Source organism: Methanomassiliicoccales archaeon, from assembly GCA_036504055.1.
Lineage (GTDB): Archaea > Thermoplasmatota > Thermoplasmata > Methanomassiliicoccales > UBA472 > DASXVU01.
On record DASXVU010000020.1, the window covers coordinates 1 to 57,671 of the forward strand.

General features: G+C 54.0%; 58 protein-coding genes (1 of these 58 running past the window's edge). 25 read left to right on the top strand and 33 right to left on the bottom strand.

The window, feature by feature from the left end; translation table 11 throughout:
• The 3 genes from VGK23_04665 to VGK23_04675 form a co-directional block, all read right to left on the bottom strand.
• On the bottom strand, positions 1 to 629 hold a 629-nt coding region (locus tag VGK23_04665), incomplete at its 3' end, for a cobalamin-dependent protein (protein HEY3419826.1).
• A gap of 122 nt (positions 630 to 751) precedes the next feature.
• Entirely contained in the window at positions 752 to 1,303 is a 552-nt protein-coding gene (locus VGK23_04670; protein HEY3419827.1) for an SLATT domain-containing protein, read from the bottom strand.
• A gap of 474 nt (positions 1,304 to 1,777) precedes the next feature.
• The gene (locus tag VGK23_04675) at positions 1,778 to 2,485 is read right to left on the bottom strand and encodes a type II CAAX endopeptidase family protein (GenBank protein HEY3419828.1); all 708 of its coding nucleotides are present in this window, start codon (positions 2,483 to 2,485) and stop codon (positions 1,778 to 1,780) included.
• A gap of 194 nt (positions 2,486 to 2,679) precedes the next feature.
• On the opposite strand from VGK23_04675, the gene VGK23_04680 reads away from it, so the two are divergent.
• Both VGK23_04680 and VGK23_04685 read left to right on the top strand, forming a co-directional pair.
• Positions 2,680 to 3,147 (top strand): response regulator, encoded by a 468-nt coding sequence (locus VGK23_04680; GenBank protein ID HEY3419829.1) that lies wholly within the window; start codon positions 2,680 to 2,682, stop codon positions 3,145 to 3,147.
• 370 nt (positions 3,148 to 3,517) lie between these two features.
• Positions 3,518 to 4,234, top strand: a complete 717-nt coding sequence (locus VGK23_04685; protein HEY3419830.1) for an alpha/beta hydrolase — start codon at positions 3,518 to 3,520, stop codon at positions 4,232 to 4,234.
• Positions 4,235 to 4,361: 127 nt separating this feature from the next.
• Here VGK23_04685 and VGK23_04690 read toward each other — a convergent pair whose 3' ends face one another.
• On the bottom strand, positions 4,362 to 5,291 hold the full coding sequence (locus tag VGK23_04690) for an NAD(P)/FAD-dependent oxidoreductase (protein HEY3419831.1): 930 nt from the start codon (positions 5,289 to 5,291) through the stop codon (positions 4,362 to 4,364).
• Positions 5,292 to 5,639: 348 nt separating this feature from the next.
• On the opposite strand from VGK23_04690, the gene VGK23_04695 reads away from it, so the two are divergent.
• The 10 genes from VGK23_04695 (at position 5,640) to VGK23_04740 (ending at position 16,692) form a co-directional block, all read left to right on the top strand.
• A complete protein-coding gene (locus VGK23_04695; protein HEY3419832.1) occupies positions 5,640 to 6,851 on the top strand; it encodes a hydrogenase iron-sulfur subunit in 1,212 nt (403 codons plus the stop codon).
• A 2-nt stretch (positions 6,852 to 6,853) separates the two neighbouring features.
• Positions 6,854 to 7,696 (top strand): sulfide/dihydroorotate dehydrogenase-like FAD/NAD-binding protein, encoded by an 843-nt coding sequence (locus VGK23_04700; GenBank protein HEY3419833.1) that lies wholly within the window; start codon positions 6,854 to 6,856, stop codon positions 7,694 to 7,696.
• Positions 7,683 to 9,137 (top strand): NADPH-dependent glutamate synthase, encoded by a 1,455-nt coding sequence (gltA, locus tag VGK23_04705; GenBank protein HEY3419834.1) that lies wholly within the window; start codon positions 7,683 to 7,685, stop codon positions 9,135 to 9,137. The genes VGK23_04700 and gltA overlap by 14 nt, the downstream gene beginning before the upstream one ends.
• A gap of 2 nt (positions 9,138 to 9,139) precedes the next feature.
• Positions 9,140 to 10,084, top strand: coding sequence for an oxidoreductase (locus VGK23_04710; protein ID HEY3419835.1), 945 nt, complete (start codon positions 9,140 to 9,142; stop codon positions 10,082 to 10,084).
• The gene (locus VGK23_04715; GenBank protein ID HEY3419836.1) at positions 10,081 to 11,532 is read left to right on the top strand and encodes a Ni/Fe hydrogenase subunit alpha; all 1,452 of its coding nucleotides are present in this window, start codon (positions 10,081 to 10,083) and stop codon (positions 11,530 to 11,532) included. The genes VGK23_04710 and VGK23_04715 overlap by 4 nt, the downstream gene beginning before the upstream one ends.
• Positions 11,533 to 11,576: 44 nt before the next feature.
• Positions 11,577 to 12,071 carry a hydrogenase 3 maturation endopeptidase HyCI gene (locus VGK23_04720; protein ID HEY3419837.1) on the top strand — a complete coding sequence of 165 codons (495 nt, stop codon included), beginning with the start codon at positions 11,577 to 11,579 and terminating at the stop codon, positions 12,069 to 12,071.
• A 274-nt stretch (positions 12,072 to 12,345) separates the two neighbouring features.
• Positions 12,346 to 12,708: a helix-turn-helix domain-containing protein gene (locus VGK23_04725; protein HEY3419838.1), complete on the top strand. Its 363-nt coding sequence runs from the start codon at positions 12,346 to 12,348 to the stop codon at positions 12,706 to 12,708.
• 114 nt (positions 12,709 to 12,822) lie between these two features.
• On the top strand, positions 12,823 to 13,449 hold the full coding sequence (locus tag VGK23_04730) for a chemotaxis protein CheC (GenBank protein ID HEY3419839.1): 627 nt from the start codon (positions 12,823 to 12,825) through the stop codon (positions 13,447 to 13,449).
• A gap of 301 nt (positions 13,450 to 13,750) precedes the next feature.
• Complete coding sequence (locus VGK23_04735) at positions 13,751 to 14,074, top strand: hypothetical protein (protein ID HEY3419840.1); 324 nt, start codon at positions 13,751 to 13,753, stop codon at positions 14,072 to 14,074.
• A complete protein-coding gene (locus VGK23_04740; GenBank protein ID HEY3419841.1) occupies positions 14,056 to 16,692 on the top strand; it encodes an ATP-binding protein in 2,637 nt (878 codons plus the stop codon). The genes VGK23_04735 and VGK23_04740 overlap by 19 nt, the downstream gene beginning before the upstream one ends.
• 58 nt (positions 16,693 to 16,750) lie before the next feature.
• Here the strand turns inward: VGK23_04740 and VGK23_04745 are convergent, their stop codons facing one another.
• From VGK23_04745 to ftsZ, 3 genes are all read right to left on the bottom strand, one after another.
• Complete coding sequence (locus VGK23_04745; protein HEY3419842.1) at positions 16,751 to 17,191, bottom strand: response regulator; 441 nt, start codon at positions 17,189 to 17,191, stop codon at positions 16,751 to 16,753.
• A gap of 328 nt (positions 17,192 to 17,519) precedes the next feature.
• Complete coding sequence (locus VGK23_04750; GenBank protein HEY3419843.1) at positions 17,520 to 18,557, bottom strand: aldo/keto reductase; 1,038 nt, start codon at positions 18,555 to 18,557, stop codon at positions 17,520 to 17,522.
• Between the two features lie 353 nt (positions 18,558 to 18,910).
• Positions 18,911 to 20,158 carry a cell division protein FtsZ gene (gene ftsZ / locus VGK23_04755; protein HEY3419844.1) on the bottom strand — a complete coding sequence of 416 codons (1,248 nt, stop codon included), beginning with the start codon at positions 20,156 to 20,158 and terminating at the stop codon, positions 18,911 to 18,913.
• 552 nt (positions 20,159 to 20,710) lie between these two features.
• On the opposite strand from ftsZ, the gene VGK23_04760 reads away from it, so the two are divergent.
• Both VGK23_04760 and VGK23_04765 read left to right on the top strand, forming a co-directional pair.
• Positions 20,711 to 22,642 (top strand): PAS domain S-box protein, encoded by a 1,932-nt coding sequence (locus tag VGK23_04760; protein HEY3419845.1) that lies wholly within the window; start codon positions 20,711 to 20,713, stop codon positions 22,640 to 22,642.
• Between the two features lie 279 nt (positions 22,643 to 22,921).
• The gene (locus VGK23_04765) at positions 22,922 to 23,083 is read left to right on the top strand and encodes a hypothetical protein (GenBank protein HEY3419846.1); all 162 of its coding nucleotides are present in this window, start codon (positions 22,922 to 22,924) and stop codon (positions 23,081 to 23,083) included.
• A 48-nt stretch (positions 23,084 to 23,131) separates the two neighbouring features.
• Here the strand turns inward: VGK23_04765 and VGK23_04770 are convergent, their stop codons facing one another.
• Complete coding sequence (locus tag VGK23_04770; protein HEY3419847.1) at positions 23,132 to 23,518, bottom strand: carboxymuconolactone decarboxylase family protein; 387 nt, start codon at positions 23,516 to 23,518, stop codon at positions 23,132 to 23,134.
• A 217-nt stretch (positions 23,519 to 23,735) separates the two neighbouring features.
• Between VGK23_04770 and VGK23_04775 the strand changes: the two genes are divergently transcribed.
• Entirely contained in the window at positions 23,736 to 23,999 is a 264-nt protein-coding gene (locus VGK23_04775) for a DUF5678 domain-containing protein (GenBank protein HEY3419848.1), read from the top strand.
• Positions 24,000 to 24,207: 208 nt separating this feature from the next.
• Here the strand turns inward: VGK23_04775 and VGK23_04780 are convergent, their stop codons facing one another.
• Complete coding sequence (locus VGK23_04780) at positions 24,208 to 24,816, bottom strand: acetate uptake transporter (GenBank protein ID HEY3419849.1); 609 nt, start codon at positions 24,814 to 24,816, stop codon at positions 24,208 to 24,210.
• Positions 24,817 to 25,177: 361 nt separating this feature from the next.
• Between VGK23_04780 and VGK23_04785 the strand changes: the two genes are divergently transcribed.
• The 5 genes from VGK23_04785 to VGK23_04805 all read left to right on the top strand — a co-directional run bounded on the left by VGK23_04785 (position 25,178) and on the right by VGK23_04805 (position 30,644).
• On the top strand, positions 25,178 to 27,133 hold the full coding sequence (locus tag VGK23_04785; protein ID HEY3419850.1) for a hydantoinase/oxoprolinase family protein: 1,956 nt from the start codon (positions 25,178 to 25,180) through the stop codon (positions 27,131 to 27,133).
• Between the two features lie 211 nt (positions 27,134 to 27,344).
• Positions 27,345 to 29,114: a cation:proton antiporter gene (locus tag VGK23_04790; protein HEY3419851.1), complete on the top strand. Its 1,770-nt coding sequence runs from the start codon at positions 27,345 to 27,347 to the stop codon at positions 29,112 to 29,114.
• 89 nt (positions 29,115 to 29,203) lie between these two features.
• Positions 29,204 to 29,467 carry a thioredoxin family protein gene (locus tag VGK23_04795; protein HEY3419852.1) on the top strand — a complete coding sequence of 88 codons (264 nt, stop codon included), beginning with the start codon at positions 29,204 to 29,206 and terminating at the stop codon, positions 29,465 to 29,467.
• A 163-nt stretch (positions 29,468 to 29,630) separates the two neighbouring features.
• Entirely contained in the window at positions 29,631 to 30,080 is a 450-nt protein-coding gene (locus VGK23_04800; protein HEY3419853.1) for a hypothetical protein, read from the top strand.
• Positions 30,081 to 30,188: 108 nt separating this feature from the next.
• The gene (locus VGK23_04805) at positions 30,189 to 30,644 is read left to right on the top strand and encodes a YdeI/OmpD-associated family protein (protein HEY3419854.1); all 456 of its coding nucleotides are present in this window, start codon (positions 30,189 to 30,191) and stop codon (positions 30,642 to 30,644) included.
• A gap of 29 nt (positions 30,645 to 30,673) precedes the next feature.
• Here VGK23_04805 and VGK23_04810 read toward each other — a convergent pair whose 3' ends face one another.
• A complete protein-coding gene (locus tag VGK23_04810; protein ID HEY3419855.1) occupies positions 30,674 to 31,075 on the bottom strand; it encodes a hypothetical protein in 402 nt (133 codons plus the stop codon).
• 344 nt (positions 31,076 to 31,419) lie between these two features.
• Here VGK23_04810 and msrA point away from each other — a divergent pair, with 344 nt between their 5' ends.
• Positions 31,420 to 31,902, top strand: a complete 483-nt coding sequence (gene msrA / locus VGK23_04815) for a peptide-methionine (S)-S-oxide reductase MsrA (GenBank protein ID HEY3419856.1) — start codon at positions 31,420 to 31,422, stop codon at positions 31,900 to 31,902.
• A gap of 47 nt (positions 31,903 to 31,949) precedes the next feature.
• Here the strand turns inward: msrA and VGK23_04820 are convergent, their stop codons facing one another.
• Genes VGK23_04820 through VGK23_04830 form a run of 3 tightly spaced genes read right to left on the bottom strand, consistent with a single transcriptional unit; the run spans position 31,950 to position 34,061 of the window.
• Positions 31,950 to 32,225, bottom strand: coding sequence for a SemiSWEET transporter (locus VGK23_04820; GenBank protein HEY3419857.1), 276 nt, complete (start codon positions 32,223 to 32,225; stop codon positions 31,950 to 31,952).
• 50 nt (positions 32,226 to 32,275) lie between these two features.
• Positions 32,276 to 32,851 carry a GyrI-like domain-containing protein gene (locus VGK23_04825; GenBank protein HEY3419858.1) on the bottom strand — a complete coding sequence of 192 codons (576 nt, stop codon included), beginning with the start codon at positions 32,849 to 32,851 and terminating at the stop codon, positions 32,276 to 32,278.
• On the bottom strand, positions 32,817 to 34,061 hold the full coding sequence (locus VGK23_04830; GenBank protein ID HEY3419859.1) for an MFS transporter: 1,245 nt from the start codon (positions 34,059 to 34,061) through the stop codon (positions 32,817 to 32,819). The genes VGK23_04825 and VGK23_04830 overlap by 35 nt, the downstream gene beginning before the upstream one ends.
• 257 nt (positions 34,062 to 34,318) lie before the next feature.
• On the opposite strand from VGK23_04830, the gene VGK23_04835 reads away from it, so the two are divergent.
• Positions 34,319 to 34,582 (top strand): thioredoxin family protein, encoded by a 264-nt coding sequence (locus VGK23_04835; GenBank protein HEY3419860.1) that lies wholly within the window; start codon positions 34,319 to 34,321, stop codon positions 34,580 to 34,582.
• 129 nt (positions 34,583 to 34,711) lie between these two features.
• On the opposite strand, the gene VGK23_04840 is transcribed toward VGK23_04835, so the two are convergent.
• The 12 genes from VGK23_04840 to VGK23_04895 form a co-directional block, all read right to left on the bottom strand.
• Positions 34,712 to 35,365, bottom strand: a complete 654-nt coding sequence (locus tag VGK23_04840) for a zinc-ribbon domain-containing protein (protein HEY3419861.1) — start codon at positions 35,363 to 35,365, stop codon at positions 34,712 to 34,714.
• Positions 35,366 to 35,376: 11 nt separating this feature from the next.
• Positions 35,377 to 36,189 carry a DUF6159 family protein gene (locus tag VGK23_04845; protein ID HEY3419862.1) on the bottom strand — a complete coding sequence of 271 codons (813 nt, stop codon included), beginning with the start codon at positions 36,187 to 36,189 and terminating at the stop codon, positions 35,377 to 35,379.
• 122 nt (positions 36,190 to 36,311) lie between these two features.
• Complete coding sequence (locus VGK23_04850) at positions 36,312 to 37,049, bottom strand: hypothetical protein (GenBank protein HEY3419863.1); 738 nt, start codon at positions 37,047 to 37,049, stop codon at positions 36,312 to 36,314.
• Between the two features lie 116 nt (positions 37,050 to 37,165).
• On the bottom strand, positions 37,166 to 37,918 hold the full coding sequence (locus VGK23_04855) for a TPM domain-containing protein (GenBank protein ID HEY3419864.1): 753 nt from the start codon (positions 37,916 to 37,918) through the stop codon (positions 37,166 to 37,168).
• Positions 37,919 to 37,929: 11 nt separating this feature from the next.
• Complete coding sequence (locus VGK23_04860) at positions 37,930 to 38,517, bottom strand: LemA family protein (GenBank protein HEY3419865.1); 588 nt, start codon at positions 38,515 to 38,517, stop codon at positions 37,930 to 37,932.
• Between the two features lie 80 nt (positions 38,518 to 38,597).
• Positions 38,598 to 39,185 (bottom strand): hypothetical protein, encoded by a 588-nt coding sequence (locus tag VGK23_04865; protein HEY3419866.1) that lies wholly within the window; start codon positions 39,183 to 39,185, stop codon positions 38,598 to 38,600.
• Entirely contained in the window at positions 39,185 to 40,195 is a 1,011-nt protein-coding gene (locus VGK23_04870; GenBank protein ID HEY3419867.1) for a hypothetical protein, read from the bottom strand. Before VGK23_04870 ends, VGK23_04865 begins: the two co-directional genes overlap by 1 nt.
• Positions 40,196 to 40,197: 2 nt before the next feature.
• Positions 40,198 to 40,953, bottom strand: a complete 756-nt coding sequence (locus tag VGK23_04875; protein ID HEY3419868.1) for a zinc ribbon domain-containing protein — start codon at positions 40,951 to 40,953, stop codon at positions 40,198 to 40,200.
• Positions 40,954 to 40,963: 10 nt separating this feature from the next.
• Positions 40,964 to 42,085 carry an SPFH domain-containing protein gene (locus VGK23_04880; protein ID HEY3419869.1) on the bottom strand — a complete coding sequence of 374 codons (1,122 nt, stop codon included), beginning with the start codon at positions 42,083 to 42,085 and terminating at the stop codon, positions 40,964 to 40,966.
• A 6-nt stretch (positions 42,086 to 42,091) separates the two neighbouring features.
• Positions 42,092 to 42,625: a hypothetical protein gene (locus VGK23_04885; protein HEY3419870.1), complete on the bottom strand. Its 534-nt coding sequence runs from the start codon at positions 42,623 to 42,625 to the stop codon at positions 42,092 to 42,094.
• A 74-nt stretch (positions 42,626 to 42,699) separates the two neighbouring features.
• Positions 42,700 to 43,398: a hypothetical protein gene (locus VGK23_04890; protein HEY3419871.1), complete on the bottom strand. Its 699-nt coding sequence runs from the start codon at positions 43,396 to 43,398 to the stop codon at positions 42,700 to 42,702.
• A complete protein-coding gene (locus tag VGK23_04895; GenBank protein ID HEY3419872.1) occupies positions 43,395 to 44,324 on the bottom strand; it encodes an ABC transporter ATP-binding protein in 930 nt (309 codons plus the stop codon). Before VGK23_04895 ends, VGK23_04890 begins: the two co-directional genes overlap by 4 nt.
• 324 nt (positions 44,325 to 44,648) lie before the next feature.
• On the opposite strand from VGK23_04895, the gene VGK23_04900 reads away from it, so the two are divergent.
• Positions 44,649 to 46,268 carry a glutamate synthase-related protein gene (locus VGK23_04900; GenBank protein ID HEY3419873.1) on the top strand — a complete coding sequence of 540 codons (1,620 nt, stop codon included), beginning with the start codon at positions 44,649 to 44,651 and terminating at the stop codon, positions 46,266 to 46,268.
• Between the two features lie 487 nt (positions 46,269 to 46,755).
• On the top strand, positions 46,756 to 48,861 hold the full coding sequence (locus VGK23_04905) for a thioredoxin domain-containing protein (GenBank protein HEY3419874.1): 2,106 nt from the start codon (positions 46,756 to 46,758) through the stop codon (positions 48,859 to 48,861).
• Here VGK23_04905 and VGK23_04910 read toward each other — a convergent pair.
• The 7 genes from VGK23_04910 to VGK23_04940 form a co-directional block, all read right to left on the bottom strand.
• Positions 48,842 to 49,624 (bottom strand): ECF transporter S component, encoded by a 783-nt coding sequence (locus VGK23_04910; protein HEY3419875.1) that lies wholly within the window; start codon positions 49,622 to 49,624, stop codon positions 48,842 to 48,844. The genes VGK23_04905 and VGK23_04910 overlap by 20 nt on opposite strands.
• A gap of 1 nt (position 49,625) precedes the next feature.
• Positions 49,626 to 51,086 (bottom strand): energy-coupling factor transporter ATPase, encoded by a 1,461-nt coding sequence (locus VGK23_04915; protein ID HEY3419876.1) that lies wholly within the window; start codon positions 51,084 to 51,086, stop codon positions 49,626 to 49,628.
• The gene (locus VGK23_04920; GenBank protein ID HEY3419877.1) at positions 51,083 to 51,949 is read right to left on the bottom strand and encodes an energy-coupling factor transporter transmembrane component T; all 867 of its coding nucleotides are present in this window, start codon (positions 51,947 to 51,949) and stop codon (positions 51,083 to 51,085) included. Before VGK23_04920 ends, VGK23_04915 begins: the two co-directional genes overlap by 4 nt.
• Positions 51,946 to 52,455 carry a DUF4430 domain-containing protein gene (locus VGK23_04925; protein HEY3419878.1) on the bottom strand — a complete coding sequence of 170 codons (510 nt, stop codon included), beginning with the start codon at positions 52,453 to 52,455 and terminating at the stop codon, positions 51,946 to 51,948. The genes VGK23_04920 and VGK23_04925 overlap by 4 nt, the downstream gene beginning before the upstream one ends.
• A gap of 10 nt (positions 52,456 to 52,465) precedes the next feature.
• The gene (locus VGK23_04930; GenBank protein HEY3419879.1) at positions 52,466 to 54,340 is read right to left on the bottom strand and encodes a PQQ-binding-like beta-propeller repeat protein; all 1,875 of its coding nucleotides are present in this window, start codon (positions 54,338 to 54,340) and stop codon (positions 52,466 to 52,468) included.
• A 260-nt stretch (positions 54,341 to 54,600) separates the two neighbouring features.
• Positions 54,601 to 55,185, bottom strand: coding sequence for a DUF4443 domain-containing protein (locus VGK23_04935; protein HEY3419880.1), 585 nt, complete (start codon positions 55,183 to 55,185; stop codon positions 54,601 to 54,603).
• A gap of 3 nt (positions 55,186 to 55,188) precedes the next feature.
• Positions 55,189 to 56,472, bottom strand: a complete 1,284-nt coding sequence (locus tag VGK23_04940; protein HEY3419881.1) for a methionine adenosyltransferase — start codon at positions 56,470 to 56,472, stop codon at positions 55,189 to 55,191.
• Positions 56,473 to 56,632: 160 nt separating this feature from the next.
• On the opposite strand from VGK23_04940, the gene VGK23_04945 reads away from it, so the two are divergent.
• Complete coding sequence (locus VGK23_04945) at positions 56,633 to 57,196, top strand: CBS domain-containing protein (protein ID HEY3419882.1); 564 nt, start codon at positions 56,633 to 56,635, stop codon at positions 57,194 to 57,196.
• On the opposite strand, the gene rnz is transcribed toward VGK23_04945, so the two are convergent.
• Positions 57,173 to 57,671 carry the 3' portion of a ribonuclease Z gene (gene rnz, locus VGK23_04950; GenBank protein HEY3419883.1) on the bottom strand. It continues 440 nt past the right edge of the window, so 499 of the gene's 939 nt are visible here — the last part of the coding sequence; the start codon falls outside the window, past its right edge; it ends in the stop codon at positions 57,173 to 57,175. The two genes, VGK23_04945 and rnz, sit on opposite strands and share 24 nt — an antisense overlap.

Sequence of the window (57,671 nt, forward strand, 5' to 3'; positions counted from 1 at the left end):
CCGGCGCAGATGAATGGTATCTCTATGCCCTTCTCGATCAGTCTCTCAGCGACCTTCGGGAATGCGGACATGGTGGTGGTCATGAGTGCGGTTCCGGTTACTAGGTCCGGCTTGCTCTCCTCGACCTGCTTCACAACGTCACCCACTGGTACATCTCTGCCCATGTCGACGACACCGTATCCGTGGGATCTCAGCATGACGGCGGCGATGTTCTTGCCGATGTCGTGCGGGTCACCCTCGGCGACCATCATGACAACGTTGCCCTTCAGGGCTCTCTCGCCCTTCATTGCCTTTTCGGCGGTCTTGATCCCCTTATCGAAGGTATCGGCAGCGACCATGACGTGCGGCAGGTAGTAGATACCCCTTCCGTACAGTTCGCTGACGACATCCATTCCCTTCAGGAGTCCCTTCTCGACCAGCTCCTCGGGGCTGAACTTGCCCAAGGCTGCCTTTACATCCGCCTCGACGTCCTTGTACTTCATGTACACAACGTCCTCGGCGACCTTTCTCAAAACAGTATCCTTGGGCAGGAGCCTCTCCGCGATGTCTTCTGGATTCTCTTTAGTTTCGACGAATATATCGTAGCGTCTAAAGATCATGTCATAGTTAACATTGGATATGTCAATCATTTTGATACCTCGAATAGCACCCACAATTGCGGATCTCGATCCTCCTCATCTATCGCATCTGTGACCTCTCCAAGCATTTCAACGGAGACCATTTCCGACTCGGCTCTGTCCATAGGACTCACCTACTCTTGAGGTTCTGATTCCGTGCCCTTCAAGATTCTTTCACGCCTTTTCGCTGTTAATGGAGAAACGATCTTCATTGCGACATCGACGAAGTGTTGCGACAAAGGAGGCATTTCTTCGTCGATCTGGTCCCATTCATTCCTTATGGACTTCAACTCTTTTTTCAATTCTTCGGATGATGCAACACAGACGATGATCTCATCGATGTGATGACGGAGCTTCCCATAGCGCAGACCGGCCGTTTGGTGTTTCCCCGCTATCTCAGGAAACTTCAAGAAGGTCTGCAAGGCCGCAAGGATTGCCGCAACGATGCTTATTATTCCAGTCACGATCAGAAGGGCATCATTCTTCGCTGAAGAAAGGCTGACGAAAGCGCTTGAACCGATTATGACCGTAAGAATTGTGACTATGAACCCCAGGACAAATCCCATGTGTTCATAGTATGCGGCCGCCCTCAAATGCCCTATCTGTTGGATCTTGACTCCCTTTAACCAACTGTGAACTAGTTGCATCTCGTCTGACTTTTCAAGATCGGACCCCATATCCTCCATTCCCCCCTTTGAAAGAAGATTATGGATGAAATTAATTTAGCCAATATATAGCATTATTCATAATAAATAATCACAGCTATACTTACGATTGATATATGTGGTGATATTATTCAATATTTGGAAATTGAATTACATTGTCCTGACCATTAATTGAATTTCCTGCAGGATCCCAAATTGACAGGAAGTGAAAGCAGGTGATTTCTGTGAAAGGACAATCTCAAACCCACTAATCATTTTCTATCAGGAAAGGGGGCGAATTCTGACTCTCCAAGAATCTCGACGACCGATAAGAGAATTGCTCATAAAAGGACGAAAAGGGGGCGTCTCCGCCATCCATATGCCTCTTTTTCCAGTGTGGCCCGGCATCTAGAACAGTTACCGGGATGCTAGAGGAATTCGAACATAACGGATTGTTGTCGTTGGGACTCTCTTAGGATGAGCGTAAATGGACCGCAAGCATCAGCTGAAACAATCTCAGGGGAATGCGGCCTTAAGCAGCTGAGGGACAAAGCGGTTCAGCCCATGACCGACCCATGGTCCGATGATGTTGCTCGTCTTCAATGCCACTGCCGCCAACAGTATCGCTTGGACGATCGTGGAGATGATGAAAGGATTACCATCAAGATACTGGCCATGCATCATCACAAAAGCGACTATTGAAGTGACGACCGCCACCTTCATCCCGGTCAGTCTCTTGAGGTAGAGAAGAAGGACGCCCCTGAAGAGGAATTCCTCACCGATAGCGGTCGAGAACATCATGATGACATATGCGGTATCCCAGTTGCCTCCAGTGACGAGAAAATAGGTGACTGCTATCATGACGAAGGCGCTGCCAAGTCCCAATATGAGGCTCATACCGATATTGCGGTTAGTTATCCCGACCTCTGCAAATACCCTTCTGACATTCCAGTGCTCCATTATCATCAGCAAGATGGCGGGGATGATCAGGAACAGAAATATCTGGGCGAAGATCAGCCCCGAGTAGGACCATTCCGAAAGAACGATAGAGATTGGATAGAGAACGACTATGAACAATCCCATGATGAACAGGGCCAACACTTTTCTCAGGTATTCCTTTCTCTTCAAGGCACAATAGACTACCGGTATTAGGAGCCCCACAAGCATCAGGGCTATCGGAAAATAACCAAGGTTCATGATGGCACCAAATATGATGGAATGCATCGAGTCCGATCTGAATAGTTAATGGTTGAAGGTTTTTCAGAAGGACAATCACTCATTTGTTTTGGTTTGAACTCAATTATTTCACAAGGGCAAGGATTTCAAATACCACAAGCTCCTGTGAACGCCGATTGAATGATCAGCGGCTCATCATCCTTCGGGTCAGAACATAGACAAAGACGAGGTCGTCGATTCTGATGGAGCCAACAATAGACGATCTGGACCCGGATAAACCCATACAAATCCTCATCGTGGAGGATAACCGGGCGGACTCCCTATTGTTGCGAAACCTGATCAAAGAGACCGGAATTCCATCCGATCTGACCGTGGTCAACGACGGAGAAAAGGCCATACAGTTCATAAGGTCGCTAATGAACAACGGAAACCAATTCCCTGACCTGGTCTTACTGGACATTAATCTTCCGAAAAAGAACGGACATGAGGTACTTTCCTTCATGAGAAAAAATGCCGGTCTTGACGATTTGTGCATTGTTATGTGCTCTGGGTCGATCTCGGAGGAAGACGAGGTGATGGCACGACTTAATGGGGCCAATGCCTATCTGGTCAAGCCAATAGGAGCTACGGAGATGGAAAGAATGATCGAAAGCATCAAGGCCATCCTGATAGCGTTGAAGGAAGGAGAGACAGCTCCCTGGTTCAAATGAGAGAAGAGTTCGCGTTTCTGAAATACTTGCGAAAGTGTCTTATCGCTTATCCCCGAATCGCCCGCTACGCTGCCGCCGGTCTGTGTTTCCGGCTTTCCTCCTAAGAACGTCCGACTCATCCGGCGGCGCGTACCGCTGTTAATTCCTGAACATTTAACTAGCCTGGAAGAACCCACTTTCTGTAAACGACATTAATTTCCAGAGAGCATTAAGAGTTTAATTGGCTAAGCGATTATTTTATTCGATAATCAATCCCATCGGCTAGCATTAAGTAGTCGCAGCTCCCAGTTTTGTTTGGTTGAAACGACTCTGGAAATGCAATACGATCAGATTGGAAGAGGGAGGCCGATCGTCCTAGTTCCAGGGGGGGTTGACGGGATGGAAGAGCTGGGAACCCCATGCCATACGGCTGTCATCAAACAGGAGGGTCATCAGGGTGCAATTGTTGTCGGTACAATATGGACTGGAAGCCCGGGCATTGCCTCCCGGGTACTCGTTGAGTACCGAGAGCGAGTCGCTCAACAACACCCTCAATGGCCTCGATCTGAACGAACCGTTCGATATTGTTGCCTGGTCGTTCGGGGCGGAGATCAGCCTGGACTATGCCCTGAACCATCCAGATATGGTACGCACATTGACGCTTATCGAACCTCCCGCTGTCTGGGTGTTCGGCGGGAAGGATCCCGAGGATGAGGCTTTCAGACGCATGCAAGAAATGGGGAGGACGATAAGGGGCTCGGTGACGGAGGAACAATTGATGATATTCCTGCACGATGCTGGAATCGTGCCAGAAGATGTGGATCCCCGGACCCTTCCGCAATGGTCCGGGTGGAATATTCACAGACAGTCGCTCCTCAACACCATGGCGTCTATGGAACATAAGGATGATCCGGCCAGGTTGAGGAACTTCGAAAGACCGGTCCTTTTGGTCAAGGGCACGGGTTCGGCGTTGTGGCTGCACAAGGTCATCGATCTGTTGGCAGACAATCTTCCGAATTCTCGAGTGATCGAGCTTCCTGGTGGGCACGCCCCTCAACTGGTCTCAATGGACAGGTTCAAGGAGGAACTCAGCAGGTTCCAGGGATGATAACTTACATCTCGTCCAATGTCAGTCAGGGCTTAGGTGAATAAATTGGCCACAATTGCCCTTCAGTTCATATAGGCCAAGACCTAAATGTGGGCGAATGGTTTTCGGCTTTGAAATCGCCCTTGAGTCAGTTCGGCAACTTCTTGACGTATTTGATGACCGAATTCGCTGCCGTCGCCCCTTCACTGCAGCTGGTGACGATCTGCCGGTACTTGCCTGGATAAGCTACCGCATCGCCCGCGGCGAACACGCCCTTCCTTGAGGTCATCATCTGCTGGCTGACCCGGATGCCTTCGCCCTCCAGGTCAAGGTTCCAACGCCTCAGGTTCTCCGGTTCCGGTGTCATACCGACCTTGATGACCACCATGTCCACCGGGACCTCCTCCTCAGCATCCCCGACCTTCAGCACGACCTTCTCGACCTTGCCATCCCCTTCGATCCTCAGTACCTGGGCGTTCATGTAGGTCCTGATCTCAGACTCCTCCACCCTCTCGATGAAGCAGTGGTCCGCTCGGAATGTGCCCCGGCGGTGCACGATGCAGATGTCGGCGATCTCGCAGACCATCAGGGCCATCTCGAGCGCGGAGTTGCCTCCCCCGACGAACATGACCCTCTTACCGGCGAAACCCTCCTTGGGGGGCATCATGTAGTGAACGCCCCTGCCCTCAAACTCCTCCGCCCCTGGTATGTCAAGCTTCTTGGGTATGAAGAAGCCATTGCCAATGGCGACGATGACCGCGGTGGCAGTGTACGACCCTTTGCTGGTCACGACCCTGAAACCGTCCGGAACATCAATGATCTCCTGGACTATCTCGTTCTCATTGATGCTGCAACCTTTGTTCAGCGCGTGCTCCACAAAGCTCTTGGAGATATCCTTGCCAGTGACGACCTGGGTTGTGGGGAAATTATGGATCTCCTTTTCCGGATATAGCATTCCCGGCTGTCCGCCAGCCTCCGCCGCATCGATGATGACGGTGCGCATCCTGCTCTGCACCGCACAGATGCCTGCCGTCAAACCGGCTGGCCCGCCCCCTATGATGACCAGGTCGTAGTCCATCGATTAGCTAATGGGAATTGCATATTAAGATATTCTTCCTGGCTCATCCTGATTCGCTCTCGTTCATGTAACGCGTCAAAGCAGCGGACTACCCCCTCAATATTCTGGGCCTATCTGGATCATACATGGAACAAAACTTATCCATAAGCCCATGACGAAACGTCTGACACATCCATTAAATAACTACATCCATTATGCGCCAAACTACGTAGTAGCATGCTACGGGGTCTTCCTGAAGGTGACCGGTAGATGAACGACCGATATTTGATTAATAATTTGATGCATATGCTTCGGCCAGGATTGCTCGCATCGGCCGCTGTCTGTCTGGAACCTTAGGAGAGATCAGGAATGAACGATAATTGTCTTGCTGCCGTGAGGATAAACCAAGACCTCTGCAGCCGATGCAAGGTATGTTACTCCCTTTGTCCGTTCGATTCCATCGATCTTCAGCCGGAAGAAGGGAGATTGAGCATCGACATCCAAAAATGCCAGGTCTGCGGGATCTGCACCAGTGCCTGTCCCGTCTCGGCAATAGAGATGTCATATTACGATTACGAAGGACTATTGGATTACGTCCGTTCGGCAAGCGGTGAGAAGCCGCCAGAGACCCTGGTGGTGATGTGCAGAGGGAACTCGCCCAGAAACGGGGAGGTGGAGGACATATTGTTCTCCCAGGGTCTGAGCGTTACAGGCTACGTCCCGATGCGCGTTCCCTGCGCCGGACGGATCCCGACCAATTTCATCTTCCACGCCCTGAAATCGGGGATCAGGAACATCGTATCGATCCAATGCCATGACGAGTTCTGCCGAATGAAGGAAGGTACCAAGATCGGGACCAGAAGGATGCTCCTGGGACAAGCCCTCGTACAGCAGCTTGGCTACTCCGAGAACGCCCTCAAGGTCGTGAAGTATTCTCGCAAGGCGATACGCAACAACACAGAGTGCGTCGGTTGCGGCAAATGTGTTTTCATATGTCCTTACGGCGCGATAAAGGGAGAGCCTTTCTCTACCCCTGCGACGGACCCAGAGAAATGCATGGGCTGCGGTGCCTGCCAGATCGTCTGCCCGCACCACGCCATCCAAGTGAAGGGCTACGAGTTCGAGCACATCATGGCCTCGTATGGAGGGGCAGTTGAGGCGATGAAGGGACGAGGAACCGGGGCATCGGTCCTAGTCATCAGCTGCCAGTGGTCTGAGTATGCCGGTCTGGACAATCCCGAAAAGATCCTTAAAGGGAAGAACGCCATGATCCTGGAGGTCCCTTGCTTCAAGGGAATGGACCCCGTTCATGTGGTCGGCGCCTTCGGGCGCGGTTTCGACGGGGTCATGGCGGTCATCTGTTCGGCTGACGACTGCAAGCTCCATCACGGAAGGGACACCTCGGAAAGGCAGCTCAATGTCCTCATGGCCTACCTGAAGAAGCTGGACCTGCTCGACCGGTTCGAGATACACGAGCTGTCTCCCAGGTGTGATGGCGAGTTCGTAAGCAAGTTCGAGGCCTTCTATGAGAAGATCTCGCTCATGGCGCCCAGAACGTGCGCTCTGAAGAAGGAGGACTAGCGATGACCTTCAGAATACTGTCAAAGAGACAGCTCGCCTACAAGAAGACGCTGTTCGAGGTGGAGGCCCCGGACGTGGCCGCCAAAGCCCTGCCAGGCCAATTCCTTATCGTTATCGCCAGAGAAGGTGGAGAGAGGGTGCCCCTGACCATCTGCGAATACGACCGGCAGAAGGGGACGGTATCCTTCGCCTTCCATGAGGTGGGCAAGACCACCAAGGAGTTGGGCACGCTGAACGAAGGGGACCGGCTGTTCAACGTCACCGGGCCGCTGGGCAATCCATCCAACATCAGCAGGTTCGGCCGGGTCCTTTGTGTGGGCGGAAGCATCATGATCGCCCCGATACTGCTCCAGGCAAAGGCGTTGAAGGCGGAAGGGAACCACGTTACCACCGTCCTGGGGTGCCGGGGAGATGAATTCCTCTTCATGAAAGAGGAGGCATCGGCCGTCAGCGATGAGGTCCATGTCGCTTCCGACGACGGTACGGCAGGCACCAAGGGGCTCGACTTCCTCGAGGAGCTCGTTAGCAGCGAGAGGTTCGACCGCTGCGTGGTCATGGGTCCGGTCGACATGATGAAAAGGGTGAGCGAGATCACCAGACCATATGGCATCCCGACGTTCGTGACCCTTACCCCGATAATGATCGACGGCATGGGCATGTGCGGGGTTTGCCGGGTCACGGTCGGCGGTAAGATGATGTTCGGCTGTGTTGACGGCCCAGAGTTCGATGGGCACCAGACGAACTTTGACGAACTGATCATGCGCCAGCGTACGATGCTTCCGGAAGAGAGACTGAGTTCCATCCTTTGGGAAACGAACGGAGGCTGCAAGTGTGAAAGGAAATGAGCCTGGGAACGTGGAAGCGACTGCCATTTCTTTGAAGGATGAGGATGTCCCGATGCCGAGGCAGGAGCCTCATGAACGGGTCAAGAACTTCAGCGAGGTGGCCCTGGGCTATACCGAGGAGATGGCGCTCAAAGAGGCCGCCAGATGCCTGAGGTGCAAGAACCCCCAGTGCCGGAAAGGTTGCCCGGTGGATGTGCCGATACCCGAATTCATCGAATGTATACTGCAGGGTGAGTATGCTGAAGGCATAGCCCTGGTCAAATCAAAGAACGCATTGCCGGCGATCTGTGGACGGGTCTGTCCGCAGGAACAGCAGTGCCAGATGAAGTGTGTTAAGGGCAAGAAAGGGGATCCGGTCAACATAGGACGGTTGGAGCGTTTCCTGGCCGATTGGGAGAGGGACAACGAAGGCTACTGGCCTGAGGCACCGGCCCCGACCGGCAAACGTGTCGCGGTCATCGGGGCGGGACCGGCCGGGCTGACGGCCGCCGCCGACCTGGTCCGGTCGGGTCATTCGGTCACCCTTTTCGAGGCGCTGCATGTCGGCGGAGGGGTGCTCAGCTACGGCATCCCGGAGTTCCGTCTGCCCAAAGAGATCGTCCAGAGGGAGATCGACTACGTAAGAAGGCTGGGCGTCGAGATCAAGCTTGGCTATCTCATCGGTAGGATCAAGACCATCCCGGAACTGTTGGGCCAGGGCTACGACGCGATATTCATCGGCAGCGGTGCAGGACTGCCGCAGTGGACCGGCTGCCCGGGGGAGAATCTGGGCGGGATATACTCGGCGAACGAGTTCCTGATCCGGGTCAACCTGATGAAGGCATACGCGTTCCCAGAGCAGGACACGCCGATACGGGTCGGAAAGCATTTGGTGGTGATCGGCGGGGGGAACGTGGCCATCGACTGCGCCCGCATATCGATGAGGCTTGGAGCGACCGTCTGCCTGAACTACCGGCGCTCCCGGAACGAACTTCCCGCTAGAAGGGAGGAGATCGAGAACGCCGAAGAGGAGGGCCTGGCATGCAAGTTCCTAAGTGCCCCGGTCGAATTCTATGGCGATGAGAAGGGCTGGGTAAAGTCGATGCGGTGCACCTGCATGGAGCTGACCGAACCGGACGAGAAAGGTAGGCAAGGGGTCCAACCGATCCCCTGTTCAGACTTCGAGATCCCGGTCGATACGGTCATCATCGCCATCGGGCAGACCCCAAACCCGATCATCCAGCGCACGACCGAGGGATTGATGACAAACCCGCGGAACGGGACCATCGTGGTCGATGCGGAAGGAAGGACCAACCTGGAAGGGGTCTATGCCGGAGGGGACATAGCCACCGGTGCGGCGACCGTCATCAGCGCCATGGGCGCCGGAAAGCGTGCGGCCAGGTCGATCCACAGGTATCTCATGGAAACACCGAGGGGGGAGCGAACATCGACCGGAAACTGAGGATCGCGTTCTACTGGGCGGCCAGCTGCGGCGGCTGCGAGATAGCCGTGCTGGACATCAACGAGAAGATCCTCGATGTGGTGGAAGCGGCCGACATCGTCTTCTGGCCAGTGGCAATGGACATCAAGTACGACGCGGTGGAGGCCATGCCGGACGGTCACATCGACGTCACGTTCTTCAATGGCTCGATCCGCAACAGCGAACAGGAGCACATGGCGAGGTTGCTTCGCTCGAAATCAGCCACCCTGATCGCATTCGGTTCCTGCGCCCATGAGGGCTGCGTGCCCGGCCTGGCTAATCTCAGCGACTCAAAGGGGATATTGGGAACGGTCTACCATGACAATGGCCAGGTCATCCCCAATCCGGAGACGCCGGTGAAGGAAGGGACGCTCCGGATACCCAGGTTCTACGACACCGTCCGGACGCTAGGCCAGACCGTCGACGTGGACTATTATCTGCCCGGCTGCCCCCCGCCGGTGGCGTTGATCACAAATGCGTTGGAAGCTATTGTGAAGGGCGAACTGCCTCCGAAAGGGTCGGTGCTAGCACCATTGCCGGCAGTGTGCGACCAATGCCCACGCATCCGTGAGAACAAGCTCATCTCCAGCATCCGCCGGGTGCACGAAACGGTCCCGGAACCGGAACGCTGTCTCATGGAGCAGGGGATCATCTGCATGGGGATGGCCACCCGCAGCGGGTGCGGGGCGGCATGCCTCAAAGTGGACATGCCCTGCACCGGCTGCGGCGGGGCGGCGCCGAACCAGCCTGACGTGGGTGCCGGGATGATCACGGCCCTGGCAGCCATTCTGGACCTGGACAAGGACTCCGGGAAGCACTCCGATGAGGAGGTGGTCAAGCTCATCGGGCAGATCAAGGACCCGGTGGGCATCTTCTACATGTATAGCCTGCCCTCGTCCATCCTACAGGGGAAAGTGGTGAAACAATGAAGGAGATCAATATCGACCCGATCACCAGGCTTGAAGGGCATGGCAGCGTTTCCATCTTTCTCAACGACGCCGGCGAAGTGGAGAACGCGTACCTGAAGGTGCCTGAGCTGCGGGGATTCGAGGCTTTCTGCGTTGGACGCCCGGCCGAGCTGATGCCCCAGATAACCAGCCGGATCTGTGGAGTATGCCCGGTGGCGCATCACCTCGCTTCGGTGAAGGCGCTGGATGCGGCGTTCGGCGTCTCCCCGCCCAACACCGCGAAGAAGCTGCGGGAGCTTCAGTACATGGGCTCCTTTATCGGTGACCATACGCTGCACTTCTACTATCTGGGCGGGCCGGACTTCATCGTCGGACCGGATGCTCCGGCGAACAAGCGCAACATCCTGGGTGTCATCGAGAAGGCGGGCCTGGACGTGGCCAAGGAGGTCATCAAGCACCGTGCTTACGGCCAAAAGATCTCTGAGATCATCGGTGGTAAGTCGACCCATCCTGTGGCAGGCCTGCCAGGTGGCATGAGCAAGGCCCTCAGCGAGGAATCGCGGCTGTCGGTACTGGAGATGTCGAGGTCTTCGGTCAAGTTCGCCCAGTTCACGCTCCAACTCTTCCACGATCTGGTATTGGACAACCCGAAATACATGGACATGATCAAGAGCGATGCCTATACCATGAGGACCTACTACATGGGCACGGTGGATGCCAAGAACCGGGTCAATTTCTATGACGGCGAGGTGCGCATCGTTGACCCATCGGGAAAGGAGTTCGAGAGGTTTGCGGCTAAGGACTATGCCGAGCACATCATCGAGCGGTCGGAGGAATGGACCTATTCCAAGTTCCCCTACCTGAGGAATGTCGGCTGGAACGGCTTCAAGGCCGGGGCGGACAACGGCATCTACCGCGTTGGTCCGCTGGGACGCCTGAACACCGCTGACGGAATGGCCACGCCTCTGGCCCAGGCGGAATACGACAGGATGTTCGGAACGCTGGGCAAGCCAGCGCATGGGACGCTGGTGTTCCATTGGGCAAGGCTCATCGAACTGTTATACGCCTCCGAACGGGCGGTGGAGCTGGCGAGCGATCCGGAGATAACCGGAACCCACGTCAGGAACATGCCCGGAGCACCCGGGGAAGGGGTCGGCATCGTCGAGGCGGCGAGAGGTACGCTCATTCACCACTACCGTCTTGACCAGGACGCGCTGGTCAAGAATGTCAACCTGATCGTCGCCACAACGAACAATTATCCGGCCATCTGCATGAGCATTCGGGATGCCGCCCAAGGCCTGATCCATGGAGGTTCGGTTGACGAGAAGGTCTTGAACAAGGTGGAGATGGCCTTCCGGGCCTACGATCCCTGCTTCGGGTGCGCCACTCACTTCGCGGTGGGACAGATGCCCCTGGAGATCCAGGTGTATGATGACAAAAAGCAGCTGCTCAGAACGGTGACACGCTAGGTCCAGGCTGCATGGCCGCTTGTCTTCAGGATCAAGGTGGCAAATTGTACGACCACACTCGGGAAATGGAGGAGGAATTGAGGGCCTGGCTGGATGGGGCGACCGGGGCGGTCGTGGCCGGGATCGGCAATGCCATCCGCTCGGACGACTTTGTGGGCGTGAGGATCGTTGAGAGCCTCGAGGGAAAGGTATCCGAAAAGGTCCATCTGATCGAGTGCGAAACTGTGCCGGAGAGCTTCGTGGATGAGATCGTCGAGGTCATTCCATCACATGTCCTCCTGATCGACGCCGCGTTGCTCGGCCTGGAACCGGGATCGGTCCATCTGTATGAGGCCGAGGAAGTGACGAACGTTCCCTCGATATCCACCCATACCCTTCCGCTCAGGGTGTTCTGCGAATATGTCAGAAAAATGACCGGCGCTAGGATCGCCCTATTGCTGATCGAGCCGACGAACGTTGACTTCGGCGAGGGACTGACCCCGGAGACCGAGGCGGCCGCCATAAGGGTGGAGATGGCGCTCCTGAAATATCTGCCCTGACGAAGAACCAAAGTTTGTAACGTTCCGTCATTTGTTTTGACCCGGAACACGGATCACTGTTCAGTGCCGCGATGTCGTTTCTGTCCCGCCCTCATCGATGATCATGAACGTACGAAATATCGAAATTTCGCGGAGCTAGTTACAAATCCCGAAATGATTGATTTTGTATAAAATCGGATATCTGGCACTGCTCATATTTTCAATATCAATAATAGTAGGCGACCAATTCTGATTATATACCACTAAATTGAGTTCTTTCCCAAGGTGTCGGAATATGCACGCACTCGAAACATCGAGGATATTGACCGAGGAATACTCTGCGAAGATACTCCTCGCTACAATGGGAAAACCGAAAAGCGCTTTCGAACTGAGCGAAAAACTAGGGGTCCCAATAGCCGCCTGCTATCGCAAGATAAAGATCCTGGAGGATTCTGGGCTTATCAACTGCGTAGAAAGAAGGTTGACCCAGGCAGGAAAGAGGATCAGTCTGTACAAATCGAACGTGAAGAATGCCCAGATCGTTTTCGAAAGGAACAAGATCCGAGCCAACATCGAGTTGATCGACGGGACGTCCCAGAACTCTACGTTTGATGTTGACATGTCCGTGTTCATGGAAATGTCCAAACAACCTATCTAAGGACGGTATTCTTCGAATTTTCTTAGGGACATGAAGACCCGGGACCTGGCCTTCATGATTCTGGCGATGAAACGATAACATCTCAAAGAGGTCCGGATTAGAGGCTGATCACATATGGAAAACACAATCAACGAAGGCTCGGCATACACTCCGGACCAGATCGACGCGCTGCGCGAGATCGGCAACATTGGGGCTTCGCACGCCTCGACAGCGCTGACCACCATGCTTCATCAGGACATCCTGGTGGACGTGCCGGAATGCTACGTCTGCAAGACGCTTGAGGCCCCCTACGTATTGGGAGAGCCAGAACAGTCCGTGGTCGCAGTATACCTGGGAGCGAATGGTAAGGAGAAGGGAAGCATGCTTCTGATCCTCACCGAAGAAGTGGCAACCAAGATGACGGACATGCTGTTCTCACAGAACCACAACTCGACCCGGAAGTTCAGCGAGGAGGATCGGGAAGCGATCGCTGAGATCGGCAACATCTGTGCCTCAGCCTACCTGAACGCCATTTCGGGTTTCCTCGGAATCACAGTGCTACCCACGCCTCCAGGCATCGCCGTTGGAATGCTCAGTGCGGTGATGGAATATCCGGCACTGTTAGCATCCGAGGACCATGAGAATCTGGTCATCATCAAGACCCATTTCATCACGGACCAGCAGAAGTTCCCTGCGTACTTTATTTACATCCCCGACACGGAGACCGAGAAGTTGCTGATGGAGAAGTTCGGGATCCAGTGACAGATGCCCCTTCGGTTGGACCGATTCGGCGGTGTCTCTCTTGAATAAAGACCCCAGAAGGAATGTCATTCCTTCGGAGGTCATAATGAGGACGTCTGATCGACCATATTTGGTCCAATAACCCGCATACTGGAGGGCGATGGCCGCAGCTTCCTTCGCTCCGAAGCATTATCAATATCATATTTCCGATATGCACCATGAACGGCTTTCCACTGGTGCTTCTTAGAATCTTCCTTCTCGTGGTCGCATACGCACTGATCGAGATCTAAGGTGAGATGAAAGAGGTGACCACGCCATCGATATGGGATTCGAGACCCTTGTGGATGGGATCACTCAGAACCTTATTGGCCTGGACGGAGCGCTGACCAAGGCGACTGATGCCGTTGATGAAGATTATTCGAAGATAAAGAATCGGATTGAAAAATTGTTCTCAGGGGGAGGTCAAATAACTGAGTTAGGGAACGTAAAGACCGATATATGTCCTGAAACCATAGTAGTCCGCGTCCGTGGTGATCGTTCCGCTCAAGAAGTATCCTTCCCGGTTAATAATTCCGAATGTGATATTATTATGGCAACCCTTATAATACGTCGAACAGCGATATATTGTTGCATATCTGGAAGGTGAAGATGCTTTTCGAGATCTTCGTGGCTGCTCTATCCATTCTCTTATTCCTAAACATGTGGATATTCAGCATCATAATGGGCCGCCGTCCGTTGATGATAAAGGCGGGCCTCATCATGCTCCCGATGACATCGGTGGCCTGCCTGGTTGAGATCATCCAGCTCTATTCTGACAATCTAGAGGTCAAAACCATTCTTTACTACGTTTCCTCGATGCTCTTCATCGTCGTCTTCACCTGCTTCCTGTTCATGGCCCTGGAGATCACCCAGAGGTTCGACCCGTTCAAGACAAAGATATTCCTACCTCTGATGATCGTACCATCACTGGCCGCATTCGCAATACTCACCGATCCGTGGCTGCACTTCTTTACCAGTTCACAGAGCCTAACGGACGGTCATTCCATGCTGGATCCTATATTGATCGTAGGCCCATCCTTCATGGGCTACATTTGGATCGCCTACTTTGACATTGTCGGGTCGGCATTCGCTTTTTACCTCTTCCTGTACGTCTACCGAGATGGGTCCAAGGGCTTGGCATTTGCATTTCTGGGAGGGGTGGTGCTCATCCATTCCTATATCATCGCCTCATATTTCTTTCAAGATCTCAACGCGGTCTACCCTGGAAATCTGGGCTATGCCATATCCGCGGCGGCGATCTATCTGTACTCCTTCAAGTTCGGGGTGTTCGACCTCGCCCCGGCGAGCAAAGAGAAAATGCTTGACGTGATCCAAGACAATATCATCACCGTCGACTCCCGCGGCCGGGTGACGATAGTCAACCACGCATGCCAAAGATACTTGGGAGACCAGGCAAAGGGAGTGATCGGGAAATCGTTCTCGGAGGTTTTCACATCTTTCCCTTACTTCAAAGGCCTTCCATATCTGAATGACATCAAGGACCTGCCGCCCGAGGTCGTCGACCCGTCTGGTCGTAGCTTCGAGGTTAATGTCGAGGTATATAGGATCGGCTACACTGCAACACTGGGGAACCTTATCGTACTGCATGAGCTCACCGAGCGGAAGAAGATAGAGGAGCTCATGCGGAAGGCCGAGGCCCAGGAAAAGCTGGCGGAGAGCGAGCGGAAATACCGGATGGTGGTCGACAACCAGACCGAGGCGATCATCTCATTCCGGCCTGACGGGAAGGTCACCTTCGCCAATAAGGTCATCGAACAGTATCTGGATCAGGTCGGGATCCCCTTTAGTGAGCTGAATGTGTATAAATTCCCCAACTTTTGGGATTCCCGGGGCTTGAACAAGTTCATCACCAGCATGACCTTGGAAAATCCGGTCGGCGAGTATGAGCATGTCCTCTTGAGACCGAACGGCCGCACTCAGAACATCCTCTGGAGGGCGAAGGGAATGTTCGATGAAGAGGGTGTTCTGCAAGAGGTGCAGGCAGTAGGCATCGACATTACCGAGCGTCAGCGTCTGGAGCAGGAGATGGCCAGGAATCAAAAGCTGGAGTCCCTCGGAGTCCTGGCCGGAGGGATAGCACATGATTTCAACAACATGCTGGCCTCCATCGTCAGCAACACGGAGATCGCCATACTAGATCATCCGGAGGACGAAAAACATGTCCACCGCTTGCAGGAGTCCGTTCGTTCGGCCATGAGGGCAAGGAACCTTACGCAGCAGCTGCTGACCTTCTCCAAGGGAGGACAGCCGGTCAAGGAGGTGGTGGACCTGAAGGTTCTGGTCCCCTCGACGGTGGAGTTCGTTCTTGCCGGTTCCCAATTGGTCCCCACCGTTGACATAGACAGCGGGCTCCGAATGATATCGGCAGACCCGATCCAGATCGAACAGGTCATCAACAATCTCATCATCAACGCGATGCAGGCCATGCCGAACGGGGGAAATCTATCCATCAGGATGAAGAATCTCGAGACGGAATCGGAATCAGGCTTGGGAGATAACCATCCCCGGGTCTGCATCGAGATAAAGGATGAAGGCTCAGGAATTCCCCAGGAACATCTGGACAAGATCTTCGACCCGTTCTTCACCACCAAGGCGACCGGGACCGGTCTCGGCCTTTCCACCGTCAGATCGATAGTCAGGAATCATGGGGGGACCGTTACCGTCGAATCCATGTTGGGGGTGGGGACCAAATTCACCGTGGTCCTCCCGGCGACCGAGGACAACGCCGAACAATCATCCCAGATGCATAAGGTCGAGACTGCCGGGCATGGGAGGATCCTAGTGATGGATGATGAGGAGTCCATCTTGGATGTGCTGCAGATGATGCTGGAGAACTTCGGCTACAAGGTGGAGGGAGTCAGGACCGGTGAGGAGGCGATAAAGACCTATCAAGAACGTTTCTCATCCGGGCGGCCGTTCAACGCGGTCATCATGGACCTCACGATACGGGGCGGCATGGGCGGGAAGGAGGCCATACAAGGAATCAGGTCCATAGACCCTTATGCTAAAGTGATCGTTTCCAGCGGATATTCCAACGATCCGATCATGGCCCACCCTCAAGAATATGGTTTCGCCGATGTGCTGCAGAAACCCTTCACGATGCAGGACCTCTCAGCCAAGATAGAAGCAGTCCTGGCAAAGGATGGCGACCGGACATCGGCGGTCAAAGCGGAAACGCCTTTGACGGATGAGGCGACCAGGTGAATTCCGATGGTTCCAGCATGCCCGCCCACTCCTTAAATACCGCTTCTCGAGATCCATCCTAGGTGAGCAGGGTCGTTCCCTGGTCGAGAGAAACCAGAATGTTTCTTAATCGGATTATTACCTCGTCCATCTCTTCCATGCCGATCGGTTTGAGCAGATAGGCGCCGGCGCCGTTGCTGCGCGAGCGCCTAATATCCTCGATTGCGCTTGAACCTGAACACATCACGACCATCGTTTTCGTGTTTCGAGCGTTCTCCCGGATCGAGACCAGAACCTCATGGCCGTTCTTCTTGGGAAGATTGATGTCCAAGAGCACTAGATCGGGGGCCAAAGACTCCCCCTTTGCCGCAGATTCCATGACCTCGATGGCCTTTTCACCATCTGTCACCAAGGTGACAGATGTCGGCATGCCAGTTTCTTCCAGCAAGGCCTGGACCATCCTAGCATCGGCCCTATTGTCCTCGACCAATAGGACTCGCATGCAACGGTGGCCCATCATTTCTCTATCTCCTCGGCAGCGGTTGGCCCTCTGATCCGAATCTCCGGTCCTTTGTTTTCATTGAGGGATGAGGATGCTCCATTCCCTCCTGATCGGATCTGAGTTCGTGCGAACATAATGTCGTACGATTAGTACCCTGCATATTTGAACAAGCGTGCAGTTTACAGCGATATTTTTACCGGAGAGTGATTGCGAACCTTCGGGAATATTTATACAAACATCATCTCGACCGCTGCATCAAGTTGGTATTTCACCTACGACAATTCCATTCGTCGACCGCCAAATCTTACTATATGGCGATGGTGCCGGCCAAATACGCCCGCCGTTTCTATTTCATGAACCTCCTCCGATCGGAGAAGGAGCCTCCTTCCCTTGGGGCCATCCAGCCAGGATATTCAGGGCGGAGCCGGCTCACATCATCAAGGCGGTTGAACTCGTCATCACTGAGATGCAGTGAAGCAGCTTCGAGATTGTCCCGGAGTTGACCCACCGTCTTGACCCCGATGATCACGCTGGTCACGAAATCACGACTTAGCAACCAAGCCAACGCCACCCTGGCCACGGAAACCTGGCGGGCATTTGCTATCTCCTGCATAAGGTCGATTATGGGATAGGCCCTTTCCATGTCCACCGGCGGGAAATCGAACACGGTACGTCTCAAACCCTCCGGTGCCATCTCTCCTTTTCTGAACTTTCCGCTCAGAAGGCCACCGGCCAGCGGGCTCCAGATCAAAAGACCTAGACGCTGGTCCTCGAGCATTGGAACTATCTCCCGCTCGATGTCCCGGCCGGCTATGCTGTAATATGATTGAACGCTCTCGAATCTGGCCCAGCCATGAACATTAGCCTGGTGGTTGGCCTTCATCACCTCCCAGGCGCGTAGGTTGCTGCAGCCCACGTATCTGACCAATCCGCTCCTCACCAGGTCGTTCAACGCACCCATGGTCTCTTCGATGGGTGTGGTAGGGTCGGGGGCATGTATCTGGTAAAGGTCTATGTAATCCGTCTGGAGGCGTTCCAGACTTGCCTTTACCTGACTCATTATATGCTTGCGGCCCAGTCCAGCGTCGTTCGGTCCAGAACCCATGCCACCTGCCACCTTGGTGGCGATGACGACGCTCTCTCTTGGAACCTCCAAGCTTTTCAGGGCCCGACCCACCATGCGTTCTGATTCGCCATTCGAATAAACGTTGGCGGTGTCTATCATATTGATACCGGAGTCAAGAGAGGCCTTGATTATCTCGTTGGCCTGCTCCTGCTTCAGTTCGCCGATGGCTGACCAAACCCCGCCTCCTCCAAAGGTCATCGTTCCCAGGGTCATTTCTGATACCAGAAGACCGGTCATTCCCAGTTTCTTATACTTCATGCCATTCCCCATTACCGAATAGATGGGGAGTTGTTCTGAATCCGTCTTATATCAAATTACCTGGTCAGCTTTTTTCGGGAGGATGACTGATGGAGCATCGTTCAATTGCTTGTTAAGAGCACCGAGCGGTGGATAAGGCCGAGGATTACGTCGTTACCATTGAGTGTCGCCGGTGGCATAGAGGGTGCACTTCGACTGATGCGGGACCTGATCCAGAACTTTTCCGTAGCCCATAATGGATGGACCTCTGTAACCTGCCCTTCCGTCAGTTCCTGCGACGCTTGGATATTTGGACGCGACCCTCAATCCTAGAGGGTGCGTCCAGCCGACGCAATTCCCGTTTGCCCCCAGGTTCAGCGCACGAAATCAACGTCGTCGTTGTTCTGCCTCGCCTGCTGATATTGTTGCGGTTGGGGGGAGGGATTGCGCGCATACTGTGACTGTGCTGGCCCCCTCGATGGCTGAGTGTTCATGCCGCCCATTCCGCGACTGTCCAGCATGTATTGGCTCTTGGCTCCGGTTATGATCAGGAGGATCTTGATCGTTCCAGTCAGTTCTGGCTCTATGGAACAACCCCATATGATCCGGGCCCTCTCGCTGATGGACTTGGTCACGATCTCGGCGGCCCTCTGGGCCTCGCCGACCGTCATGTCCGGCCCTCCGACCACGCGGATCAGGGCACCTTTCGCTCCCTTGAGATCGACCTCGCCGAGCATCGGGGAGGTGAGCGCCTCATGTACGGCCGCACCCACGCGGTCATCGTTGTCCGTGTTCCCTTCGCCGATTCCGACGAATGCCACGCCGCCCTCGTTCATGACGGTCTGGATATCGGCGTAGTCAAGGTTGACCAGTCCGGGCTTGGTGATGATCTCGGTCAGCCCCTTGATGGTCTGCATGAGCACCTCGTCTGCCACCTTGAATGCTGCTTCAACGGGAAGCTTTGGGACCATTTCCAGGAGCTTGTCGTTCGGGACGACGATGGTGGTATCGCAGACCTGCCTCAGCTTGTTAAGGCCGGAAAGGGCGTTCTCCATGCGCATCGTTCCCTCTGCCTTGAAAGGCAGGGTAACGATCCCCAGGGTCAGTGCCCTGATCTGTTCCTTGGCGATGCCGGCGACATAATGCGCTGAACCAGTTCCGGTCCCGCCCCCCATTCCTGCCGTCACGAAGACGATGTTCGCGCCGCTCAGGAAGTCCCTGATCTCGCTGTCATTCTCGCGGGCAGACTCCTCTCCGACCTCTGGCCTCGCCCCTGCTCCCAGCCCCCTGGTCTTGGACTTGCCGATCAATATCTTCTTCGGCGCCCGGATGGTCAGCAGGTGCTTGGCATCGGTGTTGATGGCGCAGAGCTGCCCCCCAGCTATCCCGGCGTCTACACATCGGTTGATGGTGTTGCTGCCACCGCCGCCGCATCCAACGATCTTGATGCAGACGTCCAAAGATGCTGCGATCCTCAGTAATTCCTCGTCGGTCGAGCTCATTGCCTGCGGTGCTGGCTGATATGCAGGTTGTGCCGCTGCCTGTTGATTTCCCATCTCTGCATTGGCCGGTTGCTTTACTCCAGCGTTAGCTAGCGCTTCTTTAACAAAAGAACTTGGCATAGTGCATCCCTCTGAACCGGTATTGTCATCCAGGATATAAATAATCCTAATCTGAGAAAATATTCTAGTGGCAGCGGCCAAGGAATGACGGTCAGATACAGAGCGCTGGGAGGTTACCATCCTTTCCTTTATCTGGCAAAGAGGTCTTGAAGACCTATGTTACCGGACCGATCATGCCTGACCGATCGCGGCGTCCCTTCATAATGGTTCTCTGCCCATCGCACAATTGAGATGCCCGTACAACCTTCCCATGCCATCCACCGGGTCATTCTACCTTGCATGAAGCGGCCTCTTAACGGACGTATATCAATCGGTCTCCAAAGGATAGAAGACCGGATCGATTTCCAAGGAGGAACAAAACCGGTTTGGTCCATGATGCTTGTTTAGAAGAGCTTCCCCATGTCCAGCTAAGTTCGATGTCAACAGCGTTGCCTTAAACCAAAATGAAACCCGGGATCACGTCGAGACAGATGGCCGCTTCAGTATTATTGAATGTTGGAATCATTTGTCTAGGCAATAAATACTATTCTCCCGTTAACGTGTTGGTTAAGAATGGCCACGTATAGGATCAGGATATTGGTCGTAGACGATGAACCGGACATCTGCACCTTGGTGAAGGAACATCTGGACAGCCCAGGGGACATTGAGGTCCATACATGCCATTCGGTAAGTGAGGCCAGGAAAGCCCTTTCCACTAACACTTATGATGCCGTAGTCTCTGATTATCAGATGCCGGAAGAGGACGGCATCTCATTCCTAAAATCGTTGCGAGCGAAGGGTGACCGAATCCCTTTCATCATTTTGACCGGTAAAAGCCGAGAGGAATTGGTCATCGATGCCCTGAACAGCGGTGCCGACGCATATCTTTTGAAGGGAGGTAAGGCCGGGATACCCTTCGCAGAGCTCAGCCATCACATCCACGCTGCGGTGAGAAGATATCGGACAGAGGAATCGACCAGGAGCCATAACGAGGAATTGCGGGTGGTCAACGAGGAGTTGGAATCGGCCGAGGTTGAGCTTCGGGCCCAACTGGGGGAGATAGTCCGAGCCCAGGAAGAGCTCGGAAAGGAGATGGCGTTCTCAGAATCCCTCATGGACAGCCTTCCGGGGATATTCTATCTCTACGAGGCAGAATCGCTCCGCCTGGTCCGTTGGAACAAGAACCATCAGCAAGTCAGCGGCTACTCTCCTGAGGAGATGATTGGCAAGCATGTCCTGTCCTGGCATCTTCCTGATAACTCCGAAGCAGTGCTGGCTGCCATCAATAGCTGTATGGAGGATGGACAGGCGAGCATCGAGGCCCCTCTGCTCATGAAGGACGGGCGCCAAATTCCCTTCCTGCTAACAGCGAGGCGATTCGATACCAAGGACACGTCCTTCTTCATGGGGCTGGGAATGGACATCGGCGAACGGATCGAGGCCGAGCGCACTTTGAGGGAGAGCGAGGTCATGCACCGGGCCATCCTCGACAATGCCGGGCTCGGTCTTGGGTACTGGACCGTTGATGGCAATCTGATCTTTACGAATTCCATCGCGGCCGATTATCTTGGCGGCAAACCAGAGGACTTCATCGGCTGCAACGTCGAGGATCTTTTCGGAGAGCTGGGAAAGACCTACCTCGAACGTATCAAAATGGCCATCACCTCAGATAAGCCAAATGAATATGAGGACCTGGTCTGCCTTTCTGGAAGGGAACTATGGCTCCTATCGGTTTTCACCCATGTGCCCGGCCCGACCGAAGAGGAGAGCGGGATCCTGATATTCTCTCATGACATCACCGAAAGGAAATACATCGAGATGGCCCTCCATCTGGCGAACCGCAAGCTCAATCTATTGTCAAGCATCACCAGGCATGACATCAACAACCAACTCGTAGCGCTTACTGGATATCTGTCGTTATTGGAGGGGGATCATGTCAGCGTTTCCTCCGAGCAGCGTCTCATCAAGGCCAGGACCGCGGCGGAACGCATATCTTCCATGATCCAGTTCACCAAGGAATACGAGGATATCGGAGAAAATCTCCCGACATGGCAGGATGTACGATCGTTGGTCGAGAGAAGCTCGGCAGAGGTCTGTCTCGGACATGTCCGGTTGCAGAACGAAGTACCATCCGGCATCGAGTGGTTCGCTGACCCTCTAATCATCAAGGTGTTCCATAATCTGGTCGATAACGCGCTCAGGCATGGATGGACAACCACCCTGATTCGGTTCTACGTCGATGAGAAAGACGGTACAAGGTCGATCGTTTGTGAGGACGACGGAGCCGGGATCCCTGTCTCGATGAAGAAAATACTGTTCGCACGAGGTACTGGAAAGGACCATGGATTTGGACTGTTCCTATCGCGCGAGATCCTATCGATCACCGGTATCCAGATCACGGAAGAAGGGAGCACGGGATCGGGGGCTCGATTTGTCATGAGACCTCCCAAAGGTGGATTGAGAGATTCAAAGACATCTATCGATCTGATGGATCAACCTTTCTGAGCTCTCCCTGGAATATCCGATCTCGATGCATATGCTCCTTAATGGTCGATAATCCAGCGCAATTACCGCAATTTCGATCTAATCTGCTTCCACCGCTGTATCTTTTTGAAGGGAGCAGAGACTGGAAATTCATTCTGAACAATCAGGATCCAACCTGATTGGTCCATGGGAGATTTTCTCGCTATTACCGTTATTGATAATTGGCGAACAGGCCGCATATACAAAGAGCGCCTTTTTTCGCATATAGAGGGTGAGAACAGGGAATCCTCTCCGAAGCAGATGAAAAGGATGGGCCACAGCATCGAAACAGAGCCCGTCATCGTCCGGTCCTGCCACAACTGCCTGTTCTTCCGGAGCTGTTCAGCTGCCAGAAAGGAACTGTGCAAGGTCAGCCCGGACCGGACCCATGGCAACTATGTGGAATGGAGGTCTCGCCGATGAGGCCTCGAAATCTTTTCTAACAAGGAAGCAGCTCGAGACCCCTCGCCATCATTTCTTCTTGGATAGATACGCTCCTATCTGTTCTCCCTCTTTCTCAAGTGTCTTGATGTCATATTGCTGGGCATGGAGCATTGCGCTCCATCTCGCGGTCAGGCTCGCCAGAAACGCTGTCTCAGCAATCTCATCGTCAGTGGCCCCGGCCATGCGTGCCATCGCGGTGTGGAGGAACGCGCAGTAGGGACACTTTATGTTCCCCGCGACCGACAGACCCATCAGCTCTCTGTATTTTGCCGGGATCTCACTATCCTCAAGGGAGTACTTCTTCCAAAGGGGCCAATCATGGATGAGAACCTCTTCGGGCAACGCCCTCATGAAACCTGGCACGATGCCGATCGTCGATTCGATCTCTCTCAATGTCTCCTCGTAGTCGTTCAATTCTCATGCCTCTAAGGTAGCCTCGGAGCTCGGGGTACTTTAAACATGGTCTGGGCATCCGGAACAGGCCCCTGATCAGCTGCTATTTCCATAACCTCCAGAACGTTTTTTTTTCAGACGGTAGGCATTCAGTCGGGCTCTTGGAGTGTTTGAAAGCGGCATAAGAAAATATTAAATTGCCAGGAGAGGCAATAGAGAACATGCAAGGTAATCTAAAATGTCTGACGAAGATGAAATGAACGAAAGTGAGACTGACCTGAGCAATGACGAATGGTTCAAGGCGAACTACATCGACCTCATGCAGGAACATGCCAGGGATTGGATCGCTGTCATGGACCAGAAGATAATCGCTGTCGCTTCCACCCAATCAGAGGTGGAGATCCTAGCCAACCAATTGGCGGGTGGCAATGAGTATTCGGTCTACTTCGTCGCCCCAACAGCTATGGTCACGGATGCAGGATATTCCAAAAAACAAGAGTGACTGGAACCTTTCTTCTTTCCTTACCTTTTTCGATGATTCCAGACGCAACCGTTTCAACCAGGCCTAGGTCATTCTCGCTGATCGTGACCGTCGCCGTCGGATTCACTCTTGTGAATCTATCAAGAATTAAGTTCAAAGAAAAAGCATCTCCATCGCCAGGCACTGAATCGTCCTGGCAGACGGAAGGGAATGGATTTTGAGACGTCTCCTACTTCTTGATCGGGAATAACGGGAGGACATTCCTTCCGATCGATTCCAGCAGCACATGGGAAGCGGCCATATAGACTGCCCCGGCACCGGCCAGTATGCCCATGTATCCGGCCAGGACCTTGATGTCGGCATTTCCGAAGGCATCTGACGCCGATAGCAGGAAGAGCACAATACCGAGCATGGCGAAGGTGAACTGCATCAGCCGGTTCGTGCGGAGCGTTCCGATCGTGAGATAGACGACGTAAACTCCCCACAAGAAGAAGAGCCAAGCCATTGCCTGGGTATCCTCAACCTTGGCAAGTCCGATCCTGGGGGCCAATATCGTCATTATGACCACTACCCAGAAAAACCCGAAACTGCAGAACACGGTCATTCCGAAAGTGTTGCCTTGCTTATACTCCATGATACCGGCGATGATCTGGGCCGCTCCGCCGAAGAACAGCCCCATCGTAAGGATCGCAGCTCCCACGGCAAAATAGCCAGCATTGCTCAGGCTCAGCAGTATCGTCGTCAATCCGAATCCCATCAGCCCGAGTGGGGCTGGATTAGCAGTGGTGTCATTGCTCAAGACCGCTTCAACTCGCTTTTGCCCAGGGTATGCGACCATTACATTTGAATGCTCCCACGGGTAGGATAATCGTCAACCGCTTCTCAGCCAAATGAAATAGCTTTCAAATGCGCAGATTATGCTAACATTTGTTAATTCTTTTTCGAAAAACATGGCACAAATTGGTCTCTTTATCCCAAACGTGAAGAATATGAGGTTGTTCAATTATCATTACCTGGAAACTTTCATTCAGAACTAGAAATTATGAGTTAAGGGTTGTATCGGTCTGCGGTAAAGGCATTGCTCTGGAAGGCCATGATCTGTCTTGATCTTTGTTCCATAAGTCTAACCTTTTGTGTACGAGTTTTAGAAAGTATATTGAATCCCTCTGTTCACTGAGTCCTTAACAGGGGTTAGAAAAATGGCTCCAACAAGTTCAAGGATCCTCGGCCTAGGGATCGACACGGGCGGAACATTCACCGATGCAGCCATCGTTGACATGAGTTCCATGAAGGTTTTGGCCACTTCGAAATCTCCCACCACATATTCGGACCTATCGATCGGTATGCTGGGAGCGGTCGATGGTGTTCTGTCGTCTGGCGCATTCTCAGTTGACGAGATCAAACTGGTGGGCCTTTCCACCACCCTTGCGACCAATTCCATCCTGACCGGCAAAGGAGGATCGGTCGGTGTCATATGCATCGGATGGGTACCGAACCCGGAGTGCGACCTGGGTGCCAAGATAGTGCACTCGGTCGGAGGAGGGCATGCGGTGAATGGAAGGGAACGCGCTCCGTTGAATATGTTCCAGATGGAACATGCCCTCAACTCTATGATAGGCAAGGTCGATGCCATCGTTGTCTCCAGCATCTTCAGCGTCCATAACCCGGAACACGAAGAGATCGCCCGCCGGATGATACTGGAGAGGACGGACCGATTGGTGGTCGCGGGGCATGACCTTACCTCAGAGCTGGGAGTAACGGAAAGGACCATCACCGCCGTGCTGAATGCGAAGCTTATCCCCATCATCGGCGAGTTCCTGACCGGTGTGGAGGAATCCCTCCGCAAGAGGAAAATCAATGGCCAGATCATGGTGTTCAAGGGTGACGGATCGATGATGAGCATGGCGGTGGCCAGGGAGAGGCCGGTCGAGACCGTGCTTTCCGGCCCGGCTGCCAGTCTCATGGGCGGTCGCTTGCTGTCGGGATTGGACAACTGTATCGTACTGGACATAGGCGGCACCTCCACGGATATCGCCTATCTCGACAAAGGGTTCCCCAGGATCACGAAAGAAGGAGCGACGGTGGGTAACTGGAGAACCAGGGTAAGGGCCATCGATATCTGGACCAGCGGGTTGGGTGGCGATTCGGATGTGCAAATGGACAGCCATGGAAGTATCGAGATCGGCCCGGACAGGGTGACACCTTTGGCGGTCGCTTCTAAACGTAATCCGTATGTGCTGGAAAAGATCAAGACCACCAGAATGACCACCTTCTATACCTGGTATGAAAGGGACCCGACCGGTCTGACCTGGGATGATGCACTGGTGTATGATTACATAAAGACATTTGGACTATGCACTCTGTATGAACTTCATGACGCCTTGGAGGATCGCACCTATGTTCCTGAGAACATCAAGTCGTTGAAGGCCAAGGGGTTCATCTCCCAGACCGGCCTCACCCCGACCGACATCATGCACGCCAAGGGGGTGTACGTATCCGGCGATGTGGCGGCTTCGATGGAAGGCATCGACATCTTCGCGAACCGGTTGGGGGTTACGTCAGAACAGTTCATCGATACCTTCATGGAGGAGATGGTCACCCGCGTAGGCGCCGAGATAATCAAGAAACTTATCTATGACGAGGCCGGGGAACTCACCAACTCCCGGTCCCTTGACTATATGATACGCGCCAGCCTCGGTGCGGCCGGTTTCCGTACCATGAAGATACACGCCATGCTCGATCGCCCGATCGTCGGCATAGGTGCTCCGGCATATGTTTTCGTGCCGGAACTGGAGAAGCGTTTGGACGTCAAGGTGGTCATACCGCCCCATGCCGACGTAGGCAACGCGGTCGGTGCGGTGTGCAGTAAGGTATCAGAATCCATCACCCTGCAGGTATATCCAAGGGGCAGCCATTATTGGATATTCTCCTCATTGGCCGAACCAGAGAAATTCGAAAATCAGCAGGATGCCGTGGTGAGGGCTAAGGAGATGGCGTCCACCTATGTCAAAGGGAGAGCGACGATGGCCGGCGCAAGGGACGTGAAGGTATTGGTCGAAGCCTATCAGGGAAATGAATGCATCGATACCGTAATGCTCAAACACAGATCGAATTGGATCAAGGTGTGCGCCAGGGCCAGCGGGGACCCGGTCTGAAGATATGATTTCCTGGGTCGCATGGTTAATACCGTTATGCGCGTGCCATGCAAACACCCACCGGGATGGAGTCGACCTCCATCCCAAGACAGTCCTAAGCCTAGAATGGACCGACCTCTTGGTTTGACATAGAGACTTATGATCAAATTCTCAATCATTCTAACAAAAAATATCAATGAGACCATTATTACATTGGATGTAAGGATGATCGATGAGCTCGGAGACCGTACTACTGTTCGATATCACATTGATGCTGATAGTATCGGGTGTATGCTCCATCGTCCTCAAGAAGCTTAAACTTCCCACGATCATCGGCTATCTGATCGCTGGCTTTCTTCTCGGCCCGCATATATTCCCCGAAGTGGTCATACAGGAATCCACCGTAACGATCTTCGCTAGCATGGGTATCGTCTTGCTGATGTTCTATATCGGCCTGGAGCTCAACCTCCGAGGCCTGAAGAAGGTGGCATCCTATGCGATGATCATCGTCGCCATCGAGATGACGATGATGGTGGTGATCGGCTATGCACTGGGATTGGGGCTGGGAATGGAAAGCGCCCAGGCACTGTTCCTGGGAGTCACCATCTCTTGTGCCAGTACCGCTGTGGTTCTGGGGGTCATCAAGGACAACGAGCATATGAAGGGAAGGTTGTCCCGTGCGGTAACTGGCATACTGATAATGGAAGATATCGGACTGATCGTCATACTTGCCTTGGCGACCCCGATCATCGGGGGAACGACCTCCACCTCGATGGTTGAAACGATCGTCATCATCGTCTCTTTCATCGGCATCACGGTCGTCATGGGATTGGCATTGATCCCAAGGTTCATGGACTGGGTGAACAAGCACTATTCGGGGGAGACGCTCTTCCTGGTGGCGGTAGGGATAGGTTTCGGTCTGTCGCTAGTCTCCAGCGCGCTTGGCCTCTCGGTGGCCATCGGTGCCTTCCTGGCTGGCATACTCATCTCACAATCCACATGCTCAAAGGTGGTGGAGAGGAAGGTGGAGCCCATGAAGGAGATGTTCATGGCCATCTTCTTCATCTCCATTGGCCTTCAGCTCGATCCAGGGCTGATCTGGGCGGGTCTACCTCTGGCCATAACCATAGCCGTTATCTTTATCGTCGGGAAGATGACTAGTGTCATCATCGGATGCTATGCTGCGAACTTTAGGTCACGTTCCAGCTTCTATATCGCTGCCAGCATGGTCTCCATGGGTGAGTTCACGTTCGTCGTTGCCAAGGTGGCTCTGGACGGAAATCTGATAGGCATGGACATCTACTCCTCGGTGATCGCGGCGGCGGTGATCACCATGGTGATGCTCCCTTATATTTCCAGATCGTCCCCTGGCGTCTTCAGTTGGCTGATCAAAAAGGCACCGGCCAAGATGGTCAACACCATGTCTCGTATAGAGGGCTCCCGGCTCGAGGCCAGAGAGAGTATGGCCAAATCATCCAAGATAAGATCGACCGTGCATAAGCAGATCTACCTGATCTTCATCGACTTTGTGCTGATAATCGGCACTCTTCTGGCTATCAATCTTATCACCATCATCAAGGATTTTGTAACAGCCGCCTCTGGCAGTGATTCAATTGCCTCCGTCGTCCTGCTGGTCATGGCATTGATCGTGATAATCCCAGCAACGATCCATCTGGCCCAAAGGATCAGTGTTATCGCCATCAGCCTATCGATGCAATCGGCCCATGAACGGAATCACAGCCTTTCGGCAATGATGCGAACCTATCGCTTGTTCATGAACATCGGCACCGCCATATCCTTCATCCTGTTGATCGTCCTGATATACCCGCTGCTGCCGTCCATTAAGGGGTTGCCAATCTCTTCCTTCGAAGTTGTGATAGGAGTGATGATCGTGTCCTGGCTGGCATGGGACGTCATCGACAGACGGTATGACCGGGTAACAACGGCCCTCTCAAATTCGATAGAGACGGGGGGCAGAGAATCGGATGCCGAAAAGAGCTGAGGATGTATCTGGTACGATCGAGTTCCAGAACAGCCTATGCGAGAATAGATGAACGAGAGGGTCCCATTTGTCTCTTAGAGAGTGATTGGATGACAGTTAAAATCGAGGTGTTCACGTCAACCTGCGGCAAATGCAAGAAATTGGAGCAGGTCGTGCACGAGGCGGTCGACGAGATGAAGATCGATGCCGAGATAGTCAAACTCCAAGACGGTATCCAGGTAAGAGAGCGTGGGGTTACACGAGTGCCCGCGCTTTTCGTGAACGGAAAGCTGGTCCTGGAAGGGAGAGTGCCCCTCATCAGGGAGACCATGGACATCATCCGGGACGCCATGAACGACATCACCTATGCGTGACGGCCGCCTGTATGCAGTATTGACCAGGATCATCGCGCTGGCAATTCAAAGCCCATCTCATGCCAATAGACTGACGAACGTATGATGCCCACACCATACCGGGCGTGAGCGGCGTTTCCTAAGGGACATATATATTTACGGCGGTAGCATAGACAATGTTCGTATGGCACCGAAGACGCCAAAGGTAGAGGCCAAACCGGCCAAGGCAGAGGCTAAGAAAGTGACGAAGAGCAAGAAAGCCATCGCACCAGAAAAGAAGGCGGACGTCAAGAAGCCCGTCGCGACGGTCAAGACCGTGAAGGACGTGGTGGCAAAATCCAAGACGGCGCTCAAGGCCAAGGTCAAGAAACAATCCTCTGCGAAGGCGAACAAAGCCATTGAAAAGATCAAAGCAAAGAAGCTGTCAGATGCCAATTATCGAAAAGGCGTTGAAGATTTGGAGGCAAAGAGACTAGCGACCGCCGCCAAGGAGACCCCGATCGCAAAAAAGCTGACCGCCAAGGAACGCAGGGCTGAGGCTGCCAGCGATCTTAAGAAGACCGAGCTAAAGTCCAAGACGAAATCCAGCAGCCATAAGGAGCATGAGAAACAGCCACAGCCGAGATGGAAATAAGACCATCTGGCCTGTTCAGACGCATGCCTCTTGGAGAGGTCGGCGTGATCCAGCCGCTTCTCCAGGTCAATTTTTATACGAGTTGCTATGAATCCATTCTGACAAATAATGGTGATCTTCCGGACACGTCTGATAGGTCCTGGAGCAAAAGGAGAAGGGCCTTCGATCGTTACCAACGCAGCTCAAAGCCGTTCATTAGGAGACCTTGAAGAGGTCCAGGTCAAAGGGACCATCAATGGAGTAAGCTTTGAAGGTTTGTTCATCTCAAACGGGGACGGAACACATTACCTTAACCCTGACCGAGGAACACTGTTAGAGGCGCATTTGAATGTCGGGGATGAATTCGTAATCTGGGTCGAACCATTGCCATCTCCTCCTTTGGAACTTCCGGACGATCTGAAGGAGGCGCTGATGCACGATCGATCCGCCAACGAGACATTCGAGTCGTTGCCTCCTCGGCGTAAACGGGAGCACGTCGAGTATATCGAAGACGCTAAGATGTCTAATACAAGGACAGCGAGGGTCCGTAGAACGATCGAAAGGCTCAAAGAGGGCAGTAGCTGAACGCCGTTACGGAAGAAAGAGTCGGTTCGTCATTCCATCTCGATCTTGCCAGTGACAACCAATTCAACATCCACCCCCATATTGCCAAGCCATTTCTTTGCCAGGTCTAAGATGTCTTGATGCTCTCCCTTATCGAAAACAGCCTGAGGAACCCGAAGTGTCATTTTCTTGAATATCCTCATCTCCTCCGCCTCTTCCACTGAAGCGCACGAGGGGGTTTTCTCCCGGTATATCGCCTCGATTTCACCATCTTCGGTCCTACATGTGAAAGACACCTCAAGACCTCCTTCCCCGTTCGACAAGTTGCTCGTATAGCTGCCAGACATCCTGCTGATGTTAAAATGCATCCTTTTCAGCTCGGCTATGAATTTTCTGATATCCTCGCTGTTGCCAGACAGCTCTAGCCGATTTCCTTCGTTATTCACAGACATGATGGAATCATTTGACCCTCGTTGTAATAAATTATCTCTTGAGAGGCTATGGTTGAAGCATTGTTTCGTTCGATCGGAGCCATCAATTGACCGATATCGTAGTGTGATTGGACAAAAATCTGAACTCCTTCTTTGCGAGAATCGTTGTTACTGTCCAAAAACGAGATATGTCTTTCACCCGATTTGTTCAGCAATAACAATTGTCCCGTTCAACGAGCTTTCGATTATCAGAGACAATTGACTCCTCAGCTCATAGCCTGAATGCGCTCTAAATAATGCAGGGTTTGTTGGATCGCACCAGAAAATATATGGACCGGTCACTCCAAGGTAGGTTGGGTTGACCAATGGATAACAATCTTCGCAAAGCAGCTTTCGCAGGCGGTTGTTTCTGGCATGTTGAGGCAGATTTTCGTCAGATCAGGGGCGTAGTGGATACCGCCGTGGGCTATGAGGGAGGTAACTTCCCTAATCCGAGGTACGAGGACACCCACGATGGCAAGACAGGCCACGCCGAGACCGTAGAGGTCACCTATGACCCGAACGTGGTCGCATACGAGCAGTTGCTGGATGCGTTCTGGGAGATGATAGATCCCACTCAACTCAACAGACAGGGCCCGGACAAAGGTAGCCAATATCGCTCGATAATATTCTATTTCGACGAAGACCAAAAGAACGCGGCCGAAGCATCGAAAGAAAAACTGGGAAAATCCGGGAAATATGATAAGCCCATAGTCACGGAAATTGTACCGGCAATGACATTCTGGAGAGGGGAGGAGTACCACCAAAGATATTTCGAAAAGCATGGCATGCGAACTTGCAAGATGTGAGGTCTCGTTTTTCCTGATAATGGGATATTTGCGGAAATTCCACTGCTCTATGCCATAGTGCCCTGGTTCCGCCGGAAGCTAAGGATCAGATAGATGACGGTGATGTTAAGCGCCAGAGCGATCAGGTTCCACAGCATGATGGGGATATCCGCCAGGATCATGCCGTAGAAGAACCAGAGGGTCATGCCCAGGCTCAGCAGGATGGGCATCGTCAAGGACACGTCGTTCATGTGCTTGGTACGGTAGCCTTTGACGATCTGAGGAACGAACCCGACCGTAGTAAGCATTCCTGCCATGAGGCCGAGCATTGTCCACGTTTCCATCGAACGAGCCAACACCGGTGGCGAATATCACGCTTTCGATACGCTTTTCATCATTTCGATTCGACAGGCATGAGTATCTTTGAATAGAGGATCATCACCCCGTCTATCATCTCCGGCTTCTTGGAGAATATCTCTAAGCAGGGGCCAGAGCCCCTGAGGCCCTGGTCATCGATCCATCTCTCCAATTCCTGATAGGCCATTCTATACTCGCTCCCGGGCCCCTTGAATGATAACGACGCGACCTTCTGGACGGGCATATGCCTTACCTTTATACCCCCCGCCTCCTTGCCCGGCCCCTTGAAGGTGATTCCAATCTCGCTTCGGCAATTCTCTGGTGGTACTCTCTCGGGATTGTCGAAGTATATTCCCATCGGGTGCAACCCGGACATCACCCTTTGCTCCTTTGCCCAGCCATATAGCCTTGGCATGAACTCGTCCCAGGGCACGCTATCGTATCGACCCGTGTACTCGATATATGCCAGATCCGTTTCCTTCCTTTCCTCGAGCTTCGGCTTTGTCATTTCATCCCCAAGAAAATACGTTGAACGGGAGTTAATTATCTTTCCGGGGCCGCAGTGAAAGTGCTGTTCGCTACAGCGGAGCGCGCTGCACTTCGCCTTGTTCATCCAATGGTCTCACGTTCCGGAAATTGATGAAGAAGGCCGAAATGGCCACGATGTACAATATGGCGGCGATGATGAAAGGCAGCTCGAACATGCCGGCAGCGAACATCAATCCCCCGATCACTGTGCTCACGCTGTTCGGGATCCTCCAAATGATCGAATTGATTGCACTGGCCAGCCCCCTTTCCTCCGGTGTGATGATGCCCATCAGATAGGAATCCAGGATCGGACCGGCCATGTTCATCAATGCGGCCCTGATGAAATAAACGACAGCAGCTGGCGCAGCTCCAGGCATGAAAGGTATCGCCAGCATGAATATCGTCGAGGTACCCTGAGTGAATGCGATGGCCTTCACCGGACCATACTTTTCCGCGATCCTCCCGCTGAACAACGATGCCAATCCGATCGATATGCTGCACACGGCCAGCAATGGTCCGGTCAGTGAGTCGGGAACGCCATACTTCAAGTATAGCCAGGTCGGCACGAGCGGAATGACCAGGCCGGCTCCTAGCCCGATAAGACTATTGAATATCGAGAACTTTAGCATCCGGCGCATGTACGGACCTTTGATCCGGGCCAGCTTCTTTTCCCCGGGTATCCGCTTCCGCAGGTTCTCTTTCATATCCTTCAGAAGACGATGGAGCATTATCGGCGATATCGCTGCCAGGGCTGCCAAGAACACGAAGAACGCTGAATGCAGAGAAAACGAGCTCCATCCAGTCACCGGAATGAGGAAGGGAATAAGGAACGGCAGGGTGAAGCCTAGGCTCGTGAACCCACCGTTGATGATGAAGGACATGGAGAAGGCCTTGGTGCGGTTGCCAACGGTGGTCAGGTCAGCTATCATGGCGTTCCAAGCTGAAAGGAACGCCCCTTCGGCCGCGCCCGCCGTGATCGCTCCGATCAAGAGGAATGTGAAATCGGTGGTGAACGCGTATATCAGAAGCGTCAGCGGGATCAACGAAAGGCTGACCACCAGGATCCTCTTCCTTCCTATCCGGTCCGCCAGTATGCCGAACGGTATGGCCGTGATGATCATACCAACGCCATTCACTCCCAGCAGCAGGCCGATATCCGAGGAACTGATGCCAATCTCGGGAAGGTATGCCGATATGACCATGGTCAGATAGCCGTTGGCCACTGCGGAGAAGCAGCTAAGATAGATGATCCACCTGACCTTATATGGCACTCCGAAGAACACGCCCCTCTTCATGGGTTTATTTTCGCTGGACAAACCGATTCACTACCAGATGATGATTTTGATTCCAATCGTATCCTATCGGAGGTAAAAGGGAGGTGATACTTCATCCTTAGGTTGGATCGATTCCCTCGCCGAGAGGATTATTGTGGAGCATTGCTACGTGACACTATCCTAATTATTATAATAATGCTAACATTATATGCATACGCGCTGACTCGGTCATGTTAAAATACCGGCGATTGCGCTTTGGTCTTAGAAGGGAAAAAATTATGGCGTTAAAGATCGAGGTTTTCACATCCACCTGCGCAAAATGCAAGATGCTGGACGTTGTGGTCAGAACTGCAGTGCAGGAAATGGAGATCGATGCCGACATAAAGAACGTTCATGATGCCATCCTCACCAAGGAAAGAGGGGTTTCCAGAGTCCCTGCCCTGTTCATCAATAACAAGCTGATCCTTGAAGGACGGGTACCGACAGTGACGGAAATGAAAGGCATAATCAAGGACGAGATGATGGACGCCACCTATGCTTGACCTTCCCATACCTGGACTCCCGGATTACAGAAGAACATCCCTACTTCTTTTCAAACTGAACTATTGGAACCGGCGTTGACCTGGATTTTTCCAGATCCGATTTGGACGGTTCATATTCGATTGGGGCACTCACCAATGGACCTTTGAACCGAACGTAGAGATAAGAAGGTCTCTCGAATCCTTATCGGTCGGGATCTGAAACCTCCTTGACCCGAGATCCGTTTCGATGGTCAATAGGTACGACTGGTTTCCTTCCGTATCTTCCTCAGAGGAAATCTTGACCGATTTTACATCGGTCAACTTCAGTCGTTCGTTGGCCGTGGATTCCGCCAGAATAGTTTCCGGGTCCATCATAAGGTACCTTATGGAATATGCGCCCATTGTCTTTCGGTGCCGTTCTGGATCGAGAATTGCTCCACCCATGAGCAGGGACCCGGATGCTCTTTGAATCCTTCCGGAATCCTCGTCCGTGACCTTGGCGAACAATAATCGCATTTTTGTGATGACCAGTGTGAAAAGTTTTCCCTCGTCCGGTCCATCCTTTGCCACGGCCAGGGGTATCACACCTTCGACCCTCTCATTTCCGGCATATCCAACGGTAGATTCATCGGCCTGGACCTTTGAACCGCAGTAGGGGCAGAACATCATATCCTTGGCCATTTCCCTTCCGCAGGAATGGCACGTGTTCGATGTCACGGAAAGGCAATTGCCCAGGGTCGGATAATTAATTGTCGGCCATAGTATGCAATTATTTGAATGGAGAAATGGAGGGGATACCCCCATTGTTCGTCTCTCTATAGTCTCCACGGATTTTGCAGGACCTGCTCGGAATAGTATTCCGACAGCTTCCCTGTGGTTCCATAACGGTAGAGGGCAGTGAGCAGGACGCCACTGACGGCCGTTGCCAGCACCGCCAAACATAGCCAGTATAGGACGGCGATTATTATCCCTGTGACAATGGCGAACACACCGCCGATTACAATACCGATGATCAGTGGAACGAAACCGACCAGTGCCAGGAGGAAGAATATAAGACCGATCCCAAGGTTCGATATGAGCGCCTCTCCCCATGAGCTCTTCAGCACGGAGGCGCTGCGCTTGATCGCTTTGATGGGGCCCACCTGCTCGAAGGCGATTATCGGCACCACGAAGTAAGTTGCCACCGACCAGGCGAAACCGATCATTCCGACGATGATCCTGCCGATCGTTCCAGACTTGGAGCTGATCATCTGCAGCACCAGGCCAACCGTGGCCGACAATAAGGCCCATTCCAGGATGTACTTCAGGCGTGAGGAGGCCATCTTTATCCCGTAGGAAAAGGTCGGATCCCCTCCGTTCAGGCGCATCATGGCGCAAGACACAAGTGCCACATTGAAGAACACGACGATGAAAGCGGAAACGAAATAAAAGGCGATGAAGAATGCGGCCAACAGATATGTGTCGAGATTCTCCAGCCCGAAGGCAATGAAATAAACGCCGAAGAACGATGCGGCCATCAATATGAGGGCTATGCCCGATATGACGGGAAAGAGCAATATCTCCTTGTCCTTACCGATCACGCTGAAGCTGAGTTTCGTGAGCTGCCAACCTCTTGAGAGCCTTCCCATTTTGATACCCTATTCGAGCGAAATGACCGTAGCTTTCCTTAATGGTTACTAGGTCAACTCCATTGGATGGAATATGCCGCCCTGCACAAAGGCGTATCGAGGCGACAGATGGGGCGCTGGGCTCAACCCCTGACCACAGTGTCCGCGTCGGGGTCGAACGGGTTGGTCCTGACCATCAGGGAAAAAAGGTAGGGATAGTTCTTTTGCAGGTGGCGGGTATGCATCAGCCATTCCCTCACCATCAGGGAGAATGCCCGGTTGACGTCATTGTTCAAATGGGAGATATCAGACGGAGGGGAAGCGGAGACGTCCTTCCGGTTCATCAACTCCTCCTGCACATGGAACAAGGCCAGCAACAGTTCGGTGAACCGCTCGTGTTCCAAGAGATTGGGGTTCTCCATCATTCCCAGAAGGAAGGTTCGCTTCTCCATCAGCAAGGGCTTGATTTCGGCCAAGGAATGTGCGTCCAGCATAAGGTCGATCTTCTCCTCAGCTAGCCTATGGACTGCGCGGTCGTAATCCTTGTCGGTCCAATCGGAACCGACGTGAAGGTCTCGACCGAAGGTTGGCAACCTTCTGCCGTTGTCAGTGACCAGATGGATGAGCGGCATCCCCAGCTCACTGAAGAAAGCTCCTATGACCGTGCTCATCTTTCCGATCATGGCGTCCTTTTCCCTCCGGTCCAACAGCGATTGGATGATCAGGGTGACCAGCAGCACATTGATGAAAACGAAGGCCAGATCTCCGGTCGCATACATCAGCATGGTGTATAGGTTGTCGAAGATGAGATAATACGCCAGGTATGTGAGGGCGGACAGGACCAGCAGGCCTACACCCAAACGAGTCTGCCAGTATTTCATTGCTGGACCGCCATGTGAGGTTACCGAGGGATGTACAGGAGCACCTGGTTAATTACCATATCGGGCGGAAGTCCCGAAAGGGCTTTTTGCAATGAACGATTTTCCTGGAATTGCGATTAGAAACGTCCCTTCGAACCCCCGCCTCCGGTGCTGCCGCCCCCGAATCCGCCCCGTCCGCCCCTTCCGAAAAGCAAGCCGATCCAAAGGAAAGCCCTTCCCCGGGTGACGACCATCAGCGCGAGGAAGACCACAACGGTGATCACCAGTTCCGTCCCGTTCAGAGGGATGAAGTCGATCGGATATGGACTCGGAGAGGGGCCTGGGTCAACATAGTTATTGGTCAGCTCCAGCCCGATCGAACAGACAAAGAGAGTGATGCCAGTGGAATAGTTGCCGGGAGCATCGAGGTATGGGATCAGATAGGAGTCCTGAAGTTCGGTCAGTTTAGCGCCGCTCAATATGCCCTCCACCCCTTTGCCGGTGACGACCCGCCAGCTCTTGTCCGCCGTGGATAGAACGAAAAGGACGCCGTTGTCCTTTCCTTTCTGACCGATGCCGTTCTTCTCAAACACCTTGATGGCCAGATCGTTGACCCCTACGTGAACCCTATTGTAGTCAGTGCCGTTCACGATCAGGACAGCCAGCTGGCAGGTGTTGTTCTGTTCTACGGCGTGGCAGAACTGGTCCAGATCGTTGTAGTCCGCTTCATCGAGCACGTATGTATCGTCAGTGACATAGTAGTCCAGCTTGGGGACCCAGCTCGTATCGTCAGCATTAGCTGGCTGTAGGATGATGAACGCACCGACGGCGAAGATGATCGCCATTACCATGATCACGACAATGGCGGCGATCTTGGTGGAGCGGTTCATCCCAGACCCGTTCAGAGGTTAATCGCGGTACCATCGTTGATCCCGGTGCCCCAATAGGACTTGTCGCCGAAGCCGAACGTCCCTGCGAGCAGGTTGTTAGGGAAGGACCCGATGGCGGTGTTGTAATCCCTCACGGCCGTGTTGTAGTTCGTCCTGGAATAAGACAGCTGCTCTTCCTGGTTGACGATTTCGCCCATGTACTTACTGACCAGTGCATCGGCCTTCAGGTCAGGGTAGTTCTCCCAGGTCAGAACGATCTTGTTCAACTGGGAATCGAGCTGTTCGCTAGTGTTAGAAAGTTCAGCCGCAGAAGCTCCGCCTTTGGATTCGTTCATCCATTGTGATCTTAGAGCAGTGATGTTAGTGAGGAGACTGGACTCGTAGTTCATGTAGACACTGGTTTGATTTAGCATGGCCGGCAGAACGCTGATCTTTTTCGTGTAACTGTTCTTGATCTCCGACAGTTTCGCGTTAACGTTCTGGTCCTTCCCGACCAGTCCGTTGTATGCCAGGACCGTCCACAACAAGATGATGACGACAAGTCCGACCGCGATGATCTTGTAAATGATCTTTTTGTTGATGCCAGACCCATCTGCCATGACACGGAGTAGACTTTCGGTTATTATGAATCTTACCTGCTAAATTATGCTCCGGAGAAATGAAGTGTTTAGGGTTTCGGTCAGAAGGCCGGTACCAGCCCCTGCTGTGTGCTGACGAAGGGCAGGTAGATCAGTTTGGCATCGTGGACCGTAAGGGTGTAGTCAAGATACTGAAGGACGCCGGGCTTCTCCGCCTCGATCGTGACCACCACGAAATCCGCCATCTCCTTCGCCTCCTCTTGCCTCATTACCGTTGGCAGCCGGGGCACCGTACCGAAATCCATCCGGGTGTTGTAAGGCGGGGGGTTAAGAGTGAAATCCATCGCCATGTTCTTGAACCGTTCTATCTCCATCTCCGACGCCGGCACCCATATGAAGAGATTCCCGGAATTGTCGCCCTCCCTGAACCAGCTGGTCAGCTTTTGGAATCCGCCTCCTTCTGAACGGACGTTGTTGATGACGACGGTGGAGTACATGCGCCAGAACGGCACGTAGACCCGGTCCTGGGGAGCGTTCTTGTTGAAATCCCCGATCTCGACATCCAAGACCTGGACTCCTCCGTTCCTGATGTGCATCGTGCCACAGGTGGTGCAATAGAACACTGTGTCCTTCTGCTTCGAATAGATCGGATTCCCGCATTTGGGACACTTGACCTGGATCACCTGCATCAGATGTCACCCCAGTTGTTGCCCCCGACGCGGCCCTGGGTCAATTGGGAGGCCACGTTCTTGAGGTCTCCCAGTTTGAACCCGCGGTCTGAGAAATCCCCCTCGGTTATCTCTGAACCTCCCCGGAAGAAAAGATAGGTCCCGACCATGATTATTAGCCCCACCACGAAACAACCTATCGCCACCTCCCCCGACGAGCTGGCCACAATGATGCCGGTCGCCCCCAGCAACCCCCCGATGGAAGTTCCCGCGGTGACCGCCAGGCTCTGGAAGAGCGGGTCGCCTGGGGCCCTTCCGGAAAGCACCGAACCGGTCACGCCGTCCACGGTGTTCAGGTACATCCTATCGCGGTAGGTGTAGCGCACCACCCATATCGGATAATAGACCATGGACATGGATTCAGGGAAGACGTGCACGTTCTCGAACGTGATGTGGGGCACATGGGCATCGGACCGGGCATTCGCCATCGCACTCTCTTTGGCATGGGCGAAGGCATCGTCCTTGCTGGTCGTCGACTCGAACGTTGGGATCGTCTGGAAATCGGTGAGCGCCGTCTCCCCGTCAATGTTCCTCATCTTCCTTATTCCCAGGTCACCGGGGTCGCAGGCGATCTCGGAAAACCGGTAATCGCGGAGGATGAGCTCCTCCTTCGGGATGCGTTCAGTGTAGGTACGCTTGCCGTCGCTGTGTGTCCTCTCCTCATATCCGCATATCCATCCAGCGACCCTGGTGGTTGTGCTCCAGAACGGGATATATATCGGATAGCATTCGGTGACCTGGCCGACCCTCTTGAGATCCCGTGCCTTGAATCCTTTCTTCCACCAGCTGGCGGAGGAAATGACGGCGGTCTCCCGGGTGATCATGTTCTTGAAGGATATCGTGGTCACCCCCGCGTCACCCTCGACGAAAAGCATCGACCCGCAATACTGGCAATTGACCGTGGTCTCGCCTTCGACCACCTTAATGGCCCCGCTGCATGCGGGACAGTTCAGACCGACTTCGATGCCCATTGTCACATCCTCTTTGCCACGTAATAAGCGATCCCGAACACGGCCAGGACCGTGACCGCCATCAAAAGGACGGCGATGCCCAGATACTTCATGCTGTTCACCGCCGCCAGCAGCCCCTCCGCAATGAAGACCACGAAACCGACGATGGCCACCAGCAGATATGAGGCCGAACTTCGCGTGGGGAACTCTGAGGCGAAAACCTCTCCCGAGGTCGCGCTGACCACCACCTTGTAACGCTTCTGATCGAACACGTAGTCAATGGTCCAGATGGGGAAATAGACCAAAGCCTGTTCTTTCGGTTTGCCAGGCAGGTTGCTGAGGTACGTGGACATCTCGATGTCGGGTTTGATCAGCTCTGCCCCTCCGGTGTCGAACTTGTTGTCGAACACCTTCATGTCCCCGGCCGGGACCTTGAGGCTATGCAGTCCGGGCAACGTCGTGGAACCTGCCGGCTCCACCTGGACCTCCTCTATGCCATTGACGTCACGCTTGAAAAGGTAGACCGGGAAGTATTCCTTCTTCGCCCCCACCACCTGAGCGAACTTGTCCAGGTCCTTGGCCTTGGTCGGGCCGCTGGCCCAGCGCCTGAAAGTGCCGATGGCGTTGTTCTGGTCGATCATGAACGGGACCGCGTAATAGAACCCGGCCCCGCTCCGGTCGAGGTAGATCAACGATCCGCAGTAGGTGCACTGGACGAACTTATCCTTGGAGTCGAACTCCACCGGTGCCGCACACTTGGGACATTTGATGCTGGCCATTGGGCGCCCCTCAGAAGGTCGTTCCGCACTCGGGGCAGAACTTTGCCGAACCAGGGGACTCCGTGCCGCACTTGGGGCACTTCTTGGTGGCCTTCATCGGGTTGCCGCACTCGGGGCAGAACTTGGCATCGGGGCTCACCTTGGCGCCGCACTTGGGGCAAGGGATCGTCTCGACGATCAGCTTGGTGCCGCATGAGTTGCAGAACTTGGCTCCCACGTCGTTCGCTGCGCCGCACTTCGGGCAGAGCAGGACCTGCTGAGGTGCGGGCGGCTGCGTCCCGGCTGCCGGCTGCTGCTGCGCGCTCCTCATGGCATCCACCATGGTGTAGCCCATGCCGATGCCTGCCCCCACGCCCACGCCGGCTGCGGCCGCCCCGCCGGAGGGGTTCGATGCCGCCTCCCGCATGGCCTGGCCGCTCTGATACTGGGCATAGTTCGTGCCGGTGATCTGCATCGAGGCGCGTGTGTCCACCGCTTTCTGCACCTCGTCCGGCAGTGAGACATATAGCCCGGAGATCTTGTCGATGCCTACTCCATAAAGGGCGAAGTGGTCGTTGGTCTTGGACAGGACCACCTGCTCGATGTTGGGCAGGTTGCTGGCCAGGTCCGCCACCCCCATTCCCTGGTTCTTCATGTCGCCGAGGGCGGCATAGATCAGCAGCACCATCTGCTCCTTGATGCGCTCCTCGATCTCGGCGCTGGTGGCAAAGTTGAGCGTGCCCACGAACTGGTTCACGAAATTCTCCGGGTTGGAGACCTTGTACCTGAACTCGCCGAAGACCCTGAGGTTGACCATCCCGAACTCCTTGTCACGGAACTGGAACGGTTGTTTCGAACCGAACTTGCCGTCAAAGGCGCGTTTCTGCAGATAGATCAGTTCAGCCTGCTGCTGTGCACCGGACAATGCTTTGACCAGCTTGCCCACGATGGGGGCGTTCAGGTCGGTGAGCGCATACCTGTCCGGCCGGTCCATGTACGCCAGGACCTTCCCGTCCCGGTAGAATGCGGCGATCTCGTCCTCTCGGACGACCACGTTGTCGCCGTACTTGATGTTCCGGTTCATGCGGAACATGATGTTCAGACGCTTGTCCTGGTCCTCCCACTTGAAAGTGTCAGCGCCTATTAAGCTCATTCAGAATCACACTCCTATACCCATGATGATGGAGATGCGCTTGTCGAACTTCTCCTCGAAGCCGGTGATGCGCATCTTTACGTTCTTCAACTGTTCCGCGGTCCTGCCATCGTCATTGTCGTCGATGGCGGTACGCAGTGACCCGATGGATTGCTCGACGAAATTGATGGTATCGACCATTCCCGCGTCGTACTCGTAGAGCATGTTCAGCTCCGGTACATTGATGCGTATGTCGGCCGAGATGCCTGAATATCCGGATTCACCGTGCGCCAACAGGCCCTCGACCTTCTTGTACTGGTTGATGATGCCGCCGATCGGCTGAAGGTTCTTTGACAGGGGGTTGTTCGTGACCATTGTCTGCCGGAACTCCTCAAGCTCCTTGCGCTGGAGCGCGAGGCGTTTTCCGAGCTCCAGCCTCAGCATCTTGTCCGAGTCCCTAAGATCGTCCCTAAGCCTGTATCCGCGATACCCCGGGACCATGAGCTGGATCTTCTTGATCAATCCCCGGTCCTCCTCAACCTTCTGCCTGATGTCTGGCATGGTGAACCTCCTCAATCGGGGTTATAGCGTTAGCTAGACTATTAAAATGTCGTCCCCCGACGGGACCTGGATAATCAGGGTATGGTGGTGATCACCTTCTCCTTGCTCAGGAACCTTGCCAGGTAGAAGGTGAAGGTCAGCATCCCTGCCGCCACCAGGAACATGACCAGCAGCATCAGGACGGTGATAGAGCCAGAACCGCCCACCAGCTGTCCTACAACCGTGATACCGATGAACAGTCCCAGGAACGTGAATATCCCGATCACCGTGTTCTCCTTCATGCCCAGAAGCAGTTGCGCGTATCCTATCAGGCCGACCACCGCTGCCGTGAACAGGGGGACCGTGACCACGATATGAACCAGGATGATCGCTGATGGGACCAGGAGGACGCCCGCCGACATGCTGGCCAACGATATGACGAACGTTATCGAAATGAGCGAGGCGAGATATGCCACGACCGAGACGCCGATCAGCTTTCCCATCCATATGGAGCGGAGGTCCAGGGGCGTGCACAGCAGCGTCTCGATGACTCCATCTTTCTTCTCGTTGGAGAACACGGTCCCGGTCAGCAGGTAACCCATCAAGGCCCCCAGCATCGGGGCCAGGTAGAACAGCTGCCTGGTCAGTGATTCTGACGTCAGACCGATCGTGGATTGACCGTTCAATAGGCCGAACCAAAGAGCGAAGAATATCGTGGATATCACCGTCCCTCGGGAGGACGTTATCTCATGCATCTCCTTGAGAGCAACTATTTTCACCTGGTTCCAGTTCACGGTCCCGCCCCCGCCTGCTTCATGATGTCGATGTACACTTCTTCCAGCGACCTCTTCATCCTTCTCGCTTCGGACAGACGGATGCCGCCCTTCACCAATCCCTCGATCAGGTCCTCTGCCGCCACCGAGTCTGTCGCCACCTCAATGGCTAGGTTCCTTCGGGTGACGCCTCCCTCCCCTACCAGCGCGACCAGGACCGTCTGCGCCCTTTCGGCAGTGGATTCGTCATTGAAGTTGAACTCCATCATCGGCCTGCTGTACGTGGATCGCATGTTCTCTACCGTGTCGTAGGCTCGGATCGTGCCGTGCTGAAGGATGGCGATACGGTTGCATACCCTCTGCACCTCATCCAGGTTGTGAGAGTTCAGGAAGACCGTGATCCTCCTCTTCTTGGACATCTCTTGGATTATGTCCCTCATCAACTTCTGGGCCTCCGGGTCCAGTCCTGAGGACGGCTCATCCAGGAACATGATCTCAGGGTCATGGATCATTGCTCTGGCCAGGCCGAGACGCTGCTTCATCCCCTTGGAGAACTTGCCTGCCTTCTGGTCCCGCTGTTCGGTCAGCCCCACCAGGTCCAGTTCCTGCTTTATCTTGTTCTCGATGTCGTCCAAGCCGTACAAACGGGCAAAATACTGCAGATTATCATGGGCGGTCAGGCGGTCATAGACACCGTTCTTCTCCAGAAGCACTCCGACGCGTTTTCTCAGATCGCCGTCGGTACCCATGTCCTTTCCTTTGATCAGGGCCTCACCGTGGGTGGGCTTGAGAAGCCCAAGCATGATCCTCATGGTCGTGGTCTTTCCCGCTCCGTTGGGACCGAGGTAACCGAAGATGTCGCCCTCTTCGACCCTGAAACTCACGTTGCTCAAAACCCACCGGTCCTCGAACGATTTGGAAAGGTCCCTGACCTCGATGATGCTCAAATTACCGCCCCCCTGTCAAACATCTTGGTGATTTCTTTCCTCGATAAATGTCTAACGATAAGGATAATCATGACGCTTTCCTCGATAAACGTCTAAAGATAAGGATGATAGGGTATCATTTAGAGAGGGATATCATGTCCCTCATTCTTCCAGCATTATTCAATATATTTCCACAAATGTCTATTGCAACAGAAGTTTGAACACTATAAGAATAATAATGGCCTATAAGAATTATTTATTTGTCCATTTTCACCACTGGAAACAAGTTTGAAATATTCCGATGCGATTCAGAACCTAGTTAAGGCGTAGCATGGGTGGACATCAATGCAGCAAGTGATCGAGAACGCTAGATCGACGACCGGCACCAAGACGAGGGTAAGCGACGTCAGTCCGGTCAGTGGAATGTGCCCGATTTGTATAGAGGAATGTGGTGTGCTTTGCGAGGTCGGTAAGTCGGCCTTCCGTGGCAGGGAGGTTCTTTACCCTATGCCGGAGCATTTCGGCACCAGCACCGCCGCTTCAAACAAGGACTTCGGTCTGGACTATTCTGATTTCCAGATCCTGGCAGAGCTCATCGGTGCCTATGGAATTGAGGCTAACCCGGACAAGGCTTTCTTCGAGAACGTCAAGATCGAGACGCAGGTCGCGACCCGTTCGAAGAAACCGATCAACCTAAAGGTCCCGTTCGTCATCGCTGGACTCGGTTCGACAGCGGTCGCCAAGAGGAACTGGGACAGCCTGGCCAAGGGAGCAGCGCTCTCCGGCATCATCGAGACAGTGGGAGAGAACGTCTGCGGGATGGACTCCGAATCGACCTACACCAAGGGCAAGGTCGTGAAATCCCCGGACATGGCATACCGTGTGTCTGCCTATCGCGAGCTCTGGGACGAAAAGTACGGAGATATCGCCGTGCAGACGAACGTTGAGGACCAAAGGGGCGGCGTTGATGATTACGTCCTTTCCAAGCTCGAGGTCAACATAATCGAAAGGAAGTGGGGACAGGGTGCCAAGGCCATCGGAGGAGAGGTCAGGCTAGACTCCATCGAAAGGGCGCTCGAGCTCAAGAAGCGCGGATATCTGGTGCTCCCGGACCCAGAGGACAAGATGGTGAAGGAGGCGTTCAAGGCCGGAGCCTTCAAGTCCTTTGAGAGGCACAGCCGGGTCGGTTTCCCCGGACTGAAGTCGTTCGTCGAGGACGTCGAGTCCCTGAGGGACAAGGGAGCCAAGTACGTGTTCCTGAAGACTGGCGCCTATAGACCGGAGGTCGTCGCCTTTACGATGAAGGCCGCCTCGGAGGCCAAGATCGACATGCTCACCTTTGATGGAGCTGGAGGCGGCACCGGCATGTCCCCGGTACCGATGATGAACGAGATGTCCACACCGACCGTTCACCTGGAGGCCCAAGTCTTGGCATGCGCCCAGATCCTGAAGAAGAAGGGTAAGTTCCTGCCCGACATGGTCATGGCCGGTGGGTTCGTCAATGAGGGACAGATGTACAAGGCAATGGCGATGAGCAACATCGGCGGCGGCCCATCGATCAAGGCGATCGCGATGGCCCGGGCCCCGATCCTGGCTGCAATGAAGTCCACGTACTTCGCCAAGATGGCCGAGTCCAAGAGCCTTCCCAAGAGCTTCACCGACATGTACACCTCGGACCCAGCGAACTTCTTCATCATGGCGAAGGAGATGGCCAAGGACAAGAGCCTCAAGCTGGGTAAGAACCTCCCATGGGGGGCGGTTGGTCTCCACACCTACCTGGTCGACAGGCTCGGCGTCGGACTGAAGCAGCTCATGGCCGGATCCAGGAAGTTCAACCTGGAGAACCTGGACCGCTCCGATATTGCCTCCTTGACCCCGTACGCCTCGCAGGTCACTGGCATAGAGACCTTCGACCAGATGTCGTCAAGGGTCATGCCTGGTATCTTGGAATACTGGGACGAGTGAACCAATATGAAGGCCGGAGGGACCGGCCTTCCTTTTTTTTCTTGAATGAGGACGTTCTCGTAGGATATCCCTATGAGAAAAAATAGATAATGGACAATTTATTAGCGGGATGGTTTATCCATCCAACCCTTTTAGAGCCAGATGTACAAATTTGTGTCCTGTTTAATGCGATCGAAACATCCAATTGGGGTCAAAAACTGGAAAAGCATTAATATCGACTAACGCATTGACTTTTTCAACCGGCTCATGGAAAATGAGCTGGAATAAATTAGGGGAACGAAATAGCGGACTTTCTTAGGAGGAGAGGATCGCATAGGAGCGGTGAGCCACCGGCCCAACGAACTCCAAACGGTTTCAAAACCAAGGTATGGGGTCAATGAATGACCTCTACCTTTTTAGAAATAATATGGACGCTCCCAATTTGGAATTCATCCAGAGTACATAGGTTATTTTAATCATGGCATGAATCTTCCTTCAGTGGTCGTTCATGGAGCCCAAGCCGAAATTCTCCAACCATCTTGTGCACGAGAAGAGTCCCTATCTGATCATGCATTCACATAACCCGGTTGATTGGTATCCCTGGGGAGAGGCAGCTTTCACCGAAGCGAAGCGAACCGGAAAACCGGTCTTCCTCTCCATCGGTTATTCCGCCTGTCACTGGTGTCATGTCATGGAGAGGGAGTCGTTCGAAGATGAGGATGTGGCCAAGGCATTGAACGAAGGTTACGTGTCCATCAAGGTGGATAGGGAAGAGCGTCCGGACATCGATGAGCTATACATGAAGGCATGTCAGGCCATGACCGGAGGGGGAGGTTGGCCGTTGACCATCGTGATGACGCCGGAGAAGATACCTTTCTTCGCCGCCACCTATATCCCTCGGAACGGCCAATTCGGCATGTCGGACATCATCACCGTGCTCAACGCCATCTCGACCGCCTGGAAAGAAGAACAGGGAGAGATCCGATCGATCACCTCTACCATAATGAGGGACATAGCGGCGATGCAGATCGTCAGGCCGGGCGAACCGAGCTTAAGATATCTGGACGACGCATTTCAAGGTCTGAAGAAGACCTATGAGGAGAAGTTCGGCGGATTCGAGAAGTCACCAAAGTTCCCCATCCCCCACAAGGTCATGTTCCTCCTTCGGTACTGGAATGACACCGGCAAAGATGACGCTTTGAAGATGGCCGATTGGACCCTCACCAATATGATGCTCGGAGGGATCCATGACCACATAGGAGGAGGATTCCATCGGTATTCCACCGACGGACAATGGATATTGCCTCACTTCGAAAAGATGCTTTATGACCAGGCCCTGATCTGCATGGCCTATACTGAGGCGTACCTGGCCACCGGCAAGGATGATTTCAGGAAGGTGGCGGAAGGTATAGTCGAGTATGTTCTGAGGGACCTGGTCTCGGACAGAGGGGCGTTCTGCGCTTCCGAGGATGCGGACAGCGAGGGCGTGGAGGGCAAGTTCTACACATGGACCAGCATCGAGATCGAGGAGGTGCTCAAGGACCTGAATCCCGAGGTCTTCATGGCATGCTTTGACGTCCACCCCGAGGGGACCATCGGTTCTGGCAGGGAAGGGGACAGCGATCGAAACCTCCTGCACCTAGTGGCAGACCTCGCCACCCTGGCCTCCAAGTTCGAGATGAGCCCGGCGCAATTGGATGATTATCTAAGCTCATGCATGGAACGTTTGAGAAGGGTCCGTGAGATGCGTATCCGTCCAGCCCGCGATGACAAGGTCCTTACGGATTGGAACGGGCTCATGATCGCCGCCTTGGCTAAAGCGGGTAGAGCATTCGATGAGGAGCGTTACCTGCAGGCGGCAAAGAGGGCGGTGGATTCGATAGAAGGATTCTTGGCGTCGCCGGAGGGCGGCCTATACCACATGTATCGGGACGGTGAGGCCAGGGTGAACGGCATGCTCTCTGACCATGCCTATTACATCTGGGGGCTCCTGGAGCTTTATCAGGCCACCTTCGAGTATCGATATTTGAACAGAGCGGTCGAATATACCAGGAGGACCATCGATCTGTTCGGTGACGATAGCGGAGGATTCTACAACTCCATGGCCAAGGACGATCTGGTCATCCTGAGCAAGGAGATCTCGGATGGGGCCATGCCTTCGGCGAATTCGGTGATGGTCTATGACCTGGCTATGCTGTCGACGATGATCGATGACCGGAGGATGAAGGAGGCGGCGATGGCCTCCGCCAAATACTATGACTTTTACCTTTCCAAGGTACCGGACGCGCTGTCGTTCTTCATGATGGGTCTGAGGATGCTGCTGAGACCGGCCGAGGAGTTGGTCATCGCCGGCGACCCTATGGACGAACGCACAAGTGCGATGGTCGGGGCTACCAACTCGATCTTCCATCCGTATACAGTCATGATGCTGAATCCAATGCGGGAAGGAAAGATGCCCGAGTGCAAGAACCTCTCCAGCCTGAATGATAAGACTCCGATTGGCGGAAAGGCCACTGCCTACCTTTGCCGGAATGGGAGCTGTCTCAAGCCCATTCAGGATCTTGACGAGCTCATGGATGCGTTGAGAGCGGCGGTCAAGCCTCATCAGGTGTGACCACCGATGCCGGCGGCCTATCGACGTAGGTCACCTGGAACCGTGACTGGAACCGGCGGAATGCGCGCATGACCGGCTTTGCCAGAGCAAAAGTGAAGACCACATTGCCGCCCGAATGCAATAATCCGAAAGGCAGGCCTGCACCGAATATGAACAAGAACTTCTCCGGGTCCAGATTATACAGCCAGACCCAACTGCTGAAATCGAGCAGTTCGTTGTACATCCAGCCGAGCATGAAGCAGAGGATGGCCATCTTGACAACGCTCACCTCCTTGCTCTTTTTTCCGATGAGGCCGGAGACAAATCCCACCAAACCCCAACCGGCCATCTGCCATATCGCCCAGGGGCCCATCCCGAGGAACAGGTTGGAAATGATCGCCGTCGTGCCGCCGACCATGAACCCGGCCAACGGTCCGAAGACCAAGCCGACCGCCATGATCAGGAAGGTGCACGGCTGAACGTTCGGGATGGCTGCGAATGGGATGCGCGATGCCGCGATGATGGCGCCGAGTATCCCGATCAAGGCCACTTCCTTCGAGCTAACAGCGGTTTCCTCGAAGCGGCCAAAGAACGTTATTAGGAGGAGCAGCATGAAGGCGTTCGTGAGCAATGCCGCATAGGTCTTCAGGTCCGATGAGTCCACGAACGTGAGATAGAGTATGAACGCCGCTACGGTTATGGTCGCCACGGTCGGGACCAATGACATGTAGGTAATCCGCGAATGCGTCTTAACTCTCACGGTATCCATGGTATCGGTCTCCATCTCAGACCACCCCTAGCTCTTCTTTGGCGATGGCCATCATATCGTCCAGGGATATCTCCGTCAGGCACCCGTCCTTCAGTCGGAGAACCCGGCTGGAATATTCCGCAATGAACCGGTAGTCATGGGTCACCAGGATGGTGGTCTGACCCTCCGCACGAAGCTTCTCCAGGATATCGCCCAGTTTGGCCTTGTTCCATTGGTCAAGCCCTCTCGTGGGCTCGTCCAGTATCAGGACCTTGGGCTTGGCGACAAGGATCGAGGCCAGGGCGGCCCTCTCCCTCTCACCGCAGCTCAGGTCCCGGGGGAACCTCTTCAGGTACCGCTCCAGATCCAGTATCCTGAGCGCCCAGTGGATCCTCTCGTCCCACTCCTTCTCATCGATCTTGAGGTTTCTGAGGGTGAACTGGAGTTCCGCCTCGAGCGATTCCTCGAACAGGTAATCGTTAGGATTCTGCCCCAGATAGCCAATGGTCTTGGCGATCGATGCGGACGTCAGACCGGAGATGCTTTTACCGTTGACCTTTACATCACCGGTCCTCGGTCTCAGCAGCCCATTGAGGTTCTTCATCAGGGTGGACTTGCCGCTCCCGTTATCACCGGTGATGGAGACCAGTTCGCCAGTCTTGACCTTCAATCCCAAGCACTTTAGCACCTCTCTTCCTTCATATCCGAAGCTGATGTTATCCGCCTCGATTATGTCGGGTTTATCGTCGGGGATCGCCACATTGCGGCTCTCTGGCGCGTTCAAAAGGCCTATGCCCTTCATGTAATCCACCATCTCGTCCCGTGGCCCGTCCTTGACGATGGAACCCTGGTCCATGACGATTATCCGGTCGGGATAATCGATGCAGCGCTCGACCCGGTGCTCAACCAGTATGACCGATATCCCCAGTTCGCGGTTCATCTGCTTAAGGAACTCCAGGAACAGCACGGCGTTGTCCCCGTCCAGCTGCGATGTGGGTTCGTCCAGCACGATGTACTTCGGTCGCATGGCCAGGATGGATGCCATGGCCACCTTCTGCTTCTCCCCTCCGCTCAGTTCCGGAATGAACCGGGTCAGGAATTGTTTCAGGTCCAGGTACTCGGAGTATTGAAGGACCCTTTCCCTCATGGTCTCGGTGGGGACGCACATGTTCTCCATGCCGAATGCCATCTCATTCTCCACATTGGTCATGACCAACTGGTTCTCGGGGTCCTGGAACACCATGCCTACCAAGTTCGCGTAGTCACAGGGGGAATGGTCTCTCGTGTCCATGCCGTCGACGACCACATGGCCTGACATCCTCCCGCCATAGAAATGAGGGATGAGCCCGTTCAGGGCACGGCAGAGGGTGGACTTGCCGCAGCCCGACCTCCCCAGCACCAGGATGAACTCGCCTTCCTTTATCTTAAGATTGACGTCGTTCAATGAATTGGCGTTCGCACCGACATACTGGAATGAGAGCCGTTCCACCTCGATCATTTCCTTCCCCCCAGGAATATCGGCGAAAGCAATAGCAGGATGACGCCGATGATCTCGAAGTCCAGCAAGGACGGGCTCGTCATCTCACCGGCAAGATAATCGACGTGGCCATGTCCGACTATGAACATCGCCACGGCGAAGAACATCGCCGCAACGAACGATATCACCATCGCGATCTCGCGGGTCGTTATCCTGGCGATGATATAGGACGTTCTTTTGCCCGATCCGAACCCTCGCGCTTCCATCGCCTCGGATATCCCGACGGACCTCTCAAGAGAGTTCATCAACAGGGGCATTACGACCGGGGACCGGGCCTGGGCTTTCTTGAGAGCCCCACCCTCGTCGAACTCCACACCCCTGACCCGCATGGCGTCCATGATGTTCTTCGAATCGGTCGCGATGGTGGGGTACATCCTAGTGGCCAAGGAGAACGAGGTTGTCGTCTTGTGGCCGAATCTTGACATGGCGCGGAGAGCCTCGTCCGGATGCACGATGAAGGCGAGCAATGAGAACGATCCCACGGCCACGAACAGCCTGAAGCACATGCTGGTCGCGAACCAGATCGATTCCGAGGTGATCCTGATTATTCCATAGGTGAAGACCACATCATAGCCCTGAGGGATTAGGAGATTGAAGAGGAAGACGAAAGGAATCATGTATGCGGTATACTTCAGCAACGAGAGCGTGGACCGGAGCACTCTGCCCGCCACCGCCACCAATAGTATGAAGAGGAACAGGATCGCCAAGTAGAAGATGTCCGAAAGGAGCACGGACATAACGAACATCGCCGCTACGAACACGATCTTGGGTCGGGCATCCAGCTTGTGGATCCTCGAGTTGGTGTCCTTGTATGGGAATATCATGTGAGATTACCTGACAGCTCCATGAACTTCCAGTACACTCGGTCTCCATCGTTCAATGTTGTCTTGTCGCATGCGACCGTTCCATAGACATCGTTAACATAGAACTGCCAACCCCGTCCAGGCCTCTCGGTGTTCACCCCATCGATCCTCTCGATGATCGTTCCCATGGCGACGTACTGTTGCCTGACCACGGCGAAGTCTCCCTTGCCCGCACATTCCATCAGAAGGTCCATGACGTTGTCTGAGAACGTCATGTTCTTGAAGACGAAGATGGTGGTGCCGTTACCGCTCGCATGGGTCTCATAGGTCCAGACCCCGCTGGAATTGGTCCAGGTGGTCACGTTGTTCCGGAAATGGTTCGTGGGGGCATCGGAGAAATCGATGGTCATGGTGGCGGTCTTGTTCTTGGCTCCGCTGCTGTTGCCGGGGAACAGTCCCATTCCGCTTACCAGCACCACGGCCACCAATACGACGACGATGATCGCCACCAGTGTCGATTTTTTCATCTTGTATCCCCTACTTCTTGCGCCTCACGAAATAGACTGCCCCTACCGCCAACAGGACCAGGACGACCGATGCCACTAGGACATAGAGCATGGTGTTATCGGTCGCCGCGGTCTTGGATTCAACCGATATGGCCTTGGTAACGGTCGTGTTCGCCCCTTGCGCGTCAACGGTCCAGGCGGTAACGGTGTAGCTTCCCGCCTTTTCATAGGTATGGTTGACATGCGCTCCGGTGCTGGTGTTACCGTCGCCGAAGTTCCAGGTCACATGGCACTGGTCCAGGTCGACGATCCCGGCGGAGAACTCGACCTTCAAACCATCATTGACGGCAGTCAGATTTACGACCGGATCGAGGTTGTTGTAGGCGTAGACATATCCATTGTCGCACACGGCAATGACGGTGTCCTCCACAACGATCGGCGATCCCAGAGCATAGTTGGCTGGAAGCAACGAGGAATTCCACATCTTGACGCCCGTCTTCGAAAGCATCACGATGTTGCTCGTCGCCTCGTTCGTAATTGCCAGGATGCCGTTCGAGGAAACCGCTATGGATCCTCCGATGGTCGCCCCGATCGATGTTGACCATACCAGAGAACCGTTCGCTTTCCTCATCTGGATATCGTTTCCATAGGAGACCACGACATTCTTACCGAGTATCGAAGGGGTGCTCATCTTGCCCGTCATGGAGATGTTCGACATGATCGTGCCGGTGTAGTTCATCTGGACGAAGTTCGACGAGGACACGGCATAATCCGATACCGCATAGGTATAGGTGATCAGGACGATCGAATCGTTGAGGAGGGCTGCTGAGGACTTGATCTTTCCCCCAAAGGAGACGTTCCACAACTCGGTCCCATTCGTCGCCACGGCATGGAACACGCCATCGGTGGATCCGACGTAGATGGTCCCATCCTTGACCGCCGGGGCTGAGTAGTATATCTCGGAGGCAAGCACCTTCTTCCATGCCAGAGATCCGTCCTCATTCAGGGCGTACAACTTACCGTCACCGCCGGGCACGATTATCATGTTAGAGGTGAACACAGGCGACGAGCTGATCCCCTTGGCCGGGGAATCGATGGTGAAGTTCCACAGCTTGGCTCCCGTCGCTGAGTTGAACGAAGTGACGACGCCATCGTTTGTCGAAACGATGACCTGACCTTCGATCAGGAGAGGCGAAGATAACTGGAAAGCGGTTGAATTGACCGTTGCGTTCCACTTCTGATCTCCATTCAGGTCCATGCAAAAGAGCTTGGCCTTGGTCATGAAGTCCCCGGCAAATACATACAGACTGCCGTTCGCGCTGACCGGGACCGTGTCGATCGCGCCAGAGTTCAGGTTCTTGCTCCATGCCATCCCAGGGGTGACACTGGAATAGGATGGTGAATTACCGGAATTGGAGAGGTCATATTTTGAAACGGTCCATGGATACCTGTGCTCCGGTGTGGCCAGAGGGGCTGGTGAGGACCAATCGGCCCGAGATGCGCCGATCTTAAACGCTATGGCTGGAAAGTTTATTGCCTTTGCATTTGGTGACTGGGCTCCAAACATTGGAGATACCCATTTCTGAGCCGTACTGTTCCAAACCCAGAATCCCCAGAACTCGGTGGAGGTGCTGCTCTTGTTTCCTATCTTGTCAACAAAGTCCCCCATCCCAGGATAGTTTATCGATTCGAATGCCAGACCTAATTGCTCTGCTGCCATCTTGGTGGCGTTGAAAGAATCGGTGTTTGAGTCAATTGGGACATCGGCCCATGCGACAGTTCCATCTCCGAAATCGATAAGAACGGCACAGGTTTGAGGTGTCGTAGCGTCAGTTAGAACCGGCATTGCCGCCACTGTCAAGAACGAAGCGAACATTAGAAACGCGAACAATCGTTGAAATTTCATCGAAGATCCCCGATGGCCTTGGTTAGACCGAGTATTGGATGTATTATCCAATATATCAACCCTCTTCCACCGAATAATTATATTTCTGAGACCGTCTATTGCCTTGTTCGACTGGTCGATTCATAGATCATTCGACGAAGCATCTATATCCTGGACCACGAGGACAATGAGATGATGAGGCCATATGTGGTGAGGGCGGTGTGATCCGCCAAACCCATTCAATTGTTTAGAAAAATGAAAAGACCGCCAGGTATGGCCGTTCAGATCAATTCGAACGCCGCCGCCAATGCACCATCTTCCGCCTGGTCGTAGGTCTTTGCGGTGCCGATGATGATGACGTCGCCCTCGGTCACCGCCAGAAGCCTCCGGAGCGCCTCGGCGAACTCCGGCCTCTCATTGTCCAGATCGTAGTCGGGCGGGACCACGAGATGGTCGCCGGATACGATGATGGTCGTCGCCCCCTCCGCTCCAGCCTTGATCGCACTGTCCCTCTGTTCCACGCCGAGCTTGATCTTCATGCTCTGGCCTTTAACTAGCACAGCCGCGCTCCTCTCACCTAGGGTGCTGTCCGTCGGCTCGACCCTTTCCATGAAGATCGGGAGTTTGCCGAGGAACTCGTGGCCCTTGATGGCTATCTTGACCCCGGTCTGTTTGACATCGATCATCTCGCGATCGCGAAGATACTCGATGATGGTCCGCATGCTTCCTTCACCTATGTTCACCATGTCAGCAAGTTGCTTGCGCCCCTTGCGCTTTCCATCGGATAAGATGGAAAGTGTTTTGAAGACGTGATAGTCGGCGAACCGGTGCACCGGACCATATCTGGGCAAATCAACGAGCTTCATCGCTTAGAATACCGTCACTTCGCCTTTTACAACTTTCTCCGTGACCTTGTTGATGTTCTCGAACCAGTTGTCGGCCACCGCAAGCGCTTTCTTCTGGGTCTTTTCGAAGTTGACGCCGTCTCCCAGAATGAGCTGGACGCTGCAGGTCTGCGGGTCGTTGATGGGCCTGCCGATCTGGGACAGGATCCTTACCTGGGCTTCCTGGACGTCCCCGCCGGCCTCCTTCACGATGTCCCTCGCAATCCAGTTGGCAAGGATGTTGTACATCTTGCCGACATGGGTGATCGGGTTCTTTCCGGCGGAGGCCTCCATGCTCATCGAGCGGTAAGGGGTGATCAGGCCGTTGACGCGGTTACCGCGACCGACGGAGCCGTCGTCCCCGTTCTCCGCGCTGAGCCCGGTGACCGTCAGGTAGTAGTTGCCGTTCTTGTAATCATCGGCGTGGTTCACGTCGACCTTAACATCGTACTTGGTGAACTTCGAGGCATAGTCGGACACCCGCTGGGTCATCTCCTGCACGACATTGATGTAATGGTCGGCGTCCGGAACGAACTTGTCCACCATGGCGCAGGCGATGGTCAGGGTTATCTTGTCGTTGTTCCTCGAGGCCATGACCTTCACGTCCTGGCCGGTCTCCTTGAGCTTCTTCTTCATCGCGCCGTTGATGTAACGCTCGACCTCGAGCGTCACCGTCTCGGTCTGGGAGAGAGGTGCGAAACTGCACCCGAAGGAGGTGTCGTTCGCCAGCATGCAACTGTTGGCGTTGCCGTTCACCTTGCACTTGTCAGCGAGGGACTCGAAGTTCTTTATCAGGTCGATGCTGCCCTTGCCGATCTTGCAGTCCACGATGACATCATTGTTCACGTCCAGATGCGGGAAGTTCTTCAGGTAATCCTTCGCCGCTCCGATGGCGGTGGTGGCATATGGCAGCCGCTCTCCGTCCACTTGGGTGATCGCTCGGCCGATGAGGACGATATAGATCGGCTCGAGCATTCTTCCGCCGCCGAACTTTGGGGCGCTCTGTCCACCCACAACCTCGTTCTGATCGGTGTTGTGGTGCAGAACCTCTCCGTATCTGTCCAGATACATCTTGCACAGCGCACGGCTGACCGATTCTGCCAATCCATCGGAGATGGTGTCCGGATGCCCGAGGCCTTTACGTTCGACGAGCTCGACCCTCTGCTTCTCGATAGGGGTGAGTTTCAGGCTCTCGACGATGATGTTCTTATCGATCTTCTTTACCGCTGGCTTCTTTGCTGTGGTCTTCCTAATCGGCTTGGATGCCATGATGGTCACCTATTTTGCTGGAGTAATTTGCAATCCTTGACCAGCTTTTATCCCAATACTGTCTGGCCGTAGACTGAGCTAGCCGCTTGTAATTGGTTCGGTCATATAAGCCCTATTGACTCAATTATTCATATATGACTAATAACATGTGGGTATTGCCATGAAATTCCCTGATGAGACGGAGATCAAGAAATTACGTAAGAGCCTAGACATCACCCAGTCTGAATTGGCCTCTCTTTCCGGCGTGAGCCAATCCACGATAGCGAAGATGGAAAGGGGCAGCATCAAGGGCAGCTATTCGGCCGTCGTCAGGATCTTCGAGGTCCTGCAGGAAGAGATGAGCAAGAGGCGAGAGGGAATGCGTGCAAAGGACGTCGCCTCCACCAACATCGTCAGCATACAATCGGGTGAGAAGGTCAAACGGGCCACCGAGGTGATGAGGGAGAGCGGATACTCGCAACTACCGGTCTTCAACGGAGTTCAGCACGTAGGCAGCATCAGTGAGTTCAAGATCCTCAGTATGCTGCGTGACGGCTCGAAGATGGAGGACTTGGGAGAGCAGACGGTGGGCTCGATCATGATGGACTCGTTCCCGATCGTCAGCGAGGAGGCCGCTGTCGAAGTGGTGACCTCTCTGCTGTCCGCATCCAATGCAGTCCTCGTATCTAGGAAAGGTTCGATCGTCGGGATAATAACCAGCTCAGACGTTCTGAAGCTTCTTTGAGGTTACCGTCCCGTCATAGTTGACCTGCACGATCATCAGGTCCTCCGAGGCATAGGTATTGGGAAAAATGTCCCGGGCCTCTTCGACCAGGAGGCCCACGTCCTCGTACCTGCCACTGAAGTGGTTAAGGAAGAGGGCCTTGACCCGGGCCAGCGAGGCTATGGTGGCGGCATCTCTGGCGGTCGAATGGCCGAACTCTTTGGCCTTCTCCTGCAGCGAGATGTCCGCGGTCGCCTCGTGCACCAGCAGGTCGCATCCCAGGATCGATTCCATGAAATGTTCGCTCGGCCTCGTGTCCCCGGAAAACGCCACCTTAAGACCGGGACGGGGATCTCCCATGACCATGTCCGGCGAGATCGTCCTGCCTTCGACCATCACGCTCGAACCGGACTGGAGCTTCGAGAAGCAGGGACCCTCGGGAACGCCAAGCTCGATGGCCTTGGCCCGGTTGAACCTTCCGCGCCGGAGGTCCTCG

Bases quoted from the DNA above. Each gene is read 5' to 3' on its own strand.
- VGK23_04670 (HEY3419827.1), bottom strand. From the start codon at position 1,303: ATGGAGGATATGGGGTCCGATCTTGAAAAGTCAGACGAGATGCAACTA.
- VGK23_04675 (HEY3419828.1), bottom strand. From the start codon at position 2,485: ATGCATTCCATCATATTTGGTGCCATCATGAACCTTGGTTATTTTCCG.
- VGK23_04680 (HEY3419829.1), top strand. From the start codon at position 2,680: ATGGAGCCAACAATAGACGATCTGGACCCGGATAAACCCATACAAATC.
- VGK23_04690 (HEY3419831.1), bottom strand. From the start codon at position 5,291: ATGGACTACGACCTGGTCATCATAGGGGGCGGGCCAGCCGGTTTGACG.
- VGK23_04695 (HEY3419832.1), top strand. From the start codon at position 5,640: ATGAACGATAATTGTCTTGCTGCCGTGAGGATAAACCAAGACCTCTGC.
- VGK23_04700 (HEY3419833.1), top strand. From the start codon at position 6,854: ATGACCTTCAGAATACTGTCAAAGAGACAGCTCGCCTACAAGAAGACG.
- VGK23_04715 (HEY3419836.1), top strand. From the start codon at position 10,081: ATGAAGGAGATCAATATCGACCCGATCACCAGGCTTGAAGGGCATGGC.
- VGK23_04725 (HEY3419838.1), top strand. From the start codon at position 12,346: ATGCACGCACTCGAAACATCGAGGATATTGACCGAGGAATACTCTGCG.
- VGK23_04730 (HEY3419839.1), top strand. From the start codon at position 12,823: ATGGAAAACACAATCAACGAAGGCTCGGCATACACTCCGGACCAGATC.
- VGK23_04735 (HEY3419840.1), top strand. From the start codon at position 13,751: ATGGGATTCGAGACCCTTGTGGATGGGATCACTCAGAACCTTATTGGC.
- VGK23_04745 (HEY3419842.1), bottom strand. From the start codon at position 17,191: ATGATGGGCCACCGTTGCATGCGAGTCCTATTGGTCGAGGACAATAGG.
- VGK23_04750 (HEY3419843.1), bottom strand. From the start codon at position 18,557: ATGAAGTATAAGAAACTGGGAATGACCGGTCTTCTGGTATCAGAAATG.
- ftsZ (HEY3419844.1), bottom strand. From the start codon at position 20,158: ATGCCAAGTTCTTTTGTTAAAGAAGCGCTAGCTAACGCTGGAGTAAAG.
- VGK23_04760 (HEY3419845.1), top strand. From the start codon at position 20,711: ATGGCCACGTATAGGATCAGGATATTGGTCGTAGACGATGAACCGGAC.
- VGK23_04765 (HEY3419846.1), top strand. From the start codon at position 22,922: ATGAAAAGGATGGGCCACAGCATCGAAACAGAGCCCGTCATCGTCCGG.
- VGK23_04775 (HEY3419848.1), top strand. From the start codon at position 23,736: ATGTCTGACGAAGATGAAATGAACGAAAGTGAGACTGACCTGAGCAAT.
- VGK23_04780 (HEY3419849.1), bottom strand. From the start codon at position 24,816: ATGGTCGCATACCCTGGGCAAAAGCGAGTTGAAGCGGTCTTGAGCAAT.
- VGK23_04785 (HEY3419850.1), top strand. From the start codon at position 25,178: ATGGCTCCAACAAGTTCAAGGATCCTCGGCCTAGGGATCGACACGGGC.
- VGK23_04790 (HEY3419851.1), top strand. From the start codon at position 27,345: ATGAGCTCGGAGACCGTACTACTGTTCGATATCACATTGATGCTGATA.
- VGK23_04795 (HEY3419852.1), top strand. From the start codon at position 29,204: ATGACAGTTAAAATCGAGGTGTTCACGTCAACCTGCGGCAAATGCAAG.
- VGK23_04800 (HEY3419853.1), top strand. From the start codon at position 29,631: ATGGCACCGAAGACGCCAAAGGTAGAGGCCAAACCGGCCAAGGCAGAG.
- VGK23_04805 (HEY3419854.1), top strand. From the start codon at position 30,189: ATGGTGATCTTCCGGACACGTCTGATAGGTCCTGGAGCAAAAGGAGAA.
- VGK23_04810 (HEY3419855.1), bottom strand. From the start codon at position 31,075: ATGTCTGTGAATAACGAAGGAAATCGGCTAGAGCTGTCTGGCAACAGC.
- msrA (HEY3419856.1), top strand. From the start codon at position 31,420: ATGGATAACAATCTTCGCAAAGCAGCTTTCGCAGGCGGTTGTTTCTGG.
- VGK23_04820 (HEY3419857.1), bottom strand. From the start codon at position 32,225: ATGGAAACGTGGACAATGCTCGGCCTCATGGCAGGAATGCTTACTACG.
- VGK23_04825 (HEY3419858.1), bottom strand. From the start codon at position 32,851: ATGAACAAGGCGAAGTGCAGCGCGCTCCGCTGTAGCGAACAGCACTTT.
- VGK23_04830 (HEY3419859.1), bottom strand. From the start codon at position 34,061: ATGAAGAGGGGCGTGTTCTTCGGAGTGCCATATAAGGTCAGGTGGATC.
- VGK23_04835 (HEY3419860.1), top strand. From the start codon at position 34,319: ATGGCGTTAAAGATCGAGGTTTTCACATCCACCTGCGCAAAATGCAAG.
- VGK23_04840 (HEY3419861.1), bottom strand. From the start codon at position 35,365: ATGGGGGTATCCCCTCCATTTCTCCATTCAAATAATTGCATACTATGG.
- VGK23_04845 (HEY3419862.1), bottom strand. From the start codon at position 36,189: ATGGGAAGGCTCTCAAGAGGTTGGCAGCTCACGAAACTCAGCTTCAGC.
- VGK23_04850 (HEY3419863.1), bottom strand. From the start codon at position 37,049: ATGAAATACTGGCAGACTCGTTTGGGTGTAGGCCTGCTGGTCCTGTCC.
- VGK23_04855 (HEY3419864.1), bottom strand. From the start codon at position 37,918: ATGAACCGCTCCACCAAGATCGCCGCCATTGTCGTGATCATGGTAATG.
- VGK23_04860 (HEY3419865.1), bottom strand. From the start codon at position 38,517: ATGGCAGATGGGTCTGGCATCAACAAAAAGATCATTTACAAGATCATC.
- VGK23_04865 (HEY3419866.1), bottom strand. From the start codon at position 39,185: ATGCAGGTGATCCAGGTCAAGTGTCCCAAATGCGGGAATCCGATCTAT.
- VGK23_04870 (HEY3419867.1), bottom strand. From the start codon at position 40,195: ATGGGCATCGAAGTCGGTCTGAACTGTCCCGCATGCAGCGGGGCCATT.
- VGK23_04875 (HEY3419868.1), bottom strand. From the start codon at position 40,953: ATGGCCAGCATCAAATGTCCCAAGTGTGCGGCACCGGTGGAGTTCGAC.
- VGK23_04880 (HEY3419869.1), bottom strand. From the start codon at position 42,085: ATGAGCTTAATAGGCGCTGACACTTTCAAGTGGGAGGACCAGGACAAG.
- VGK23_04885 (HEY3419870.1), bottom strand. From the start codon at position 42,625: ATGCCAGACATCAGGCAGAAGGTTGAGGAGGACCGGGGATTGATCAAG.
- VGK23_04900 (HEY3419873.1), top strand. From the start codon at position 44,649: ATGCAGCAAGTGATCGAGAACGCTAGATCGACGACCGGCACCAAGACG.
- VGK23_04905 (HEY3419874.1), top strand. From the start codon at position 46,756: ATGGAGCCCAAGCCGAAATTCTCCAACCATCTTGTGCACGAGAAGAGT.
- VGK23_04910 (HEY3419875.1), bottom strand. From the start codon at position 49,624: ATGGAGACCGATACCATGGATACCGTGAGAGTTAAGACGCATTCGCGG.
- VGK23_04915 (HEY3419876.1), bottom strand. From the start codon at position 51,086: ATGATCGAGGTGGAACGGCTCTCATTCCAGTATGTCGGTGCGAACGCC.
- VGK23_04920 (HEY3419877.1), bottom strand. From the start codon at position 51,949: ATGATATTCCCATACAAGGACACCAACTCGAGGATCCACAAGCTGGAT.
- VGK23_04925 (HEY3419878.1), bottom strand. From the start codon at position 52,455: ATGAAAAAATCGACACTGGTGGCGATCATCGTCGTCGTATTGGTGGCC.
- VGK23_04930 (HEY3419879.1), bottom strand. From the start codon at position 54,340: ATGAAATTTCAACGATTGTTCGCGTTTCTAATGTTCGCTTCGTTCTTG.
- VGK23_04935 (HEY3419880.1), bottom strand. From the start codon at position 55,185: ATGAAGCTCGTTGATTTGCCCAGATATGGTCCGGTGCACCGGTTCGCC.
- VGK23_04940 (HEY3419881.1), bottom strand. From the start codon at position 56,472: ATGGCATCCAAGCCGATTAGGAAGACCACAGCAAAGAAGCCAGCGGTA.
- VGK23_04945 (HEY3419882.1), top strand. From the start codon at position 56,633: ATGAAATTCCCTGATGAGACGGAGATCAAGAAATTACGTAAGAGCCTA.